Source organism: Streptomyces sp. TP-A0356, assembly GCF_001417775.1.
Lineage (GTDB): Bacteria > Actinomycetota > Actinomycetes > Streptomycetales > Streptomycetaceae > Streptomyces.
This window is the reverse complement of sequence record NZ_BBZJ01000012.1, coordinates 684,816-741,340: the sequence shown is the minus strand read 5'-3', so window position 1 is coordinate 741,340 and position 56,525 is coordinate 684,816. Positions and strand designations below refer to the sequence as shown.

Genomic DNA, 56,525 nt, shown 5'->3' with positions numbered 1-56,525 from the left:
TCCCGTTCGCCCACGGTCCGCAAAGAGGGCTGTGGACCGAGTTCCCGCAGTCGGCGGAGGGCCATCGGTAGTCGTGAGCGATCCTGCGCCGCAAGGCAGTGTTCCCGCGCCTCCAGCCGCAGGGCCAGATCCCGGTCCAGAACGTCGGGGGAACCGGAGGAGCTCAGATCCGCCGACACCCCTCTCATCAACCCGTCGATGCACAAGACGCCGGGCTCCACCAGGAGGGGGCCCAGTCGGGCGAGGGCCGCCGCCCGCTCCTGGACCGTCCCCAGCAGGCGTACGGCCTCGGCCATATGGCGCTGCGAAGCCGCTGTGGCGAAGCTGCGCTCGGCGTGTGCCAGGTCGATGAGCACCCGGGCCCGGTCCGGGTCGGGGGCAGAGGTGTCGAGAAGGGCCCGGTGCAGATAACGTGCCGCGTCCCGCGCCGAGCCGCGGCGCAACGCGCTGTCCGCGGCCGTACGCAGGATCGCGACCGCGTCCCGGTCCTGCAGGCTCACGACGGACATCAGGTGCTCGGCGGCGTGCTCGACGGGGTGGCCCGTACGGTGCAGCAGTTCCGCGGCCATGCCCCGCATCGCCGCACGCTCCTCCAGGGGCATGCTCTCCTCCAGCACGTCCCGCAGTACGGTTCCGACCGTGAGACCCCGTGCGGGGTCGTCGACCACTCCAGTCCGCCGCAGCACCAGGAGCGCTTCGGCGTGCCGGGCCTCGTCCAGTGCGGCCAACTCGGTGAGGAGTTGCGGCGCGGTGTGCTCGCCGAGAACCGTCATGGCGCGGGCGGTCCGCAGAATGTGGTCCGGCAGCGACTGCAGGAACGCCAGCAGCCGTCGGCGCACCTGAGCGGGGCGCAGCGCGGCGGCCGCGGCGGCGTCACGTGCCGTGGGCCGCAGGCCGTGGAACTGCGCGTCGTCGACAATGGCACGCAGCAAAAGCGGATTGCCTCCGGAGCGGTCCTGGCAGGCGTGGATGAATGCCGCGTCCGGCGCCTCCTCGAAGACGGTCTCGATGACCTTGCGCGTGCCGACGGTGCTCAGGGGCGGCAGATCCACCGTCCTGTCGCCAAGGGCCAGCAGGTCGCGGACGCTCGGGCGTGCGGTCCGAACGTCCCCCGCCATGACCGAGCACACGAGAAGCGTTCGGCGCCGACGCGCGCGTGCCGTGCGGAGCAGGGTCTGCAATGACTCCGAGTCGGCCCAGTGCACGTCGTCGACCATGATCAGTACGGCCCGGTCCCGGGCCATGCTGTTCACCAGGGCGTCGAGCCAGACCCGCGACTGATGCTGTGTCATGGGCGGCCAGGCCAGATCATGTGCCCATCGGCCGCTCTTCGGCGCGGGCAGACCCGCCTGCTCCGCGGCCTCCTTCACCCAGTGTTCGGCGTCGGACTCCGCGGCCTGGACGAGGACGGGCTCGGCCAGTTGCCGAGCGACACCGAAGGAGAACTCCCGCTCAGTCGCCGCCGCCTGGGCCCTGAGGACCAAGGCGCCAAGCTCGCGGCCGAGTTCGCCGACAACCTGCAGGAGCGCAGACTTGCCCGTGCCGAAAGCACCTTGGACGACCGTGAACGAACCCTGGCTTCGCCCCTCCCCACGCAGGGCCTCGGCCATCACGGCCAGTTCGGACTCGCGCTCCAGCAACATCGCTTGTCCCTTCCTCCACTACTCGGACCGTGCCGAGGACGGCCGGCGCGACCCGATCACCCCATGCGCGGAGCGGGCCGCCGTGAGCGTGCTGTCGAAGTCCTCCCCCACGAGACACCGCTCGTGCCCTCCGTCGGCGGCGGTGTCCTGCCGACGGAGGGGAACGGGATGCCTGGGCGGCCCGTGGGAGACGGTCATCAGATGCGTGCCGGGCACCGTCGCGTGCTCGTGATGCGACCCCGGCTCCCCTGGCGCCGGGAGAGGAACCGTCGGGTCGTGAGGCCGGCGGACCGCGGACCTGAGACAACAGGACGGAATCTTGGCCCGTTTTCCGAGCGATACATGGATCCGTTCATGTGAGGAGTCCTGAGGTGCGCTCATCGGTGCTTTAACCCTTGAGCATGAGCAGATCACAGCTAGGTGTCTTTGGGCAAGTAGTACTTGTTAAAGCGCGGTAGCAGAATTCATTGCTATTGAATCGTGGTCGGCGTCGACGGCCCGGACCGCGGAGCCCGCCCCGCCCGGGGTCGCGGCCCGAGGCGACGTCATGTCCTGTCCCCCAGGTGAGGAGCATGATCGGGACGGCGCTCCGTGGGTTGCGCGCCCGCAGGGAGCGGAATGCGTCATTCCCCGGCGGTCGACATGGCGGAACGAATGCTTCCGCACCGAGTTCCGGGGTGACGGCTCAGTAAGCGAATAGTCATTTACTCGTCAGTAATTGAATAGAGGTCAGAAACATGGACCGGCGGGGATGTCGAGAACGCCGGATGTGGCCAGTCATTAGACGCGTCCCGGGGTCTGTGTTTGGCTGGGAATGCACCCTGAGCATCGAGCCGGTACGCCAGGGCCCTTCTGACGGATCTCCGCGGCGACGTCGCGACGCCCGGCACCCACTCTCTTCTCCCCTGCTTCGGCGCCCCGGACCGCGGGGCACGCTCACCAGGTGCCCCGCCCGGGAAGTCCCGTGGTCCCCGGCGGCCGCCCGGCGCGCCGGTCCGCGGTCAGGCCGCGCCGCCCTCCCGGAGCGCATGGCCTTTCGCGGCGCGGCCGTGCCGGCCTTCACGGGAATGCGTCGACGTGGCATCCGCATCGGCGAGCGCTCCGCGCAGACCGCGCCGGCCGGACACGCCCAGCTTGCGGTAGACGGAGGTCAGATGTGCCTCGACCGTCCGCTGGGTGACGAAGAAGACTTCGGCGATCTCGGAGTTGCTCTGTCCCTCGGAGGCCAGTCGAGCGACCTGCAGTTCACTGCGTGTCAGGGACCCGAGCCCCGTGGACATGGGGCGCCTCGGCCGGGCACCGGTGGTGAGCAGGGCCTGACGGGCTTCGGCGTACAACGGACGCGATCCGTGCGCGTAGGCCGTCTCCAGCCCCTGCCGTAGTACCTTGCGCGCCGCCTGCGTCTGACCGTCGGCGTACAGCGCCCGTCCCCGCGCCACCCTCACGCGCGTCAGGGTCAGCGCCGCGTCAGTCTCTTCCAGCACCGTCTCGGCCTCTTCCAGCAGAGGCAGCCCGGCCCGGTCACCGCGTGCGGCGGCCAGCAGTTCCAGACCCGCCCCGAGCGCGCACGGCAGATCGCCTTGCCGGGCAAGGGAGACGACCTCCTCGGCCAGTTGGCCGCAGGCCGTCGTGTCCCCCAGCTCCAGGTACGCCCTGCCCGCCCAGTACCACCACGGGGAGATCGCCGGACTGATGCGCTCCCACTCACGCTGCCGCCTGCCGCACTCCAGCAGGTCGGACAGGGCCGAACGCGCATCGCCCTCGGCCAGTCGCAACCGGCCCCGCGCGCCGAGGTATTCGTTCCACTGCCAGCCGCTGTCGGCCGAGGGCTCTGGCGAGCGTGCGACCAGCGCGGCAGCGTCGGCCCCCCGGCCCAGGTCGAGGAGAGCCTGTACCCGCGCCGCCGCCGCCAGCGCGTGGAAGGGACCCATCTGCTCGGGAGGTGTCCCCTCCAGGGCCACCGCGGTGGAGTCCAGTGCCTCTCCCAGCGCACCCTGCCGCTGACAGGCGTCCGCACTGAGCGCCAGGAGAGCGACGTACTGTATTTCGCCCGACACGTGGGCACCGTCTATGAGCCGGCGAAGAGCGGTGTCCGCCTCTCGCGGGCGGTCCGCGTACAGCAACACCGAGGCCGCCGTGCTCAGGGAGCCCGGCGAATCGGTTGTCGGCATCCCGCGGCGGGTGATCAGCCGTGCCGCCGAGACGGCCTCCGCGACGCGGTCCATTCGGGCCACGGAGATGACCGCTCGGATGGCCAGCAGTGCCCGCTCGCCGGCCGTGTCGCCCGGCAGGCCCAGATCGAAGCTCACCATGTCGCGCAGCTGGGTGAAGGACAGCAGGTTGTCGTGCGACGCCAGAAGCATATGGGCCTCCAGCAGCAGGGCGTCGCCCGCGTCGTGCCCGGCCTCCGCGCGGTAACGGTGCAGCAGCTCCACGGCGCGCGGTAACTGTCCGGTGCGGACCAGTGCACCGACGAGCGCGGTGTGGACGGTCAGGCGCTGCTCCGGGCCCTTCGTCCGGGGCAGCGCGAGCATCAGGTGCCGGATGCCCTCCGTGACGTCCCGTCGGATCTCGGCGAGGCCGAGCTCCACGAGCAGCGACGTGTCGCCGGCCGTCTCGGCGTCCTCCGGCACACAGCGCCGCAGCAGCTCCACGGCCCGGGTATGGGCTCCACGCCGGACCGCCGCGCGGGCCGTCTCGCGCAGGACCGCGCGTGCCCAGGGCTCGACGACGGGCGCGCCGGACAACCGCAGGTGCTCGGCGACCTGGTCGGCGGGCGCGCCCACGTCATGGAGCAGCCGCGCCGCGCGGCGGTGCGCGGCCGTCCGCTGCTGCGGCGGCATGTCCGCCAGGACGGCCTCCCGCATCAGATCGTGTGTGAACGACCAGCCCCGGGTGTCCAGCGGTGCCGACACCAGGCCGATGGCGCCCAGCGCCAGCACGGACTGTGCGAACACGGCGGAGTCGAGCAGGGCGAGCACGGCGCACAGTTCGGAGGGCGCCCCGTCACCGAGCACGGCCATCGCACGCGCCGCCCGCAGAGTGGTGACCGGCTGCCGGTGCAGCATCCGTACGACACGGCGGTTGAAGAGCGTGACGTCCTCGGACCGCGTGCCGGCGAGGCCGGCGGCGGTCAGCGGCTGGCCCTCGTGGTGCAGCGCGGCCAGCAGGCGCGTGACGAGGAGGGGATTGCCGTTCGTGGCTGCCAGGCAGGCGTTGCGGAACTCCGCGTCGCCGGCGTCCCCCGAGAGGCGTTGGGCGATGTGGCCGATGCCTCGCTCGGTGAGCGGACGGGGCCGCACCACGCGGCACATCGGCTGGGACGCCATCTCGTCCAGGGGCGGGGCATCGGCTCCGGGACGCCGCGACACGACCAGCAGGATCGGCAGCTCCGCCAGCCGTCGAGCGGTGTGCGCCAGGAACCGCAGAGACGCCGGATCGCCCCGCTCGGCGTCGTCCACGGCGAGCAGCACCGGGCTCCGAGCGCTCACACGGGCCACCCTCCGGTGCAGTTCGACCAGTGCACCGTAGGGAACGTCCGTGTCGGCATTGATGTCGCAGCACATGAGCTTGGGAGCGAAGCCGGCACCGAACTCCCGCGCCGCCGGACTCTCGACCGGGACCCCGGCAGCCGCCTCCAGATGCGGTCCCAGCAGCCGGCGTACGACGGCGAAGGGCGTCCTCTCCTGCTCCGCCCGGTCGCACTGGGCCTCCAGCACAGTGAACCCCTCGGTGTGGGCACGAGCGATCAGGCAGCGCAGGAGGGTGCTCTTGCCGATGCCGTCCGGTCCCTCCAGCAGCACGAGCCCGGGGCGGCCGTCGGCCGTGTGCTGCAACAGGTCGAAGAGCAGGGCGAGTTCGCGCTCCCGTTCCACCGGCTGCGTGTGGGCACAGTGCCGCATCTCTTTGGAAGCGCTCTCGGCTCCGGATGAAAAGGTCATGCCTTGCCCCCCGTTGCGACGCCACGGTGCAGGCGTCAGTGTTCGCGACGCCGACCGCGACACCTCCCAGGGCTGCGGATGGTGCCGGTGCGGCAGGCATCGCTTCCTGCCGGTCGCGGCCATCTTGGCCCATACCAGACTGGGGGATCGTCTAGAACACGCGAGTTCGGGGTGTAGCGCTGGTCACTCCGAGGCGTTGCCCGGGCGGTGGGCGTGCAGTCGCTCCTGCCAGTGCGGAGTCGTCAGCAGGGCCGCATGCGGCTCGGCCAGGCAGAGATACACGTCCCGGCCGCCGTCCGTGTCGGGCGTCGGCGCGATGTGCACGGTCGGCACCGGAAGGTCCGGGAACTCGTACCAGAACGGGGTGCCCGCCCCCAGATCGATGCTGTAGAGGGGGAACCGTGACCAGTTGTTGACGGACAGGGAGGCCTCCGACAGGTCCGTGGCCCGCACCGACATCACATGGCTGGAGACCCCCGCACGCCGGTAGGAGTTGAGGAAGGCGATCTCGTCCCGGAGCTTGTCCTCGATGTTGGCCTCCAGGCAGGACCGCACGTCCCGTGCGAGACGGCCCAGGGCGTCGGTGCGCAGCGCGCCCGCCGTGGTCGAGGTCCAGCTGTTGCTGACGCAGTTTCCCCAGTAGCCGTCCGGAAGCAGATCGCTCAGCCGGGACTGGGCACCGACGATGAGTCCCAGCCACTCGGTCGCGTCGTCGGGCCGTGCGCGCAGCGCGCCGATCACCTGCCACAGGTGCGCGGTCAGCGCGTCGTTGGTCGACACCCATGTGCCGGCCTCCCTGAGATCCGCCTGCGCGGCGCGCTTCATCGTCGCCAGCTCCGCCGGTCCGAAGCGCGTGGCGACGGTGGCGAGCTTCTTCAGCCCCACCCGTACGGTCGTGGCGAGATGACGCAGCCGCCCGACGGCGACGAACGCCCGGTCGCGCACCGTACGGGGATCGGTCGAGACCGCGCCGAGGACGTCGAGGAGCCCCCGGTCGTGGCAGGGGGCCGGGGAGGGCAGACCGCGGTGCTCGCGCGACCAGCTCTCCAGGAAGGAGACGGTGCTCGCGCCGTCCGCGACACAGTGGTTGATCACCACGCCCAGGATCGAGCCGCCGCCCCGCATGTGGGTCAGCCGGATCTTCAGCAGCGGGGTGTCCCGGTCGACGACCTGGAAGGCGCTGACCTCGCGGAGCACGTTCCCGATGACCGGCTCCGTGCGCAGACCGGGCCCGTACTCGAGCATCGGGCCCGGCGAGGCGGCCTCGGTGAAGCGTGCCCCCGCGTCGTTGCAGACGACGCTCAGACCGCCGTCCGCGTCCCGGGTCAGGCGGCCGGCCAGCATCGGGTAGCGGACCAGCACCCGTGCCAGCGAGTCGCGCAGCGCCGCCCCGTCGAGGGTCTTGCGGTAGAAGAACGTCAGTGGTGTGTACCAGGGCCCGGGCAGCAGGTCGTACGCGCTGAGCCGGACCCGGGGGGTGTCGCCGGTGTCGGCACGGACGGTGAAGGTCCGCTCCACCCGGCTGTCCACCACGGTGCGGAAGGTGGGTGTGGTCGCTTTCGCCACCGCGGCTCAGTCCCAGGCCACGAGGAGCCGGTCGACCCCGTAGTGCATGGCGCGGTCACGCAACGGAACCGCGTCGGCGGGCACGGCCAGCCGCAGCGTCGGGAACCGCTCGAACAGCTCGCGCAGACCGATGCGCAGGGACGCGCGGGCAAGGTGCTGCCCCAGGCACTGGTGTGCCCCGAATCCGAGCGCCAGGTGCTTGCGCGGGTTGCGGGTGACGTCCAGCCGGTCGGGGTCGTCGAAGACCTCGGGATCACGGTTGGCGGCGGGCAGCGCCAGGACGACCGTCTGCCCCGCCTTGATCGTACGGCCGCCGATCTCCACGTCCTCCAGGGCGCAGCGGCTGGAGCCCAGCTGGGAGATCGTCAGGTACCGCAGCAGTTCGTCGACGGCGCCGGCCTCCCACAGTTCGGGGCGGGCGCGCAGCACGGCGAGCTGGTCCGGCTGCTCGATGAGTGCGAAGGCGCTCAGCGCCAGCATGTTCGGCGTGGTGTCGAGGGAACCGCCCAGGGTGAGCACCGCGAGGTTGACCATCTCCTCCTCGGTCAGCTCCCCTGTGGCCGCGAGCCGGCCGAAGAAGTCGTCGTCCTGCTCCGCCATCCGCTCGCGGACCACGGGCCGGATCAGCGCGTCCATCGACTCGATGTGGTGGATGAACTCCTCGAGGGTGTACGTGAGCCGCATCAGCGCCCCGAAGTGCTCGGAGACGCCGGCCATCAACTCACCGGAGACGCCCATCAGCGCACACACCGTGCGCACGCTGACGACCTCGGCGAACGACGTCACCAGGTCCGCCGGCGACCCCTGCGCCGCCATCCCGGTCAGGGCCTCGTCGACGATGCGCGTGAGCTCCGGCTCGTGCTGCTGGATGCGGCGAACCGTGAAGTGCCCGGCCAGCAGCTTGCGGTACCTCGAGTGCTCGGGGGCGTCCATCTTGGCGAACGAACCGGGCGGCGAGGGCTGCGGCGCGTACTCCGTCATCGGGAAGGGCGGGGCGACCACGTGCGCCAGCAGTTCGTTGCGGTGGCTGAAGCGGTCGTCGGCCAGGATCTGCCGCACCAGGTCGTGCCGGGTCACCAGCCAGCCCGACGGGTCCTTCGGCGCCACCTGGAACGTGATGGGGCTGACCGGGTCCTCCGCGCGCAACCGCGCGTACGCCGCCGGCGGGTCGAACGGGCACTTGCCGCGGTCCGTCGGGATCACGGGGGCATCGGGCCTGGTCTTCATGGTCACTCCGTCGGTGTGCCGGTGGTGTGGGGGATGGCCGAGGTGCGGGCAGGTGCCCAGTCAGGCGCGCTCGACGCACAGGGGCAGGTGCCGCGCCCCGAAGACGTTGGTGCCGTGGTAGGTCAGCCGGGCGTCCGGGTCCACGTGGATACGGGTGAACCGGTCGAGGAGCGCGTTGAGCGCGATGCGGCCCTCGAGCCGGGCGAGCGGCGCCCCGATGCAGTAGTGGATGCCGTGACCGAAGGCCGCCTGCCGGGCGTTGGACCGGTGCGGCCGGAAGTCCGAGGCGTCCTCGAAGACCTGATCGTCACGGTTGGCCGACAGGAGCCACAGGTGAACGAGGGTGTCCGGGGCGATCGGTGAGTCGCCGACGGCGGTCTGCCGGGTCGTGACCCGCTCGATACGGGTGAACGGCGGGCGCAGCCGGAGGGTCTCCTCGATCACCGCGGGCACCAGCGAGCGGTCCTCCCGTACCCGCGCGAACAGGTCCGGGTCCCGGTCCAGGCACATCAGCGCGTTGCCCAGCAGCACCGACGTGGTGATGTGGCCCGCGAGGAGCAGCAGGGTGGCGAAACTCGCGATGTCCTCGTCGGTGAGGCGCTCGTCGTCGAGTTCCGCCGTCACGAGGGTCCCCAGCAGATCGTCGCGGGGCGACGCGCGCCGCTCGTCGATGAAGTCCTGGAGGTAGGCGGAGATGGTGACCGCGGTCTCCTCCATGCGCCGTACGCTCTCCGGGTCCTCCGGGTCGGTCGACAGCAGCTGGTCCGCCCAGCCCTGGAACCGGCCCCGGTCACCGGTCGGAACGCCCAGCATGCGGGCGATGACCGTCACCGGCAGCGGATTGGCGAGCGCGTCCACGAGATCGAACCGGTCCGTACCGACCGCGTCCAGCAGTTCCCCCGTCACGTCGGTGATCCACGGTTCGAGGCCGGAGATGAGTCCGGGAGTGAACGCCCGGCTGACCAGCCGGCGCATCTTGCCGTGCAGGGGCGGGTCCAGCAGCAGCAGAGTCCCGCGCGGAGCCTGACGCTCACCGCCGGACAGTCGCCCCACCGTGTCGGACGAGAACGTCGCCGGGTCGGCCAGGATCCGCTGCACGTCCTCGTGCCGGAAGACATGGACGTGACCGGCGGCGTCACGCCACACCGGGCACGTGCGCCGCATCCCCGCAGCCCAGTCGAGCAGGGTCGCCCCGCCGTCCGGTTCCACCGTCGGGGCCCTCGTGACCTCGGGCCCCGGTGCCGTGGACCCCTGTGCCTCCGCGGCCTCCCGCGACGGATCGAGCACCTCCGAGGTGCCGTGCTGAGCCACCCGCGATTCCCCTTTCGTACGGGCTTCGCACGGGCACGGACGGGAGTGCGGCCGCGGCCCGCTGCGTGGGAACCGGCACGTGGAGGGCCGGCTGTTGTTACTCCAGCACGGGCGGCCGGGACGGAGCCAGCGCGGTCGGCGCAGTCTAGGGATTCACCGAGATCCGTCCGGCGACGGGGCGTTCGCGGGCACCGCCGCCGGCGAAATCTCTGGAGGAAACCCCAGACAGCGGCTTCCGGCCCCCGCAACACGTCCTGCGCCACAGCAAGATGGGCGTGGCCCGGCACACGGGCACCCACGCATCCGACCACCACGCGAAGGGCTCGCATGGACATCGCGATCGACCACGAACGGTGCATGGGAGCCGGCCAGTGCGTGCTGATGGCCCCCGAGGTCTTCGACCAGGACGAGCACCATGGACTCGCCCTCCTGCGCGTCGAACGGCCCGGCCGTGATCACTACCCCGCGGTGCGCGAGGCTCGCGATGCCTGTCCCCGGAGCGCCATCACGCTCGCGGAGGACTGACCCACCACGCGGCTTGGCCGCAGACCCCATCCGAACGGGAGGATGCCATGCGCGTTCTGTTCGCCGGCCTGCCGGAGAAGTCGCACCTCTACACGATGGTGCCGCTCGCCTGGGCCCTTGCCGCGGCCGGGCACGAGGTGCTGATGGCCGGCTCGCCCTCCTTGACGCCCGCCATCACCGGTGCCGGACTGACGGCCGCTCCGGTCGGCAGCGACCACGACCTGCACCGGGACATGGCCCTCGCGCGCGATTCCCAGGACGCCGACGTCGCCAACTGGAGCCACCTCGGCTACGGCCAGGTCGACTGGACCACCCTGCTCGGGCGCTATGAGATCAGCGTCCCCTGGGGCTTCGCCCGCTACAACGAGCCCATCATGGACGACATGGTGGCCCTCGCCCTGCACTGGCGGCCCCACCTCGTCATCCGGGACCCACTCGCCTACGCCGGCGCGGTCGCGGCCCGGGCCTGCGGCGCCGCCCACGGCCGCCTGCTGTGGTGCGCCGACGTGTACGGACAGGCGCGCGAGAGCTTCGTGGAACTGGGGCGTGACATCGCCGAGGCGGAGCGTGTCGATCCGCTTGCCGCATGGATCGACGAGCGTGCCCGCGACTACGGAGTGGAGTGCGACGAGGAGCTGCTCAACGGGCAGTTCACCATCGACACCCTGCCGCCCGGACTGCGCCCGCCGAGCGGTCTGGACGTGCTCTCCATGCGGTACGTCCCCTACAACGGCCCGGCCGTCCAGTGGGACTGGCTGCGGGAGGAACCCAAGCGCCCCCGCGTCTGCGTGACCCTCGGCAGTACCAACACCGAGGCGTACGGCGGGGACTACGTGCCCGTCGGTGACATCCTGCGTGCTCTCGGCGGCCTCGACGTGGAGGTCGTCGCCGCCCTCATGCCCGAACAGGCGGAACGGCTCGGCGATCTGCCCGGCAACGTCCGCGCGGTCAGCGGGGTCGCCCTCAGCACACTGTTGCCCACCTGCTCCGCAGTGGTGCACCACGGTGGCTGGGGCACCTTCTCCACGGCCCTCGTCAACGCCGTCCCGCAACTCGCCCTGTCCACCTACGTCGCCGACCAGGAGCTGCGCGGAAGGGCACTGGAAGACACCGGCGCCGGTCTGTTCGCCCACCACAGCGAGGTCACCCCGGAGCGGGTCGTCGAGCAGACCCGCCTGCTGCTGGAGGACCCCTCGTTCGCGGCGGCCGCCCGGCGGCTGCGGGACGCATCCGCCGCCCTGCCCGGTCCGCACGACCTGGTCCCGCGACTGGAAGGCCTCGCCGCGGGCCGTTGACCCGCGCCCACCGACTGGATCCGAAGCAAGGAACCGTACACACGAGGAAGGAGGCCGGCGCCCCGCGCCCCGTCCGGGCCGCCCGGCGCCGCACCCCTGATGAGTCAGACCCGCATCCTGGTGACCGGCGGTGCCGGCTTCATCGGCTCCCACTACGTCCGGACCCTGCTCGGGCCGCTCGGCCCTGACGACGTCTCCGTGACCGTCCTGGACGCCTTCACCTACGCGGCCATGCCCGCCAACCTCGACGAGGTCGAGGGCGCCCCCGGGTTCCGGCTGGTGGTCGGCGACATCTGCGACCCACAGACCGTGGACCGCCTCATGGCCGCACACGACCAGGTCGTCCACTTCGCCGCCGAGTCCCATGTGGACCGCTCGCTCGTCAGCTCCGCCGAGTTCGTCCGCACCAATGTCCTCGGCACCCAGGTCCTGCTGGACGCCGCCCTGCGCCACGGCATCTCGACCTTCGTGCATGTCTCCACCGACGAGGTCTACGGCTCCATAGCCAACGGATCCTGCGCCGAGGAGCAGCCCCTCAACCCGAATTCGCCCTACGCCGCGTCGAAGGCCTCCAGCGATCTGCTCGCGCTGGTCTACCACCGCTCCCACGGCCTCGACGTGCGCATCACCCGATGCTCCAACAACTACGGCCACCACCAGTACCCGGAGAAGATCATCCCGCTCTTCGTCACCCGGCTGATGGACGGCCACAAGGTCCCGCTCTACGGCGACGGGCTGCACGTGCGGGACTGGCTGCACATCGACGACCACGTGCGCGCCATCGAACTGGTCCGCACCCGGGGCAGGGCCGGCGAGGTCTACAACATCGGCGGCGGCACCGAACTGAACAACCGTGAGCTGACCCAACTGCTCCTCGACGCGTGCGGTGCCTCGTGGGACCGGGTCGAGTATGTCACCGACCGCAAGGGGCACGACCGCCGTTACTCGGTGGACTGGCAGAAGGCGCACACCGAACTCGGCTACAAGCCCCAGAAGGACATGACCGAAGGGCTCGCCGAGACGGTCGCCTGGTACCGCGACCACCGCGACTGGTGGGAGAACGCCCGCACCGCGCCGGTGGTGACGGGCGGGACCGTGCCGTGCTGACCTGGGGGACACTCGGCCTGCTGGAAGTGACACGCGACGGTCGGCGAGCCACCCCCACCGCGCCCAAGACCCGTCAGGTCCTCGCGCTGCTGCTGGCCCGCCGCAACACCCTGGTCCCGATCCCCGTGATCGTCGCCGAACTGTGGGACCACAACCCGCCGCGCAGTGCCACCGCCACGGTGCAGACGTACGTCTACCAGCTGCGCAAACTGCTGCAGAGCGACACCGACACGGCCGCCGAGTCCGGCCCGCTGGTCACCGGGGCCACCGGCTACGTACTGCGGGTGGGCCCCGGAGAGTACGACGCGCAGGAGTTCGAACGGCTCAGCGCCGAGGCGCGTGCCGCCTTCGACGCGGGCGACGAGCGGACCACGGCCGACCTGCTCGACTCGGCGCTCGCCCGGTGGGGCGGGCCGCCGTTCGCCGACGTCACGCAGGGACCCGTCCTTCAGGCGCATGCGCTGCGCCTGGAGGAACTGCACATGCACGCCCTGGAACTGCGCATCGCGGCCGGCCTGCGTCTGGGCCGGCACCGTGAACTCGTCGGCGAACTCAAGGAACTGGCCTGCGCGTACCCGATGCACGAGTGGTTCCAGGGCGGCCTCATCATCGCCCTGGAACGGTCCGGCCGCCGCAGTGAGGCGCTCCAGGTCTATCAGCGCCTGCGCGACCTGCTGCGCGAGGAACTCGGCCTGGACCCCTCCTCGGGCCTGCAGCAGCTCCGCCAGCACGTGATCTCGGACCGAGTCAGCGCGGCGGACCTGGACCTGCTGCCCGGCTGACCGGATCCCGGTCCGCGTGGAGTCACTCCGCGTTATCGGCGGCCGCCTCCCACAGGTCGCGCACCATGTCCTGCGGCGTCCGGCGGGGTGACCAACCGAGCAGCTCCCGGGCGGCGGAGACATCCACGCCCATCCAGTCCGTGTCGGTGACGGGCCGTACCGTGCCTCCGGTCCCCTCCACGAGCCGGGCCGCCCGGCCGCTGGTCGCGATCAGCAGGTCGACCATGGCGCGCACGTGCTGGGACGTCCCGCTGCCGATGTTCACGACCCGGCCGACGGCCCGCGCCGACCGCATCGCCGCCACGACCGCCTCGGACACGTCCTTGGCGTCGACGAAGTCACGGCTGCTGCGCAGCGGGGAGACCCGTACGACCGCGGGCGCGTCGGAGCCGGAGGCCGCGAGCAACTGCTGGGCCACCCGGCCCAGCAGGCTCGCCGGCGGAGTGCCCGCGCCGACCACGTTCGACAGCCGCAGCACCACCGCCTGGGTCAGGCCCTCCTCGGTGGAGCGCAGCACCGCCCGCGTGACGTCCAGCTTCGACCGTCCGTACGCCGTCGTCGGATGGGTGGGGGAGTCCTCGGCCAGGGCCACGCCCGTGGCCTGCGGGGAGTACTCGTGCACCGAGCCGAGGTGGACCAGACGCGGGCGCTGCGTGGTGGCGCCGAGCGCTGCCAGCAACCTGTCCACCAGCAGTTGGTTGCTCTGCCGCATGTCCCCCGCCGATCTCGACCAGACCTCGCCGGCCGCGTTGACCACGGCGACCGGCCGCTCCGCCTCGATGAGCTGGGTCAGGGCGGCCGGGCCGTCGTTGACGAGGTCCATCGGGTGGAAGTGCCACGAAGGCGGGGTCTTGACCGGGCGGCGCGCCACGGCCAGCACCTGGTGTCCGGCCGCCTCCAGGGCGGCGCCGACGTGCCGACCGACGAATCCGGTCGCACCGAGGACGACGACCCGGCCGGACCGCATGTCCGGCCGTCCGGGCAGTCCTTGCGCACCGACCACCGTCATGCCGCTCTCTCCTCCCGGCCGGTGTCCCGCACCCGCCCTCGTCCTGGAGCCCACGACCGCGTGCCCGCGGCTGCCTCGGCCACCACTGTGGCAGCCGGTGATCGAGCCTGTCTCCAGGACGGTTCGACTCGACCGGTCCCCGTGCCGCTCTTCAACGGTCCTCGAAGACCGCCCCCTAGGGTGCTGCCACCATGAAGGTTCGAGAGATGGCTGTGCCGGACGCGTTCCACATCACGCCGTACAAGCACCGTGACGCGCGCGGGAGCTTCTACGAATCGTTCCGCCGCGACAAGCTGGCCGCGGAGATCGGTCGGCCGGTCCCCGTGGCCCAGGTGAACTACTCGGTGTCCCGCAAGCAGGTCCTGCGCGGACTGCACGGCACCCTGCTGCCACCGGGACAGGCGAAGGTCGTCTGTGTCGTGCGCGGTGCCGTGCTCGACATCGTGGTGGACCTGCGGCTCGGCTCTCCCACGTACGGCGTGCACGAGGCCAACTGGCTGGACGCCGAGTCGGGCGAGACGCTGTTCGTGGCCGAGGGACTCGTGCACGGCTTCCTCGCGCTCACCGACGACACCTGCGTTTCGTATCTGTGCTCCACCGAGTTCGTCCCCGGCACCCAGCTGGACATCGACCCCTTCGATGCCGAACTCGACCTGCCCTGGGGCCTTTCGGAGGCGCCGCTGATGTCGGCCAAGGACGCCTCGGCCGTCTCCGTGGCGGCCGCCCGCGAGGCGGGCCTCCTGCCGCGGTACGAGGACTGCCTCACCCACTACGAGGCACTCCGCGCCGCCCGCTGACCCACCCGCCGGACACCACGCCCTGCTCCTCTTCCCGGCCTTCGGTCGTATCGCCGCGACCCTCCGGCCCGCGTGCGAGCTCGTCGCGCGCGGCCATCGCACGCGGCCGGTACGTCCTGCTCGACACCGTGCACACGGTCTTCCCGGCCCGCCATGTCCGGTCTCGCGGCCGATCCACGGGGCGTCGTACGGCTCTGGTGCCGCCGGGCACCGAGCCCAGGTGCACGAGTGGGTGCCGCACCTCACTGTGCTCGTCTCGTCTGGCCGGGCGTCGGCCCGGCCCTGAACGGGGTCCGCCCCGCACACCCGACGGCGTGCGGGGCGGACCCGTTCAGGCGCTTCGCCGCGAGGCGTCAGTGCGGAAGCGTCACGAACTCGGTCACGGTGGCGATGCTGTGGTCGATCATCTCGTCCGTCAGACCCGGGTAGACCCCGATCCAGAAGGTCCGCTCGGTCGTGATGTCGCTGTTGGAGAGCGGACCACTGACCCGGAACTCGCGGCCCGCGTAGGCGGGATGACGGGTCAGGTTGCCCGCGAAGAAGCGCCGGGTGGCCACCCGGCTGGACTCCAGGTGGTCGATGAGCGCGTTCGGTTCGAAGGGAGCGTGCGGCCGCACCGTGATCGCGAAACCGAACCAACTCGGGTCGCTGCCGGGCGTGGCCTCGGGAAGCAGCAGGTGCGGCAGCCCGTCCAGCCCCTCGCGCAGATGCGTCCAGTTGCGCCGCCGGGCCTTGCCGAACTCGTCGATGCGGCCCAGCTGCTGGAGGCCGAGGGCGGCCTGCAGATCGGTCGACTTCAGGTTGTACCCGACGTGCGAGAAGATGTACTTGTGGTCGTATCCCGCCGGCAGTGATCCCATCTGGTGCTCGAACCGCTTGAAGCAGCGGTTGTCCTCACCGGGCTCGCACCAGCAGTCCCGCCCCCAGTCGCGCATCGACTCCACGATCCTGGCGAGCGCCAGGTTGTCCGTGAGGACACAGCCGCCCTCGCCCATGGTGATGTGGTGGGCCGGGTAGAAGCTCTCGGTCGCCAGGTCGCCGAAGGTTCCGGTCAGCCGCCCGCGGTAGGTGCTGCCCAGGGCGTCGCAGTTGTCCTCGATGAGGAACAGACCACGATCCTCGGCGAGTTGGGCGATCTCCTCCACCGCGAACGGGTTGCCCAGGGCGTGCGCCATCATGATGGCCCGGGTACGGGGGCCGATGGCTTGCTCGACCCGCTCGACCGACGCGTTGTAGGTGCCGAGTTCGATGTCCGTGAACACGGGCACGAGCCCGTTCTGGAGGATTGGGTTGACGGTGGTGGGAAAGCCCGCGGCCACCGTGACCACCTCGTCGCCCGGGACCAGCCGCACGTCGCCGAGCTGCGGCGAGGTCAGTGAGCTGAGCGCCAGCAGGTTCGCCGACGAGCCCGAGTTCGTCAGATGCGCCTTGCGCAGCCCGAAGTACTTGGCGAGCGCGCGCTCCAGTTTTCTCGAGCTGACGCCCGAGGCGATCCGCATCTCCAGGGCCGCCTCCACCAGCGCGACGCGGTCGTCCTCGCTGAGGACCGCGCCGGAGGCCATGACGGGCGTGACACCGGGCACGAATCCCGATGCCTCGTTGGTGCGGTGGTATGCGCGGACCAGGTCGAGGATCTCGCTCTTGTCGTTCCCCATCGGTGGAAGGCCTCCTGTGTGTGCCGGCGGGGACGCGAGCAGTACCTCTGCTCAGAAGTTCGACCGGGTCCCCGCACCCGGGATGGATCGGGGACCTCCAGCCCAGCACCTACCGGCGGTTGTGAGCCAGCCTCAGGGGAGAACTCTAGGGAACCACCAAAAGGCGGCCCGGACGGCCGGGTCGCACCCTCGTCTAGGGATTTCCTCGCGCCATACGAGCCAGGCTGGAGTTCCGTGTCCGTCGCTGGCCGCGCGCCAGTCAACACTCCAGCGAGGCTTCATGAATCTCCACTCCGCGGCGCCGTACGACACCGGGGACTCCGCCGAGATGGGAGCCGGAGAGGCGAGTGGAGCGCGGATACGGCTCGGTGTCTACGACCTGTTGCCCGGCACCTTCGCCACTCCGCGGACCTTCTACTACCGGCAGACGCTGGACACCGAGGCCCTGCGCGTCTCCCTGACCCGGACCCTGGCCCACTACCCGATGCTCACCGGACGCCTGGAGCGCGACGACGACGGCGGTCTCAGCGTCGTGTGCAACGGCGCGGGTGCCGCGTTCTCCGAACGCCGCTCCGACCGCCCCATGCCCGACTACGGTCCTGACCACTCGGCGAAGAGCGACCTCGGATCGTACATCCAGTCGATCAACCCCTTCCGGGTCGTGGGACACGACACCCCCCTGCTCACGGTCCGGGTGACCCACATGCGCGGCGGGGGATCCGTGCTCGGAGTGTCGATCAACCACAGTGTCGTCGACGGGTCCGGGTTCCTCGACTTCCTGCTCCACTGGTCACGTGAACATCGGGGCCTCGACCACCGCGCCGCCCCATGCGCCCGTACGTTGCTGGACCGTCTGGCGGACGGTGCCGCACCCGGGGCCGAACAGCACAGTGCGCAGTACGCCGTGGTCTCGGGCCGGCAGAAGCTCGCCTTCCTCTGGCGCGTCAACGCCGGGGCGCGCCGGGTGCGCACCATCACCGTGCGCTTCGCCGCAGAGGAGGTCCGGGCGCTCAAGGAGACCGCGGGGGCTCAGCTCGCCGGGTCCGGGCCGGGGGTGTCGACCGGCGACGCACTGAGCGCGCATCTGTGGAAGGTCCTCGGCGCCCTGCGGGGCCGGTCCGCAGAGAGTACGGAACGGCTCGGGATCGTCACGGGGTTGCGCGCCGCCCTGCGCGCGACGCTCCCCGACGGGTACTGGGGCAACGCTGTCAGCAACGTCACGTGCGCCCTGCCCGCCGGGGACCTGCGGAAGGCGCCGTTGGGGGACACGGTGGCGGCGGTCCGGTCCGCCATCGCGGACGCCACGGCCGAGCGGGTGCGGGACGAGGTCGCCTTCCTGGAGGCGCAGCGCCGCGCGAAGCGCTCCCGAAGGGTCCTCAGCCGCATGTCGCTGGACGCCTTCGACGGCACGGTGGCCCTGAACAACAGCAGCCGACTGCCGGTGTACGACATCGAGTTCGGCGCCGGACGCCCGTTCTGGTTCGAGTTCCCCGCGAGCCCGATCCCGTGGACGATACTGATCACCCCCACGCCGGCGGACGGCCAGAGCAGGGACGTGCACCTCAGCGTTCCGCGCGAGGCGGCCGACACGCTGCTGACCCCGGAGTGGTCCGGGCGTCTGCACGCCTACGTGCCCGGCCGCTGACACCCGCCCCGGCGTGGCCGCGCCGACGCGGCCACGCCATCTCAGGCGTCGTCCACGGCCCTCTACAGCCCCACCGCCCTCCGCAGGGCGTCCACCCGGTCGGTGCGCTCCCAGGTGAAGTCGGGGAGTTCGCGGCCGAAGTGGCCGTATGCCGCCGTCTGCGCGTAGATCGGGCGGAGCAGGTCCAGGTCGCGGATGATCGCGGCCGGGCGCAGGTCGAAGACCTCGGTGATCGCGTGCTCGATCTTCTCCGTGTCGACCTTGGCCGTGCCGAACGTCTCCACGAACAGACCCACCGGCTCCGCCTTGCCGATCGCGTACGCGACCTGCACCTCGCAGCGCGAGGCCAGGCCCGCGGCGACCACGTTCTTGGCCACCCAGCGCATCGCGTACGCCGCCGAGCGGTCCACCTTCGAGGGGTCCTTGCCGGAGAACGCGCCGCCGCCGTGGCGGGCCATGCCGCCGTACGTGTCGATGATGATCTTCCGGCCGGTCAGGCCCGCATCCCCCATCGGACCGCCGATCTCGAAGCGGCCGGTGGGGTTGACCAGCAGACGGTAACCGTCCGTCTCCAGCTTGATGCCGTCCTCCAGCAGCGCCTTCAGCTCCGGCTCCACCACGAACTCACGGATGTCGGGAGCCAGCAGGGAGTCCAGATCGATGTCGCTGGCGTGCTGCGAGGAGACGACCACCGTGTCCAGACGGACCGCCTTGTCACCGTCGTACTCGATGGTGACCTGCGTCTTGCCGTCCGGACGCAGGTAGGGGATCGTGCCGTTCTTGCGGACGTCGGACAGCCGCTTGGACAGGCGGTGCGCCAGGAAGATCGGCAGCGGCATCAGCGTCGGGGTCTCGTCCGTCGCGTAACCGAACATCAGACCCTGGTCACCGGCACCCTGCCGGTCCAGCTCGTCGTCGTCGCCCTCGACCCGGGACTCGTACGCCGTGTCCACACCCTGCGCGATGTCCGGCGACTGCGCGCCGATCGACACCGAGACACCACAGGACGCGCCGTCGAAGCCCTTCTTCGACGAGTCGTAGCCGATCTCCAGGATCTTCTCGCGCACCAGCTGCGCGATCGGCGCGTACGTCTTGGTCGTGACCTCACCGGCCACATGCACCAGGCCGGTCGTGATGAGCGTCTCCACGGCGACCCGGGACGTCGGGTCCTGTCGCACAAGCGCGTCGAGAATGGTGTCGCTGATCTGGTCAGCGATCTTGTCGGGGTGGCCCTCGGTCACGGACTCCGAGGTGAACAGGCGACGGGACACAACGCTCCCTGTGGTTGCAGCGGCTGCCGGCTGATCATGGGCGGACGGAGATGGCGCATCGATGGGCGCACCACCGATGCGGGACGGGACTCACCAGAGGTTGTCCCGGAGCCACCGGGCCAGATGTCTGGCGCCGGTGTCCAGCGCTTCGGGCCAGGTGGCCCGGGCGGATTCGTCGGCCGGGTCACTGACGTACTTGACGATCCGCAGGCAGACGCCCAGTCGACGCGCGACCGTGGCGACGGCGTACCCCTCCATGTCGACCAGGTCCGCCTGTTGCGCCAGCCGGTCGCGCACGGCGGAACTGGAGACGAAGGTGTCCCCGGTGGCCAGCGTGAGCCCGGAACCGGAGTTCAGCGTGAGGGGCGGGCCGTAGAGCCGGCCGCTGATGTCGTGCAACAGGGCACTGTCGAAGTCGTGCTGGATCACGCGGCTGATCTCCAGAACGCCGACGTGGTCGTTCCGCAGAGCCCCCGCGGTTCCCACGTTGACGATCTGCGACGGGCGCGGCCCCTCGGCCAGTGCGAGAGCCAGCGCGGTCGCGGCGTTGACCTTTCCCATGCCGGTGATCAGCACCGGCAGCCGGGTACCGGCATGGGCCGTCTCCTCCTCTACGGCAGCGACGAGCAGCGGGCGGTCGGGTCGAATCCGGCCCAGGAGGCGTGGGGGCGCAACGCGTTCGGTGGTGTCGATCACGGTGCCGTCCTGGCTGTTGGCGCGTTCCGGGCTGCGTTCTGCCGTGAGCACCGCTGCCGGGCGCGGCTGGGGAATGGAGCGCGAACCGGCGGTCGTGCCGGCTGCCTCGCGCATTCCGTCGGCATGCCCTGCCTTCCGCCTCCCGCGCCGCGCGACACGCTGCGGGAGCGGCGAACCGCTCGTTCTCTACGGCCTGGCACTGGTCCGCCACAGAGCGGGGACGAGCACGAGCCCCGTCACCAGATGCAGGCACAGAAGCACCACCTTGGCGCCCGTCGTGACACCCAGGGTGAGTGGGCCGGCCAAGGACAGGGCCAGGACCACGAGAGCGAGGAACGGCCACGTCCGGTGTGCCTTCGTCGGTGCCCACCGCTCCAGGGCGGCGAGCGACCCCCACGCGGCGAGGCCCGCCACCAGCGACGCCAGCAGGACCGGTGCGGCCCCGACGGACTGTCTGTGCTGATCCGGGCCCGTGCGCACGTCGAGGTGAATGCCGGCCAGCTTCGCCGTCACCAGCCACACGACAAGGGCCGCCGCGGCGCCTGCCACGACCGCCAGGCTCCGCGCTCGTCGGAGGCCCGGGGCTCCGGCCCCGCCGTTGCGAGACGGGCTCGCGGTCATCATGGCGTCCCACGCTCCTCTCAGAGGACCGAGTCCAGCGGGCGGCACCGTGTGGCGACAGCCTCGCTGGTCGGTAGCCGGAAGACTAGGACGGCTGCTTCGCCCGGAACCAGCGGCTGGGGGTCCCCCGCATCGAGAACGGGGGAAACAACCAGACTTCGAGAACAACCCAAGGCTTGCGGATCACCACCGTACCCGCCAGATGCTGGCCCAGTCCGCGACCAGGAAGTCCATCGAGAGGTGGAGGACCGCCCGGCGGCCCTGGTTCTGCCCGACGCCGAACGGCGCACGGTTCCGGACGTCGGCTCCGGTGTCGGTGAGCGTCAACTCCGCAGCAGGGACGATGAGGTGGGCGCATATGCCACCCGCGTCGGCGAGATCGGCTCCGCCCTCTCCGGCGGCGAGCGGCAGCGCATCTCCATCGCCCGCGCGTTCCTCAAGGACGCCCCGATCGTGCTGCTCGACGAGCCGACGGCCGCCCTCGACAGCACATCCGAAACCGTGGTCCAGGACGCCATCGACCGGCTCGTGGAGGGCAAGACGGTGATCGTCATCGCCCACCGTCTGTCCACCGTCGTCGGCGCCGACCAGATCCTCGTCGTGGAAGGCGGTCGTATCACTCAGCGAGGCACGCACACCGACCTGCTCGCGGACCCCGAGGGCCGGTAGGCGCGCATGTGGGCGGCTCAGTCCTCCTCGCGCGAGTGGCGGATTCCCGGCGTCGTGCACCGCGCGTGATAGTATAATGGAATTCATTTTCAATGACTCACCGGCTGGAAGGGCGCGGACATGGACAACGCCGCACGCGGCCGCTGCAGCCGTCCGTTCACGCTCGTGGTCTGCGCTTCCTGCGCCGCCTCGACCGACCAGGTGATGGACGCACTGCGGCGCGCGGTCCGCGGCTGCCCCCAGGCGATCATGGTCTCCACCGGTTGCCTGTCGAAGATCCTTCGCTGCCGCGCCGACCGCGGAGTGCACGCCGCCGTGCAACCGTGCACGGCGGACCGCCGGCCGGCCGGCGCCCTCGTACGGCTCGGCCCACTCGTCACGGAGGCCGATGCCGAGACGGTCGCTGACTGGCTGCGGGCCGGGATGCCAGACGACGGCAGGCTCCCGGACCGGTTGCGTGCTGCGCCCGCTCCGCAGCACGTCGCCCCTGCAACGGCGACGGGGATGGCGACACCGCGTCGGCCCTGCGGTCCCGGGCTCTGCAGATCTTCAGGGAGTCGGGAGCCCGGGAGTACGACGAGCTCATCGCTACGGGGCGCTTACCGGCACTGAAAGTGGCCGAGATGGCCTTGAAGGTAGCGGGAATGGTCTTGTTGCCGGTTCATCGCAGACTTCAAGGGCGCCCCGAGAGCCTGGATTCCGTTGGACGGCGGCGATCGCAGCCGTCGAAGGAACACACAACGGAGGAACACCATGGCTCTGGTCAGGACCGCGGCCCATCGGCCGAAGGGCATGCGCACGCTGCTCGCCGCAGTGGCGGTGACGGTTTCCGTCACCGCTGTGGGCGCCGAATCCGCCGGGTCGGCGGTTGCCGCCCCGCGGAGTCCCGCCGCGGCATCCGCCACGGCATTCGGCTCGGCGGTGGACGGTGATCAGTTCGTGCCGGGCCTCGCCAAGCAGAAGCTGGGCGCGAAGATCGCCAAGATCGCGAGCAGCAAGGTCGGCAGCCGTTGCTTCACGAACCAGATGTGCAGCACCGACTGGTGCGGCTACTTCGTGAAGTGGGTCTGGCAGAAGGCGGGCGTGCGGCACGCAGGCCTCCTCAACGGCTACGCGTTCTCGGCCGTCACCGAGTACGCGGCCCGCTACCACAGCTTGTCGCACACACCGCACGTCGGTGACCTGGTCGTCTGGAAGAACTCCCGCTACGGACGGCACCACGTCAACATCGTCGTGTGGGTCTCCGCCGACAAGCGGCTGATCCGGACCATCGGCGGAAACGAGGGCAGCATGAACCACCGCCTGAGCCGCGTGGTCAAGAGCGCGCCCTTCGACTGGCGCAAGGGCCGGAACCCCGGATCCGGCCTGATCGACCACGTCTACAAGGGGTTCGTCCGTCCCGCGGGTGCCTGACCATGCGCCCACCCGCGCCCGCCGCCCGGAACAGACCCGACACAGCCGGCCGCGTGCGGCGAACACCCCTGGCGCACCGGGCCAACCCGGCCGGCTGCAAACAGCTGCAGGGGCTGAGGCCGTGCTGATGTCCGACCCCCGAGTCACGGCCATGCCGGTGGTCGACTGCGGGGAGAGGCTCGTCAGCCTCGCGGACACTCCCCAACTGCTGCTCGATCGGCGGCTGGCGGATCCCGCGGGTGCCTTCTCGTACGTACGCGAGGAACTGGTCGGCCGACTGCTTGCCGCACAGAATCTGCTGCCGGCAGGACTGCGTCTGCTCATCATCGAGGGCTACAGGCCGCCGGAACTGCAGGTGCGGTATTTCGACGAGTACTCCGCGGAACTCCGTGCCGCCAACCCCGGCTGGTCCGATGAGCACCTCCATGTCCAGACGAGCCGGTCCCTGGCCCCGCCTGCCATCGCTCCGCACACCTGCGGCGCGGCGGTCGACCTGACACTCTGCACCGAGGCCGGCGACGAACTGCCCATGGGCACCGAGGTGAACACGAGCCCCGAGCAGAACGCCGGAGCCTGCTTCACCGACGCCCCCAACATCTCAGCACTGGCCCGATCTCATCGGAGCCTGCTCAGTGCGGTGATGACCTCGGCGGGTTTCGTCAACTACGTCACGGAATGGTGGCACTGGTCGTACGGGGACCGCTATTGGGCCGTGGCCACTGGAGCACCGGCCGCGCGGTACGGGCTGATCACCGAACCCCCAAGGCAATGAGTGATCCGCACGCGCGATGACGTACGAGCGCCCATGCCATCCCAAAACCGGCACTGAACGGCTCACACCACAGGAGGACGGGAAGCAATGAGAACGGCGATGAAGAGAGCGAAGGCTGCGTTAGCCACGGTGGCCGCAGCCGTTTTGCTCAGCGGCGGGCTGGCCATCGGCGCAGCAGCCGAGCCGGCGGCCGCCGCACCCACGGCGCCCACCGCGGCTGTGGGCGGCGACCCCGGTGCCGCACCGGCGATCGTCGGCGGTACGAAGGTGTCCGCCAAGAGATACCCATGGCTGATGGCGATCTACATGAAAGGCAAGTTCTCCTGCGCCGGCGTGCTCATAGCGCCTACGAAGGTCTTGACCGCGGGGCACTGCGGGCACCGCTACCGTGCTCCGCGGCAGCTGCGAGTCGTCCAGGGGCGCAACGACGTGCGCGGCAGCGGTGGCACGACCTACCGGGTGAAGAGCGTGACTGTGCACCCCCGGTTCGCCTACGTCCACCGGCACGAGATCATGCGCGGCGACGTAGCGGTGCTGACACTTGCCACACGGGTGGCCAACACGCGGCCGGTCCGCTACGTCGGACCAGGAGACACGGGCGTGTACAAGGCGGGGACCAGGGCCACGATCCTGGGCTGGGGGAGGCCCAGCGTACACGGTGAGCCCGGCCATCTCAGGAAGGCCACGGTGCCGCTCGTCTCCGACACCCGCTGCCGGCACGCGTACGGCGCAGACAACCTCAGCAGCCGTGACCTGTTCTGTGCCGGCAACTGGAAGACCGGCGGCGTGGACGCGTGTGGACACGACAGCGGCGGCCCCTTGCTCATCCACGGCGAGGTCGCGGGCATCGTCTCCGGAGGCGTGAGCTGCGCTCGTCCTTACAACCCGGGCACCTATGCACGGCTGACCACCTTCTCGCGGTGGGTCAGCAGCCACTGACGCACCCGTCTTCCGGGCCCGGACACCAGCCAATCACAGAGAAGAGGAGCACGAACCATGTTCACACACAGCAGTCGGCGTCGCCTGGGAACCCTCGCGGCCGGTGGCGCTGTCCTCGTCGCCGGAGCTTCAGGCGTTCTCACTGCCGCTCCAGCGCACGCCGCCACAGCACCTGCGTCGGCAGCGAAGGTCGTCAAGCTCACCCAGGCCCAAGCCGCGCACCGACTGAGGGCGGCCGGCATCAAGTGGTGGTCGCAAGGACATTGCACCACGCGCAGCAACCCTCAGTGCACCTCCTTCGAAAAGATCAACAAGAGCACCGTGCAGGGCATCATCGCTTTCAAGAAGGCCGGCAGGTGCGCCATCACCATCACCGGTGGCACGGAGGTCGGCCACGCCACCATGAAGTACAGCCACCACAACGGCTACAAACTGGACATCGTGCCCACCGGCTGCGTCTCCCGCTACATCAGGGCGAAGTTCACGTACATCGGGCACCGCGGCGACGGCTACCCCCAGTGGAAGGCCCCGTCGGGCAACCTCTACTGCAACGAAGGCAGCCACTGGGACATCACGTACTTCCGAGGGAAGGCGTGAAGACGCTGGCTCTCACAGCCGCGATCGCAGCCCCCTGATCGCTGACACGGAGACCGGTTCAGGCACCCTCGCCTGAGCCTCCCGGGGGCGAACACGCGGCGGCCGGCCACCAGCTCATGACGGTGGCCGGCCGCTGCGGCGTTCATTCGACGGGCGACTGCCCTGGTCAGGCGCCCTTCTTCTGGGTCTAGAAGAAGCCCAGCTTCTTCGGCGAGTACGACACCAGCAGGTTCTTCGTCTGCTGGTAGTGCTCCAGCATCATCTTGTGCGTCTCGCGGCCGATTCCCGAGCCCTTGTAGCCGCCGAACGCCGCATGCGCCGGGTACGCGTGGTAGCAGTTCGTCCAGACGCGGCCCGCCTGGATGGCGCGGCCCGCGCGATAGGCGGTGTTGACGTCCCGCGTCCACACGCCCGCCCCGAGTCCGTACAGCGTGTCGTTGGCGATCTTGATGGCGTCGTCGAAGTCGTGGAACGACGTCACCGACACCACCGGCCCGAAGATCTCCTCCTGGAAGATCCGCATCCGGTTGTCGCCCTCGAAGATCGTCGGCTGGACGTAGTAGCCGCCCTTCAACTCGCCGTCATGCTCGATGCGTTCACCTCCCGTGAGGACCTTCGCGCCCTCCTGCCGGCCGATGTCCAGGTAGGAGAGGATCTTCTCCAGCTGGTCGTTGGACGCCTGGGCGCCGATCATCGTGTCCGTGTCCAGCGGGTGCCCGGTCTTGATCTGCTTGGTGCGGGCGACCGCCGCCTCCATGAACTCGGCGTAGTGGCCCCGCTGCACCAGCGCGCGCGACGGACACGTGCACACCTCGCCCTGGTTGAGCGCGAACATCGTGAAGCCTTCCAGCGCCTTGTCGCGGAAGTCGTCGTTCGTCGCCCAGACGTCGTCGAAGAAGATGTTCGGGGACTTGCCGCCGAGTTCGAGCGTGACCGGAGTGATGTTCTCGGAGGCATACTGCATGATCAGCCGGCCCGTGGTGGTCTCGCCCGTGAACGCGACCTTCCCGACGCGCGGGCTGGAGGCCAGGGGCTTGCCCGCCTCCACCCCGAAGCCGTTGACGATGTTCACCACACCCGGGGGCAGCAGGTCGGCGACCAGGCTCAGCCAGTAGTGGATGGACGCCGGGGTCTGCTCAGCCGGCTTGAGGACGACCGCGTTGCCCGCCGCGAGAGCCGGCGCGAGCTTCCACGTGGCCATCAGGATGGGGAAGTTCCACGGAATGATCTGGGCGACCACGCCGAGCGGCTCATGGAAGTGATACGCCACGGTGTCGTCGTCGACCTCGCCCAGCGAACCCTCCTGCGCCCGGATCGCGCCGGCGAAGTAGCGGAAGTGGTCGATGGCCAGCGGGATGTCCGCGGCGAGGGTCTCCCGGATGGGCTTGCCGTTCTCCCAGCTCTCGGCCACCGCCAGCTTCTCCAGGTTGGCCTCCATCCGGTCGGCGATCTTCCGGAGGATGTCGGAGCGCTCGGTCACCGACGTACGGCCCCACGCGGGCGCGGCGGCGTGGGCCGCGTCGAGGGCACGTTCCACGTCCTGGGCGGTGCCCCGGGCGATCTCGGTGAACGGCTGCCCGTTCACCGGGGTCGGATTCTCGAAGTACTGGCCGCGGGCCGGCGGCACGTACTCGCCACCGATGAAGTGGTCGTAGCGCGCCTGGTAGGAGACGATCGCACCCTCGGTGCCGGGTGCTGCGTAACGGGTCATACGGGTCTGCCTCCCGGGAAAGCGCTGCCCGCCGTTGGGCAGCTCTCGGCGCCGAGGCTAGGAACGGGGACGTTGCGAGTACGTTGCGTCGCGGGTCGTGCCGGGTGGACGGCCTGGGATGCCCGTACGGACAACGGTGCGAGAAGCCCCCTGTATCGCGTCGGCTCGGCGCGGTTCAGCGGGGTGACGGACGTGCCCACCCCACCGGTGCCGCGAGCTCGGACTCCAGCTCGTCCAGACGCGTCCGCACGGCCGCCGTGGGCAGCACCGCCGCGAGTGCCCGCCAGACATCGAGGTCGTCCTCGCCCCACGGAGCATGTGCCCATTCGGCGAGCAGGTCCGGGTCGCGGCAGGTGATCAGCGCTGTCCGCAGCCCGTCGGCGAGCCTGCGGCGCAGCCGGGACACCGCCGGCGCCTGCGAACCCGGCAGCAGTGGGCCCGTGTACGCACTCGCGGCCTCCGCGACCGCCCCCGACGCCAACCGCCGCTCCACGACGGCGACATCCGACTCGACCGCGGCCGTGAGCCGGTAGGGGCGCGAGGCCAGCAGACCGGAGCCGAGGATCCGGCGCAGCCGCGCCAGCTCCGCGCGCAGCGTCACCGGCGTCACCGACTCGTCCTCGTACAGCGCGCACAGCAGTTCGTCCCCGGTCAGTCCCTCCGGGTGCCGGGCCAGCAGCACCAGGATCTCGCTGTGCCGACGGCTGAGCCTGATCCTCCGGCCACCGGCGAGGAGCCGCGCCTCGTCACGGCCGAGCGCGTTCAGCTCCAGTGTGTCGGCCGCGGGCTCGGCCGGAGACAGGAGCGCCAGCTGGGACTCGGCGGCCCGGGCCACCGCCTGCACGAACCCCAGGCTGTGCGGATGCGCCAGCCCGTTACCGCCGGTGATGTCCAGCGCGCCCAGCACCCGCCCGGTGCGCGGATCGTGCACCGGTGCCGCCGCACACGTCCACGGCTGGACGCGCCGGATGAAGTGCTCGGCCGCGAACACCTGCACGGGCCGGTCCATGACGACGGCCGTCCCCGGCGCGTTCGTCCCCACCGCCGACTCCGCCCAGCGCGCACCAGGAACGAAGTTCATACGGTCCGCCCGCCGCCGTGTCGCCGGATCCCCCTCGACCCACAGCAGCCTGCCCTGCGCGTCGCACACCGCCAGCAGATGTTCCCCGTCCGCCGCGAACGGTCCCATCAGCTCACGGATCAGCGGCATGACCCGCGCCAGGGGGTGCTCCGCCCGGTACGAGCCGAGGTCGCCGTCCGTCAGTTCCACCCGTGCCGTGCCGTCCGGCCCGACACCGGCCCGCGCGGAACGCCGCCACGAGTCGGCCACCACGGGACGCACCCGCCGCGCCACCGTGCCCACCGCCGTGAACGTCTCATGGGCGCGACGCAGTTCCCGCACCCGTTCGACGGGATCGGCCCCTGGTTCCAGGGCCACCCACGGTTCGGTCAACTCGGCCTCCCGGGACGGCGATGCGCTGGGGACATCGTCACTCCCCGGATGGGCGCCGACAACCGTTTGGACCGTCATCGACCCGAAGGAGACCCGGGGCGGCCCCCGGCCTTCGCCCGTCCGCCCCGCCCCAACCGTTCGGGGCGCCGTCCTTCGGCTCAGGCGAAGTTGACGAGCCTCATGTAGCGCGTCCAGTCCCAGTCCGGTCCCGGATCGGTGTGGTCGGTGCCCGGCACCTCGTAGTGGCCGATGATGTGCGCCCGGTCCTTCGGGATGCCGTACCTGCTGCAGACCGCCGCCGTGAGCTTCGCCGACTCCTCGTACAGGGCGTTCGTGAAGTACCCGGGCCGGTTCACCCACCCTTCGTGCTCGATGCCGATGCTGCGTGTGTTGTAGTCCCAGTTGCCCGCGTGCCAGGCGACGTCGTGCTCGCGGACGCACTGGGCGATGTGCCCGTCCTCGGACCGGACGACGTAGTGGGCGGACACCTTCTTCCTCGGGTTCTGGAAGATGCCCAGGGTGTTCGTGTACGTCGCCTGTGTCACATGGATGACGACGAACTCCAGCGGATAGCTCCATGGCCGATCGGAGTCCGTGTAGTTGGCGGGGTTCGCCGACATCCAGTCGGCGGTGGGGTGGTCGACGGCGCGGGGCCGGGCGTCGGCCGGTGTCGAGGGGAGCAGTGCGTAGGGGATGGCGGCGAGGGCCGCGCCCTTCAGCAACCGCCGTCTGCTGGTGAGGGGTCTCGGTCGGTCGAATTCGGAGCCTTCCACGGGGAAATCACCTTCCGCGCCTGATGTTTGGGAATGTTCCGGTCTCCTGCCTTCTGTACTCAACGCGTCAGCGCGGCCGCCGTTTCGCGCGACCGGGCGTGGATTCCCCGGTGCGTCTCGCGCGCGGGCAGCCACCCCTTGCGGAGCACGGCCACGCACGCGCGGTCGGTGCACACGCGTCCTGCCGATCGCCACACGCCGCAGCCCCGAAGCCACTTCCCCCGCCATACGAACCCCCGATTACTCACGCACAGCCTCCGCCCGACGACTGCGCCTCGCGTGAATCACGGTACGGGGCTGGGAGGTTGGGCAGGAGGCGCCCGGTGTCTTCGGTGGACAACGAAGGGACTGTGGACAACTCCGTCACCCGTTCGAGGGGATCCCCGGGTGAATCCGCGAGCGAAGGGCCCGGGCGGCAGCCCGGGAACAGCCCGCTACCCCCGACCGGCGACCGCCGCGGGATCGTCGAGCACCGCGCGCACCACCGAGTGCGCGGCACCGAGCAATGGCCCCTCGGAACCCAGCCGCGAAACGGTCACGGCACACGCCGGACCGGCTGTCCGCCGTGTCAGCTCCCGCTCCAGCGAGGGCAGGAGCCAGGGTGCGAGAGCGGCCAGCGCGCCGCCGAGCACCACCGCCTCGGGGTCCAGCAGATTGACCGCCCCCGTCAGCGCGATGCCGAGCGCGGTCCCGGCACCGCGCAGGGCTCTGCGGACGTCCCTGTCACCCTCTGCGGCCCGCTCGGCCAGCAGTTCGACGGAGTCCTCGCCCGGCGTCAGTCCGGCCGCCCGCAACACCGCCTCCTCGCCGGCGTACTGTTCCAGACAGCCGCGCCCGCCGCACGCGCACTCCGGTCCCTCCGGGCGCACGGGAACATGCCCCAGCTCGCCCGCGAAACCGCGCGTTCCGCGCAGCAGCCGCCCGTCCACGACCACCGCTCCGCCGATGCCGATCTCCGCGGAGACGTGCAGGAAGTCGCGGGGTGTCTCGTCGCCGAGCCAGAGTTCCGCGAGTGAGCCGAAGTTGGCCTCGTTGTCCACGGTCAGCGGCAGGTCGTCCGGCAGGAGCGGGCCCAGGTCGATGTCGTGCCAGCCGAGGTTGGGGGCGCGGACCACGGTACGGGCGTCGCGAGCCACCAGACCCGGCACCGCGACGGCCAGACCCGCCGGCCACAGCCCCGCGCGCTCAGCCTCCATGACGACCTGCCGTACCAGTTCGGTGAGTTCATCGAGCACCGGCCGTGCCGGACGGCCGCGGTTGGTCGCGTGCCGCACCGCCCGAGCGCGTACCACGCCGCGCAGATCGACCGCGCACACCGCCTGGTGGTCGACGCCGATCTCCGCGCCGATCCCGGCCGGTCCCTGACCGCTGACGGCCAGGGCGGATCCCGGCCGCCCGACCCGGCCGGGACGCTCCGGCCCCAGCTCCTCGAGCAGCCCCGAACGGATCAGCTCGTCGACCAGTGTGGACACCGCCGCCCGCGTCAGTCCGATATGTGAGGCCACGGCGGCCCGTGACAGCGGCCCCTCGGCGCTCACGGTGTGCATGACCCGCGCCAGATTGCGGCGGCGCATGCCCTGCTGGGTGTCGGGCAGCCGGCGGCCGGGGCTGGACGGATGGGCTTCGTGCAGCGGTGCGGTCATGCCTCCCTCGGATCTCGTCAGCGCCGGTCCGGCTCCCGCTCCAGCAGCGGCGCCGCGTCGGAGAGTACCCCGGTGATCCTGGCCCGTGTCGCTTCGTCCCGATCCACGGCCTCCAGCACCGGCCCGCGGGCGGTCTCCCAGCGCCGGGCGACGGCGGCGGGGTCCTCGCCCGTCAGCAGTGCGGCGGCCTGCGCGGCGGCGCCCAGCGCGACCAGCTCCTTGGCCTCCGGCACCTGCACGGGCCGCCCTGAGAGCCGTCGTACCGTCTCCTGCCATGCCGTGCCCCGCGCGCCGCCCCCGATGAGCAGCAGCGGTGCCGTGCGGTCCGCGTTCTCGTCGAGCACCAGGTCGAGGGCGCCCAGCAGCGAGTGCACCGCCCCGTCGTACGCCGCCTGCAGCACCTGCCCGGCCGTCGTGTCGTGGCGCAGTCCGTGCAGCAGCCCCGAGGCGTGCGGTAGGGCCGGGGTGCGCTCGCCGTCGAGGTAGGGGAGCAGCGTCACGCCGGTACCGGGCTCGACGGCGTCACGGTCCAGGCCCAGCAGGGAGGCGATGCGGTCTACGGCGAGCGTGCAGTTCAGCGTGCAGGCCAGGGGCAGCCAGTCGCCGTGCGCGTCCGCGAAGCCCGCCACCGTCCCGGTCGGGTCGGCCGGGCGTCGCTTGGAGACCGCGTACACCGTGCCGGAGGTGCCCAGGCTCAGCACCGGAGTCCCGGGGCGCAGTCCAAGGCCCAGCGCGGCCGCCGCGTTGTCACCCGTGCCCGGTGCGACCAGGGTGCCCTTGGAGAACGGCAGGTCATGGGTGTCACGCACCGTGCCGGCCACCTCGCCGGGCCGGACCACCCGCGGGAGCAGAGCGGGGTCGAGGCCCACGTGCGCGAGGATCTCCTCGTCGTACGACTCCGTCGCGGACGCCCACCAGCCGGTGCCCGAGGCATCGCCGCGGTCGGTCGTGCCCTGGCCGGTGAGGCGTTCGGTCAGATAGTCGTGCGGGAGCCGTACGGCCGCCGTCGCGCGGACGGCCTCCGGCTCGTTCTCGGCCAGCCAGGCCCACTTCGTGACCGTGAAGGACACGGACGGCACGCTCCCCGTGCGTTCCGCCCACGCCTTGGGACCGCCCAGTTCCTCCACCAGCCGGCGGGCCTGCGGAGCCGACCGCACGTCGTTCCACAGCAGGGCCGGGCGCACCGGCTCGCCGTGCGCGTCCAGGGTGACCAGGCCGTGCTGCTGGCCGCCCACCGACACCGCGGTGGCCTCGTGGGCCGGCTCCCCGCACTGGTGCAGGGCGTCGCACAGCGCGTCCCACCACTGGCGTGGATCGCTCTCGCGGCCCGCGCCCGACGAGACGGTGTGCGGCGCCTGCCCGCTCGCCACCACCCGTCCGGTCGACGCGTCGACGACCAGGACCTTGGTGGACTGGGTGGATGAGTCCACCCCGACGACGAGCGGACCCTCGGCTGCTGACATCGGGCTCTCCCTCTTCCGCGGCTCGCGGGATCTGGCCGGTTGGGGGCGTGTCCGGACCGGCGCGGCTCGGATGCGCCCATCGTCACCGTACGAGGCCTCCGTGCCTCCGTACGAGGACACATCGTCTCTTCCCACAGATGCCTTCGCATACTAATTTGTTAAGCGCCATGACGAAATAGTCTTCAGCGAGCTAAGGAGCCGCGGCATGAGCTACCAGCCCACCCCCGAGGACAGGTTCACCTTCGGCCTGTGGACCGTCGGCTGGCAGGGCCGGGACCCGTTCGGGGACGCCACCCGGCGTGCCCTGGACCCGGTGGAGACGGTGCAGCGCCTCGCCGAGCTCGGGGCGTACGGAGTGACCTTCCACGACGACGACCTGATCCCCTTCGGGTCCTCGGACAGCGAGCGCGAGGCGCACATCAAGCGCTTCCGGCAGGCCCTCGACACGAGCGGGATGACCGTGCCGATGGCCACCACCAACCTCTTCACGCACCCCGTCTTCAAGGACGGCGCCTTCACCGCCAACGACCGCGACGTTCGCCGCTACGCCCTGCGCAAGACCATCCGCAACATCGACCTGGCGGTGGAGCTGGGCGCCAGGACGTACGTCGCCTGGGGCGGCCGGGAGGGGGCCGAATCAGGCGCGGCCAAGGACGTGCGCATCGCACTCGACCGCATGAAGGAGGCCTTCGACCTTCTCGGTGAGTACGTCACCTCCCAGGGCTACGACCTGCGCTTCGCCATCGAGCCCAAGCCGAACGAGCCGCGCGGTGACATCCTGCTGCCCACGGTCGGCCACGCCCTGGCCTTCATCGAGCGTCTCGAGCGCCCGGAGCTGTACGGCGTCAATCCCGAGGTGGGCCACGAGCAGATGGCCGGCCTCAACTTCCCGCACGGCATCGCCCAGGCCCTGTGGGCGGGCAAGCTCTTCCACATCGACCTCAACGGCCAGTCCGGCATCAAGTACGACCAGGACCTGCGCTTCGGTGCGGGTGATCTGCGGGCCGCGTTCTGGCTCGTCGACCTCCTGGAGAGCGCCGGATACACCGGGCCGCGCCACTTCGACTTCAAGCCGCCGCGGACCGAGGACCTCGACGGCGTGTGGGCCTCGGCGGCGGGCTGCATGCGCAACTACCTCATCCTGAAGGAGCGTTCTGCCGCCTTCCGCGCGGACCCGGAGGTCCAGGAGGCCCTTCGTGCCTCCCGTCTGGACGAACTGGCGCAGCCGACCGCCGCGGACGGGCTTGAGGCATTGCTCGCGGACCGTGGCGCCTTCGAGGACTTCGACATGGAGGCAGCGGCCGCGCGTGGCATGGCCTTCGAGCGTCTGGACCAGCTCGCCATGGACCATCTGCTGGGCGCGCGCGGCTGATCGTCTGCCGGCCTGAGCGGGCCTCCACGGGCCCGGCAAATTTGACTACTGGGCCGAGTCGCCGAGGGTGCGGCTCTCCGGGCCGTGCCGTCGGCCGCACGTTGTCCGAGCGGCGGCCGTGGGCGCAGGATGTGTCTCAGGGTGAAACCGACAGGTCTCCTCAGGGGGACTGAGGGTCGCGGCTCAGGGTTGTATCAGGGTCATGGCCCGGAACCGCGCGCAGCACGCGCCCGTTCTCAGAGCAGAGAGCGGCAGTGGCCGCGAAGGAGGCGACACATGTCGAAGAACGCGAAGATCGCCACCGGGGGAGTGCTGGCCGGACTCATCCTGTGGATCTGGCTGCCCTGGTGGGCCGTCCTCCTGATCGTCCTGGGGGTCCCGACGGCCGCGTACCTCACCCTGGACCCCTCGCAGCGGCGCAGGCTGCGCCGAGTCGCACGGAAGGAACTCGGCCGCTGACGGCCGGACCAGGGGGCCTTCTGACGGATCTCCGCAGGCACCGGACGCCGCTCCTTGCCCCACGAAGACCCGTCACCAACGTTCCCGGACAGCACACCTAGTGCTGTGGCCGGAAAGGTTTGCCGGGAAGCTCGCGGCGTCCGGTGCGGTGCATCGCAAGGCGGAGCGTCGCCCGCGTACTGGATGTACTCGGGCGATGCGACAACGCGGCGAGGTGCCGTGCCGGGCGTCGCGAGCCGGTGAACCTTTCCGGTCGCAGCACTAGCGGCTCGCCGGATCCCCCGCGAGAGCGCAGGAGTCGGCCACGTCGCCGCCCGTGGGCCTGCCGACAGTACGGTCCGCGGGCGGCCGCCGGCCCCGCTCCACCCATGCGGTGAGCGCGTCGAAGGCCGCCCGATAGCAGGGCAGGATCGGCCGCAGTCGCTCGGGATAGGCGTCGTACAGCCCGTCCACGTGGGTGCCGCCCTCGATGGTGTAGTAGCGGTGCAGCGACCCGCGCCCGCTCTGCTCCACCAGGCGCGCGTACACATCCGAGTCCGTGGCCTTGGGCAGGAGGACGTCCAGATCGCCGTGCAGAGTGATCAGTGGCCTGCCGATCCGGCCCGTGAGGGCGACCCTGGCCACAGCGCGGTGCACGGATTCGGGACGCGCCGCATAGTCGTACGCCGCGTCCGAGGGACAGGGCGCGAGGATCTGCTCCCCCGTCGATCCGGCGGACGCACCGGGACAGCCGACGTCGTACGTGGGGTCGAACTCGGCACGGTAGATCTTCTGCGTGACACCCCAGTACGCCTTCTCGTGATAAGGCCACAGGAACTCGGACCCGCGCGCGAACCCGGCCGCGTACAGGTCCTCGTCCCTGGCCGACCCGAGCATCCGGGCCACGGCCACCGGCAGTGACGTCAGGAGGTTCGGGCCGTCGGTCGCCCACAGGGCGCCCTCCCAGTCCACGCCGCCGTCGTACAGCTCGGGGTGGTGCTCCAGCTGCCAGCGTGTGAGATAGCCGCCGTTGGAGATCCCGGTCATGTACGTGCGCCGGGGAGCGTGCCCATAGCGCTGGGCCACCACACGCTTGGCGGCGAGCGTGAGCTGCGTCGTGCGCCGGTTCCACTCGGCGACGGCGTCGCCGGGGTGCGTCCCGTCGCGGTAGAAGTCCGGCCCGCTGTTGCCCTTGTCGGTTGCCGCGTACGCGTAGCCCTGGGCCAGCACCCGGTCGGAGATCGCCGTGTCGGTCGCGTACTGCCGGCGAGTGCCGGGGGCGCCCGTGACGACGAGGCCGCCGTTCCACCGGTCCGGCAGCCGGATCACGAACTGGGCGTCGTGGCGCCAGCCGTGTGTGGTGTTGAAGTGCGAGTCGTCCGGGAAGTACCCGTCGATCTGCAGCCCTGGCACGCCGGACGGATGGCCGGCGGTCTTGGAGGTCAGCCCCGCCTGGTCGGCCATGTCCGTGTACGGGGTCCCCGCCAGCCCGGCCGTCGTCAAGTCCTCCAGACAGGCGCTCAGCTGGAGCGCCGCGCCCGGGACCCGTACCCGCTCCTGGCGTCCGCAGTGGCCACCGCCCTCGGCTGCCGCGGGGCCGGTGAGGGCGCAGGCCACAAGGACGGCGGCGGACAGCGCGACGCTTCGGGACAGGCGCATGACAGGCCTCCAGGAGACGACGGGAGCGCGGGAGCTGCCCATGCTGGGGCCATGCAGGACCGCCGACCATAGAGGCGGACCACACGAGCACAGCTGGCGATATGGGGGCTCACTACGCAGCTCCCTGCCTACGGCATGCCGTCCGGCCCTTGGGCACCTGTCCCGTCCACACTGTCGCGTTCACGCCTGCCCCGTCGCCGTCAGACCGGGCGTACCGCCACCTTGTCCAGCGCCTCCAGCAGCCCGGGCAACTCCGGGCCGCGCCCCACCGGGACGACCTCGCCGGGCTCCTCGTCGAGGAGGACGAACGCGATGTCGTCGGTCCTGGCCACCATGGACCAGCCGGGTCCGTCGGCGCGCAGGGTGCGTGCGTCACCCGTCGCGAACGAGGAGCGGACACGGCCCAGGGGCGGGGGAGTGTCCACGTACCCACGCGCCTCCCTGAGGGCGCGGCGGACGCCGCTGCGGATCTTGCCGACACTCTCGCCGTCGGCCGTCTCCGTCCCGGCCGTCCCCGTCCCGGCCGTCTCCGCGCGCTCCTCTGCCGGTTCCACGCCCTCGTGCGGCGCCCCGGCGTCTGCGGGTACGAAATCGGCGTCGTCTATCTGCTCGCGCCACACGGTCCAGTGGAGCGCGATCTGGTCCGCGCCCAGGCGCCGTTGTGCGGGACCCCAGATATCGGTGTCCACCGGACAGAGCGGTTCGCGGTCGGTGAGTTCGGGCGCCGGGTCGTGCGGGGCGGGCACGCCGGGCGCCGCGACGGCCACGGCCAGCGGCCAGCCGGGCAGCGCGGCGACGACGGTCCGCTCGTCGGGCGACAACTCGTACTCCATGCCGCAGTCCCACGACGCGATCGCCACAGCCACCAGCGACACATCGTCGATGACCACCGTCCAGCGCGCACCGTCGCCGTCCTGGCCGAGCACGAGGCCGTACCCGTCGGGCATGGGCGGCAGGTCGAGTGCCGCGCAGGCCTCCGGATAGTCGTCGCCGAGCACGCTCGGGAACTGCGCGGGCGTCAACAGAACCGCCGTCAGCACATACAGCGCGTCGTCCTCGGCGGCGACGGCGTCCTCGTCCGTCCCGGCCATGCCATCCTCCCGATCCGTTCGTTCGTCGGCGCACCCTAATGCGCCCGCGAGCCCGTTGTCACGAGTGCGCATCCCACGACGTGCGGGCGGGGACGACCGGGTGCAGCCCGGCGTCAGACGGCGGGCAGGCCGAGGAGCCTGCGCGCGACGGTCCGCGGTGACTCGTCTCGCTCCCGCGCGAGGGCTATGACCGCCCGGCACGCCAGCTCGTTCACGCCGAACGACAGGGCCTCCGGCGACACCCACGACACGGCTTCATCCATCCGGTCCTGGTCGTCCTCGGCGCACGCCGACACATAGGCGGCGGCCGCCTCGAACAGATTGTGCGTGCGCCTCTCCCCGCCCCCGCCCCCGGCCGTATCCGCGCGCAGGGACTTGACGAATCTGCCGACCGACTTGCGGATCCTGCCGAACATGCGTGGCCGCCTTCCCCGTGTCCGATGGCCTTGGCCGACGTGCATCTGCTCCTCCTCAACGTAGAGTTGGAGCTCCGGCGACAGAAGGGGGACCGGGCGGTAAACGCTTCCACCGGCTCGGAGGGATCCGGCCCTCCACCGCATCCAGGCCGTTCCCGTCATCGGCCGGCCGCTCGCCGAGGCTCCAGGGCGAACTGAGCGACGAGCTCGATGACAGGGCAGGCATCGATGACGCGGAGGTGCGGGTCGTGACCGTGCCGGGCGCGGGACATCACATCATGTTCGACAACCCCGACGCCCTGGTGGCCGAGGTGGCGGGGCGCGGCTGAGGCTCAGTCCTCCCGGACGGCCAGGGCGAGGAAACGGGCGTCCTCGTCGACGTACGACGTCATGCGCCAGCCGGAAGCGGCCAGCAGGGGACCGAGGTTGGACTCGGCGCGCAGATCGTCGGGGGTGATCTGCCGGCCCTGATGCGCCGCGAGGGTGGCCCGGCCGATGGGATGGAAGAGCGCGAGCAGACCACCGGGCCGAACCACACGTGCCAACTCCCGCAGGTTCTCCGCCGGGTGGGAGAGGTGGGCGATCAGACCCGCCGCGAACACCGCGTCGAGCGACTCCGTACGCAGGGGAAGCGCGGCCACGTCGGCGAGCAGCAACCGCCCGTCGCGGCCCCGTCCGGCCCGTGCGGCGGCCTCCAGCATCTCGGGCGTCAGGTCGACTCCAAGGACCTGCCCGGAGGGCCCCACGGCCGCACGCAGCGGCGTGAGGGCCCGTCCCGTGCCGCAGCCCGCGTCGAGCACACGGTCACCCTCACGCAGCCCGAGGGCGGCTACCGCGGCCGCGTACGCGGGGCCGTCGTCGGGGAACCGCGTGTCCCAGTCGGCTGCCCGGGCGGCGAAGAACTCCTGGACGTGTGTGTGGTCGTCGCTCATGCTCCGCATGATCCCTCACCTGCACGATGGATACCGCGGCGCACACGTTCGAACGTGACGCGATCGTTCCAGGTCCCGTCTGCGCCAGATTCCAACACCTTTCGAATCGCGGCCCCTTTGCGCGCCCCCGCCCGGACTAGCGTTCCGGGGCCATGGGACACCTGGACCACGCCACATTCGGCTGGCTGACCCCCGTGCTGTCGTACGTGATGGCGTGCACCGGCGCCGCCCTCGGGCTGCGCTGCACGGTCCGCGCCCTCGGCGCCACCGGCAGGTCGCGACGCAACTGGCTCCTCACCGCGGCCTCGGCGATCGGCACCGGCATCTGGACCATGCACTTCCTGGCGATGCTCGGTTTCGGCGTCACCGGCACCGAGATCCGCTACGACGTACCGCTGACCATCCTCAGTCTGCTCGTCGCCGTGGTCGTCGTCGGCATCGGCGTCTTCGCCGTCGGCTACAGCCAGGACCGCGCCCGAGCGCTCCTTCTCGGCGGACTGACCACCGGGCTCGGCGTCGCGAGCATGCATTACCTCGGCATGGCGGCGCTGCGGCTGCACGGCGCTGTGCACTACGACCCCGTCCTCGTCGCGCTCTCGGTCCTGATCGCCGTGGTCGCGGCGACCGCGGCCCTCTGGGCGGGCCTCAACATCAAGTCGCCCGTCGCGGTCACCGTGGCCTCGCTCGTCATGGGAGCGGCGGTCAGCAGCATGCACTACACCGGGATGTTCGCGGTCAGTGTCCAGGTCACGCCGTCCGGCGCGGCCCTGCCCGGGGCCACGGCGATGCAGTTCATCTTCCCCCTCGCCGTCGGCCTCGGGTCCTACCTCTTCCTGACCTCGGCGTTCGTCGCACTGTCGCCGACCGCCGGGGAGCGCGCGGCTTCCGCGTCCGCCCAGCGACCGATCCAGAGCGGCGCCCGCTGACCGCGGGCCCGGACGACACTTCGCGCCCGACCGAACGAGGAGGCCATGCGAACACCCCGTAGGACCCCCACCACCGGCGCCGAGCCGTCGCCCCGGCCTCCGGTGCGCGGCCGCCGTGCGCATGCCGGTCCGCCGGCCGATGAACGCACCCCGGCCGCCGAGCCCGGCGACACGGAACAGCCCGGCACACTCGTGCCGGCGGGACGGTGGCGCCTGCGCCCCCGCACCGTCCGGGCGAAGATCGTCTGTCTGCTCATGGTGCCCGTGATATCCCTGCTCGCCCTGTGGGCGTACGCCACGGTCAGCACCGTCCAGGACGTGGCCCGGCTACGCCAGCTCCAACGGGTGGACTCCACCGTGCGCGCCCCGCTCGCCGACGCCGTGGCCGCGATCCAGGCCGAGCGCGCGGCCGCCCTGCGCTGCGCGACCGACCCCGCCGCGCAGGGGCAGAACGATCTGAAGGACCTCGCGGGGCGCACGGACCGTGCCGTGGGCAGGCTGCGGCTGGGCGACCACAACACGGTCGCCGATGGAGCCGACCTTCCCTCCGGAGTCGCCGGCCGCCTCGCGGCCTTCGTCTCCGGAGCCGAGCACCTGAGGTCCCTGCGCAGCGACGTTCTCGCCCGCCGGGTCGGCTGGGACGAGACGTACGGTCGGTACACCGGGACCATCGCCGCGGCCTTCGGCGTGGGTGGCGCGCTCACCGGCGTCCAGGACGCCGACCTCGGCTCCGACGCGCGCGTGGTGCTGGAGTTCTCCCGGGCCGCGGAGGCGCTCGCCCAGGAGGACGCGATCCTCTCCAGCGCCCGCCTGGCGAAGGTCCTCGACGGCCGGCGTCTGAGACTGTTCACCGGTGCCGTCGACACTCGCCGCACCCTGACCGCGTCCGCCGTCGCCGACCTGCGCGGTTCCGAACGTGCCGCCTGGCGCCGGCTCGTGCAGGGCAGCGACTACGCCGAGATCGGCGCCGTCGAGGACAAGGTGCTGGCCGGCCGGCCGGGCGCCCCGGCCATCGCCGCTGCACCGGAGGGCAGCTGGAACCCGGCACACGCGGGCGTGCAGGACGGTATGCGGGCCATCGAGGCGGATGCGGGCCGCGGCGTCGCGCACCGCGCCGACCCGTTCACCCGCGGCGTCCTCACCCCCGCCGGCGCCGCCGTCCTCTTGGGGCTTGCCGCCGTCGCCGCGTCGCTCGTCATCTCCGTACGCATCGGACGCGGACTCGTCGTCGAGCTGGTCAGCCTGCGCAACAGTGCCCTGGAGATCGCTCGCCACAAACTCCCCGAGGCCATGCGCAAGTTGCGTGCCGGTGAGGAGATCGACGTCAATGCCGAGGCACCCTCCGGGCCGCCCGCCGAGGACGAGACCGGGCAGGTCGCCGAGGCCTTGGGCACCGTGCATCGCGCCGCCCTGCGCGCCGCCGCCGAACGCGCGGAACTCGCCAGCGGCATCTCCGGAGTCTTCGTCAACCTCGCCCGACGCAGCCAGATCCTGGTGCACCGTCAGCTCAGTCTGCTCGACAGCATGGAGCGTCGCTCCGACGACCCGAGCGAACTGAGCGACCTCTTCCGGCTCGATCATCTGACCACGCGCATGCGGCGCCACGCCGAGAGCCTCATCATCCTCTCGGGATCCGCACCCGGCCGCGCCTGGCGCATGCCGGTGTCCCTGACCGACGTCGTACGCGCCGCCGTCTCCGAAATCGAGGACTACGCGCGCGTGGAGGTACGTCAACTGCCCGACGCCGCCGTGATCGGCACCGCGGTCGCCGACCTCACCCACCTCCTCGCCGAGGTCATCGAGAACGCCGCCCAGTTCTCGCCACCGCACACGCGCGTGCGCGTCAGCGGGGAACCCGTCGGCAACGGCTACGCCCTCGAAGTGGAGGACCGGGGACTCGGCATGGGCAAGGAGACCCTCGCCGAGGCCAACCGGCGCATCGAAGAGTCCGAGGCGCTCGACCTGTTCGACAGCGACCGGCTCGGTCTGTTCGTGGTCAGCAGGCTCGCCTCCAGACACGGCATCAAGGTGCACCTGCGGACCTCGCCCTACGGCGGCACGACCGCCGTCGTCCTCCTGCCCACCGCTCTTCTGCACAGCGGCGCGGCGGAACACTCCCCTCGCACGGCGAACGCCGAGCGGCACGAGGAACGCGAGTACGCGCGCGTGACCGTCGGCGCGGAGCACACGGAGCCCGTCGAACAGGCCACCCAACGGCCCGCACTGGCGCGCTCCGTCCAGGAGACAGCCGCCGACGCCCCGGCCGAGAACCCGCCGCAGGGAGTCACCACATTGAGGCTGCACCGCCCGGAGGACCACTCCGAGAGCTCCGAGGGCTTGCCGCGGCGCGTACGGCAGGCGAGCCTCGCCCCCCAACTGCGCGGACAGCGCCCGGAGGAACCCGCGACAAGCACGCGCGGCTCACGGCGCGACGAGGAGCGCACCCCCGAACTGGTACGGGACCGCATGGCGGCGTACCGCGCGGGCTGGGCACGCGGCGGAGGCCGCGCACCCGGTCGAGCGATCGGCCCCGTTGGTGACAGCAGCGAAGGAGATCCCGCATGATCCAGGACCCGAGCATGAGGGCCGCCCAGCGGTCGGGCGAACTCGACTGGTTGCTGGACGACTTGGTGGTGCGCGTACGCGAAGTGCGACATGCCGTGGTGCTCTCGAACGACGGACTGGCGGTCGGCGCCTCCACCGACCTCACCCGCGAGGACGCGGAACACCTCGCCGCCGTCGCCTCCGGCTTCCACAGCCTCGCCAAGGGCGCGGGGCGCCACTTCGGCGCCGGAGGAGTGCGCCAGACGATGGTGGAGATGGACGACGGCTTCCTGTTCGTGGCGGCCGCCGGAGACGGCTCCTGCCTCGCCCTCATCACCGCCGTCACGGCCGACATCGGCCTGGTGGCGTACGAGATGGCGCGGCTGGTGAAGCGTGTCGGTGAGCATCTCGACACGGGGCCCCGTGTGGCCGCGCGTCCGCCCGCCGCCGGATGACGAGCGAGGACGGTCGCGGATGACCGAGGACAGCACAGGCGTCCCGTACCAGCCGGACAGTCAGTGGTACGACCACGAGGCGGGGCCCCTCGTCCGCCCCTACGCGATGACGGGCGGCCGTACCAGACCGGGCCCCACCGGGGTGCGCTTCGATCTCATCGCCCTCGTCTCGCTCGACGCCGGTGCGCCGAACGTCGACGACGACACCTCACTGGGCCCGGAACACCGCGCTCTCATCGAGCTGTGTCGCATCGAGACACAGTCCGTCGCCGAACTCGCCGCGGGCGCCGACCTGCCGGTGGGCGTCGTCCGGGTGCTCCTCGGAGACCTCCTGGAACTGGGCTGTGTGTCGGTCAACCGTCCCGTACCGCCGGCTCAACTGCCCGACGAACGGATTCTGCGCGAGGTCATCGAGGGGCTGAGGGCGCTGTAGGCCGAGAGCGGGAACCACAGCGGGACAGTCCCGCGCCGAGTTCCGCATCCATTCGGGCACCGAATGGGCGAGAGCCGATCACATCGGTCAAACAGCGGTCCAACCCCCGCGAAGAGAGGCCGCAGTTGTCATGATGCTGAACCCGCACGGATGTACTGATGCCCCCCGTTGCCGGCACTCCCGAGAGAAGTGATCGATGGTCTCCGAGCACTCCGACGCCGCCGAGGACGAGATGTCCGCGCTGGCGTTGAAGATCCTGGTCGCCGGCGGATTCGGCGTGGGCAAGACCACCTTGGTCGGCGCCGTCAGTGAGATCAGGCCGCTGCGCACCGAGGAACTGCTGAGCGAAGCCGGTCAGTGCGTGGACGACACCGACGGCGTGGACCAGAAGGTCACGACGACCGTCGCCATGGACTTCGGACGCATCACCATCCGATCCGGGCTCTCGCTCTACCTCTTCGGCACGCCCGGCCAGGATCGCTTCTGGTTCCTGTGGGACGAACTCTCCCAGGGCGCCCTCGGCGCCGTCGTCCTCGCGGACACCCGGCGGCTCGAGGACTGCTTCCCCGCGGTGGACTACTTCGAGCACCGGCACATCCCGTTCGTCGTGGCCGTCAACTGCTTCGCGGGAGCCCGCACCTATGGCGCCCAGGACGTGTCACGTGCCCTGGACCTCGACCGGGGCACGCCCGTGGTGCTCTGCGACGCACGGGACCGAGACTCCGGGAAGGAGGTGCTGATCCGCCTCGTGGAATACGCCGGGCGGATGCACACCGCCCGGCTACGCGACTCCGTGGGCTGACTCCCTACTCGGCGACGGCCGAGTACGCCAGCACCTTCTCGACCCGCATCCGGACGAGGAGTTCCCCCGGAACGCCGTTACGGGCGCCGAACTCCTCCGCTCGCTCCTCGCCCATGTACCGGGCACCGAGCCGGGCAGCCCAGTGCCGCACCTCGTCGAGGTCCTCGGACAGCTCTGCTCTCCCCTCCAGTACGACGAAGGCGTACGGCGGGCGGGCGTCGTCCACGCACAGGGCGGCCCGGCCGTCCCTGGCCAGATTCCGCCCCTTCACCGTCTCCTTCCCGGTGTTGAAGACCACGTCGTCACCGTCCAGCAGGAACCAGATCGGTGCCACGTGCGGACTGCCATCGGCGCGAACCGTGGAGAGTTTGCCGGTGCGGGTGCCGTGCGAGGCGAAGGCCCGCCATTCCTCGTCGGTCATCTTCTGTGCCATGTTCCCATCCTGCTTGCCGGGAGGGCGGCTGTGGTGAAGGCTGGCTGATCGGATCCTCCGGTCAGGAGGCGCGACAGCACGGGGAGAGAGGACCATGGCGCAGAACACGGAGCTTGGCTGGCTCCTGGACGATCTGACCGAACGGGTGGAGCACATACGGCACGCTCTGGTGCTGTCGAACGACGGGTTGGTGACCGGGACCAGCACCGGTCTGCGGCGCGAGGACGCCGAGCATCTCGCCGCGGTCTCGTCGGGCCTGCACAGCCTGGCCAGAGGCTCGGGCCGCCACTTCGGCGCCGGGCAGGTGCGGCAGACCATGATCGAATTCGATGACGCGATCCTGTTCGTGACCGCTGCCGGTCCCGGCAGCTGTCTGTGCGTGCTCAGCGCGGCCGAGGCCGACATCGGCCTGATCGCGTACGAGATGACGCTGCTGGTGAACCGAGTGGGGGAGCACCTCGCCGTGGACGCGCGGCAGCAGGAGCACACGCCGAACGTGGACCTCTGAGTCCGGGACCGGGCAGACCGTCCGACCTGTGGAGACGAGCGGCGGGTGGAGTTATCCACAGGCACAATCCGAGATCGGGCGATCCCGCTACGTTCTTTCCCACGCGAACGCACACGGCGCTCGCAGCGGACTCCACGGGGGAGAACTGCCATGTCGGGAAACACGATCACGTCCATCATCGCCGAAGCCGCCGAAGCCGCCGAAGCCGCCGAAGCCGCCGAAGCCGCCGAAGCCGCCGAAGGTTCCGCGTTGCCCGGCCCGTCGCTGGCGCTCGGTCGCGCCGCACGGGAACTGGACCTCAGGCGGGGCGAGTTGGACCTCGCGGCACAGCTCGGGTATGTACGCACCATTCCCGACGAGGGGGGCCGATGCCGCCGCGTCACACGCGAGGAGATCGACCGGGTCCGCTCGGAGGAGGGCTTTCCCGAGGGGCTCCGGGGGCGGGTCAAGGCGGTGGGCACGAGGGACGGCGCGGCCCTGATGGACGTGACCCCGGGCAGGTTCACGCGGTTCGCGCGCCTCGGCCTGGTGGTCCCGGTGAAGTGGTACCTGAATCGCTACCGGGCCGTGGTCTGGCTGTATCTGGCCGAAGAGCTCAAGCAGTTCGCCGCCGGCCGGGAGAACGCCCGGTTGCTCACCGGCCGCACGCCCGAGGGTCTGCGCGACCAACTGGACGCGGGGCTGGATCTGCGGCCCCGCAACTGGCGCGGGCGCCATCTCGGACTCCAGCTGCGCCAGACGGACGACCCGTGGGCGAAGGCCGCAGTGTTGGCGTCCTTGCTGGATCCGATGCAGGTGGCGGAGATCGTCCAGGATCCTTGCGAGCGCGCCCGGCTGACTCGGCTGCGGCCCGCGCAAGCCGTGCCCGGGCCGCCCGACTCGCCGGCCGCCCGGATCGCGGCGCGGATCACGACGGCGGGCGATCCCGATGAGATCGGCTGGCTCCGGGCAGACTTGGGACAGGCGCTCATCGAGGCCCGCCGACATCGGCCCGCTCCTCGACCTTCGCCGCGGGTTCCGGACGAACATACGCCCGAGACCGGAAGCATTCCTGGGGCCGTCGATGAGCCCCTGACGCTCGCCGGGACTCCGGTCGCCCGTGAGGCCACGGCCCTCCCGGCGACGGCTGCCACGCGTCAGGCACCCCCCGGGCGACAGGAGCCGACGAGACTGGTCGGCATGTTCGGGTGGCTGCGCCGCGGAACGCATGACCGGCGCGACGCCGGGCGCCGGACGCACGTGCCGTCAGCGCTCCAGCTTGCGGAACAGTCCCTCCTGGACGACCGAGACGAGCAGGCGCCCCTCAAGGTCGTAGATGCGCCCTCGGGCGAGACCACGGCCACCCACCGCGATCGGTGACTCCTGGTCGTACAGGAACCACTCGTCCGCGCGGAACGGTCGGTGGAACCACATGGCGTGATCCAGTGATGCCATGTCGAAACCGCGAGGCCCCCACAGCGGCTCGACCGGGATGCGGACGGCATCCAGCAGCGTCATGTCGCTCGCGTAGGTGAGCGCACAGGTGTGCACGAGCGGGTCGTCCCCCAGCGGGCCCACGGCACGCATCCAGACGGCGCTGCGCGGCTCGGCGTCCTTGATCTCCTCGGGGTTCCAGCGCAGCCGGTCGACGTAGCGGATGTCGAAGGGCTGACGACGGGCCATCCGCTCCAGCGCCTCCGGCAGGGCGCCCAGGTGCTCCTTGACCTCCTGCGCGACCGTCGGCAGCGAATCAGGATCGGGCACCTTGCGGGCCGGCGGCAGCTGGTGCTCGAAGCTCCCCTCTTCAGGCTTGTGGAAGGAGGCGGTCAGATTGAAGATCGTGCGGCCCTGCTGCACGGCCGTGACCCGGCGGGTCGTGAAGGACCTCCCGTCACGGACTCGTTCGACCTGGTACACGATGGGCACACCCGGGATGCCGGGGCGCAGGAAGTACGCGTGCAGCGAGTGCACCGGCCGTTCGCCGTCCGTGGTGCGGCCGGCGGCGACCAGCGCCTGTCCGGCCACCTGGCCGCCGAAGACCCGCTGCAGGGACTCCTGCGGACTGCGGCCACGGAAGATGTTGACCTCGATCTGCTCCAGGTCGAGCAGGTCGACGAGTCTCTCGGCTGGGTTCGTCATGCGTGGGTCTCTCCTGTGCTCACAGCTGGCCGACGTCGGTGACCCGGACGACGGCGCGGCCCTCCGCGTCGGAGGCCGCCAGGTCGATCTCGGCGCTGATGCCCCAGTCGTGATCGCCGTTCGGGTCGGCGAAGGTCTGCCGGACCCGCCACAGCCCGCGCTCCGGCTCCGCCTCGATCATCAGCAGCTTGGGGCCGCGGGCTTCGGGGCCGGTGCCGAGCTCGTCGTACTCGTCCCAGTACTTGTCCATGGCCGCGCCCCACGCCTCGGCGTCCCAGCCGGATTCGGCGTCCATCTCGCCCAGTTCCTCGATGTGGTCCAGGGCGGCGAGCTCCACGCGGCGGAACATGGCGTTGCGGACCAGAACGCGGAAGGCGCGCGCGTTCGCCGTGACGGGCTTGACCTCGTCGGCCTTCTCCTGGGCCTCCTCGGCCGTCACCTCCTCCGGGTTGGCCAGCTGCTCCCACTCGTCCAGCAGGCTGGAGTCGACCTGGCGCACCATCTCGCCGAGCCAGGCGATCAGGTCCTCCAGATCGTCCGACTTCAGATCGTCCGGCACGGTGTGATCGAGGGCCTTGTAGGCGCTCGCCAGGTAGCGCAGCACGATGCCCTCGGTGCGGGCGAGCTCGTAGAAGGAGACGAACTCGGTGAAGGACAGCGCCCGTTCGTACATGTCGCGGATGACCGACTTCGGCGACAGGGGATGGTCGCCGACCCAGGGGTGGCTCTTGCGGTACGTGTTGTACGCCTGGAAGAGCAGCTCCTCCAGGGGCTTGGGGTACGTCACGTCCTGGAGTCGCTCCATGCGCTCCTCGTAGTCGACGCCGTCCGCCTTCATCGCGGCAACGGCCTCGCCGCGCGCCTTGTTCTGCTGGGCGGCGAGGATCTGCCGTGGGTCGTCCAGTGTGGACTCGACGACGGAGACCATGTCGAGGGCGTAGGACGGGGACTCCGGGTCGAGGAGTTCGAATGCGGCCAGCGCGAAGGTCGACAGCGGCTGGTTGAGCGCGAAGTCCTGCTGGAGATCGACCGTGAGGCGCACGATGCGTCCGGTTGCGTCCGGCTCGTCGAGCTTCTCGACGATGCCGCCGTCCAGCAGCGAGCGGTAGATCGCGATCGCGCGCCGGATGTGCCGCAGCTGCTGCTTGCGCGGCTCGTGGTTGTCCTCCAGCAGATGGCGCATCGCCTGGAAGGCGTTGCCCGGCCGGGCGATCACCGACAGCAGCATCGTGTGGGTGACCCGGAAGCGCGAGGTGAGCGGCTCCGGCTCGGAGGCGATCAGCTTCTCGAAGGTGTTCTCCGTCCAGCCGACGAAGCCCTCCGGTGCCTTCTTGCGCACCACCTTGCGGCGCTTCTTCGGGTCGTCGCCGGCCTTGGCGAGCGCCTTCTCGTTCTCGATGACGTGCTCAGGCGCCTGCGCCACGACGAGGCCGGCCGTGTCGAAGCCCGCACGCCCCGCGCGGCCCGCGATCTGGTGGAACTCACGGGCGCGCAGAGTGCGGACGCGGTTCCCGTCGTACTTGGTCAGCGCGGTGAACAGGACGGTGCGGATGGGGACGTTGACGCCGACGCCCAGCGTGTCCGTGCCGCAGATGACCTTCAGCAGGCCGGCCTGGGCGAGCTTCTCGACCAGGCGGCGGTACTTGGGGAGCATGCCGGCGTGGTGGACGCCGATGCCGTGCCGCACATAGCGGGAGAGGTTCCGGCCGAACTTGGTCGTGAAGCGGAAGTTGCCGATGAGCTCGGCGATCTCGTCCTTCTCCTCGCGCGAGCACATGTTGATGCTCATCAGCGCCTGGGCCCGCTCCACGGCCTGTGCCTGGGTGAAGTGGACGATGTAGACGGGGGCCTGCCGGGTCTCCAGGAGCTCGGTGAGCGTATCGGTGAGCGGGGTGAGCCGGTACTCGTACGAGAGCGGCACCGGACGGGTCGCCGAGCGCACCACCGCCGTCGGCCGGCCGGTGCGGCGCGTGAGGTCCTTCTCGAACATCGAGACGTCACCGAGGGTCGCCGACATCAGGATGAACTGCGCCTGCGGCAACTCCAGGATCGGGATCTGCCACGCCCAGCCACGGTCGCCCTCGGCGTAGAAATGGAACTCGTCCATCACGACCTGGCCGACATCGGCCTGCCTGCCGTCGCGCAGCGCGATGGACGCCAGGACCTCGGCTGTGCAGCAGATCACAGGGGCGTCGGCGTTGACGGAGGCGTCGCCGGTGAGCATGCCGACGTTCTCGGTGCCGAAGAGCTTGCACAGCTCGAAGAACTTCTCCGAGACAAGCGCCTTGATCGGCGCGGTGTAGAAGGTGACCTCGTCCCGGGCGAGCGCCGCGAAGTGCGCGCCTGCGGCGATCATGCTCTTGCCGGAGCCGGTGGGAGTCGAGACGATCACGTTCGCTCCCGAGACCACCTCGATCAGAGCCTCTTCCTGGTGCGGATAGAGGGTGAGGCCGCGCTCCCCGGCCCACGACTCGAAGGCTTCGTAGAGGGCGTCGGGGTCTGCGGTCTGCGGGAGCTGATCGATGAGGGTCACGCCCCCATCTTGCCTGGCCTTGCACCCGAGGGGGGAATCGGATGCCGGCCCGAAGATCACGAACGCTACGCTGTGGCGCCGACGAAACGTCAGTGGACACGGACAACTGGGCAGCGCAGCAAGAGGAATGGGGCGGGGAGCGGCCATGATGGGACCAGCACACTCACTGTCGGGGGCCGCGGCCTGGCTCGGAGTCGGGGCGGCGGCGGCCGCCGCGGGTCACCCGATGCCCTGGCCGGTTCTCCTCGTAGGCGCACTGATCTGCGCGGGTGCCGCGCTGGCCCCCGACCTCGATCACAAGGCGGCCACCATCTCGCGGGCCTTCGGGCCCCTCTCGCGCTGGCTGTGCGAGATCGTCGACAAGCTGTCGTACGCCGTCTACAGGGCGACCAGGAAGCCGGGCGACGCACGCCGCTCGGGCGGTCACCGCACGCTGACGCACACCTGGCTGTGGGCGGTGCTGATCGGGGCGGGCACGTCCGTGGCGGCCATCACGGGTGGCCGGTGGACGGTGCTGGCCATCCTCTTCGTGCACATGGTGCTGGCGATCGAAGGGCTGCTGTGGCGTGCGGCGCGCGGTTCGAGCAGCGATGTGCTGGTGTGGCTGCTGGCCGCGACGAGTGCGTGGATCCTCGCGGGCATACTCGACAAACCCGGCAATGGGGCCGACTGGCTGTTCACGGCGCCGGGCCAGCAGTACCTGTGGCTCGGACTGCCGATCGTCCTGGGCGCCCTGGTACACGACATCGGGGACGCGCTGACCGTCTCGGGCTGCCCGATCCTGTGGCCCGTACCGGTCGGCCGCAAGCGCTGGTACCCGCTGGGCCCGCCGAAGGTCATGCGCTTCCGGGCGGGCAGCTGGGTCGAGCTGAAGGTGCTGATGCCGGTGTTCATGCTGCTCGGCGGCGTGGGCTGCGCGGCGGCGCTGAACGTCATCTGAGGGCCGGCCGGGGAGGACGGGCTCCCGGTCCGTCTGCGGTCCCAGTCGCTTCCGCCCGCCCCTCCGGCCGCGGAAGGCCTGCCACGACCACGGCTGACCGGTGTGCCCCCACCGGTTCAGGCCGGCCCGTCTCCGCCGGTCCCCTGGCCCGCGCCGCCGAAGCGCCGCTCGAACCGGGCGATGCGCCCCTCCGAGTCCACCGTCCGCGCCTTTCCCGTGTAGAAGGGATGGCTCTCGGAGGAGATCTCGACGTCCACGACCGGGTACGTCTCTCCGTCGTCCCACTCGATGGTCTGGTCGCTGGTCGCGGTGGACCGGGTGAGGAAGGCGTATCCCGCGGCGCGGTCGCGGAAGACGACGGGGTGGTAGTCGGGGTGCTTGTCCTGCTGCATGGCTGCTCCTTGCGTGGCGTGGAGACGGTCGGTGTCAGCCGGACAGGGTGTCCTCGTCGACGATGTGCACGGCCGCCTCCTCCGCCGACGCCGCGGCGCCGTCGATGCCGACATCGGTGGCGATCAGGCCGTTCTCCTCGTCCTCGTGCGCCCCCTCGTTCGGGGCGACGAGACGGCCGGAGCGGGCGTCGCCGACCTCGTCGTCCAGGGGTTCGCCGTCGCCGTCGGTGCTGTCCCCGATGTCGTCGCCGTCCGGGACCGTGATGTCGGGGAGCTCCTCGGCGAGGCGCTGGTCCAGAGTTTCGCCGCGGTGTCCCTCCTCCGCCGTCACACCCACGTGCTCCACCGCCCATGGCCGCTCCGGTGGTGACCAGCCCCGGTCCAGCGGGTCGCTCACCCCGTCGGAGAGCAGAGTGTCCTCGGCGTCGAGCAGCCCCGCGTCGTCCTGCACCTCGGATCCGTCGGGCTGGTAGACGTCGTCTCCCCATCCGTCGGTGCTGTCCACGGGTTACCTCCAGGTGGTGGGACGGAACCGGGTGCGGCCGTGCACGACGGCGGAAGGGACCGCTTGGCGCGGGCCGCTCCCTCCCGAACCGGATGGTTCTGGCACGTTCCCCCATGCCGGTGCCACATCCAGCCTTCCACTCCGCATTGGCACCGCGCAACGGCAGCGGGGGCGCGGGCACATCGGGCATCCGTGATGGTCCGGGACGGGGGCCGGCCCCCGTCCCGGACCATCACACTCGGCCTCACTCGGCGCGGATGACCCCGGCCACCGCGGTCACCCGTGCCAGGACCGCCACAGCGACGCGTAGGCTCCCTCGGCGGCCACCAGCTCGTCGTGGCTGCCCAGCTCGCTGATCCGTCCGTCCTCGACGACGGCGATCACATCGGCGTCGTGGGCGGTGTGCAGCCGGTGGGCGATGGCGACGACCGTGCGGCCGTCCAGGACACGGGCCAGGGACCGCTCCAGATGACGGGCAGCACGGGGGTCGAGGAGGGAGGTCGCCTCGTCCAGGACCAGCGTGTGCGGGTCGGCGAGCACCAACCGGGCAAGCGCGATCTGCTGCGCCTGCGCCGGGGTGAGCGCCAGACCGCCGGAGCCCACCTCGGTGTCGAGACCGTCGTCGAGGGCGCGCGCCCAGCCGTCCGCGTCCACCGCGGCCAGCGCGGCCCACAGCTCGGCGTCGACGGCGTCCATGGGGGTCTCCCCGCATGCGCGGAGACGAGAGTGGGGGAGGGCCAGCAGCAGGTTGTCGCGCAGGGAGCCCACGAAGACATGGTGCTCCTGGTTGACCAGGGCCACGTGTGAGCGCACCCGCTCGGCGGGCATCCGGGACAGTTCCGCGCCGCCCAGGGTGATCCGGCCGTCCCGGGGCGCGTAGATCCCGGCGAGCAGCCGGCCCAGGGTGGACTTGCCGGCGCCCGAGGGGCCGACCAGGGCGAGCCTGGTGCCGGGGGGCACCTGCAGGCAGACATCGTGCAGAACGTCGACTCCCGGGCGGTAGCCGAAGCGCACCTCCACGGCCTCGACGTCGCGCCCGTCCGGGGTCAGCGAGGCGTCGCCCGCGGCCGGCTCGATGTCCCGGACTCCGACCAGCCGGGCCAGAGACACCTGGGCGACCTGCAGCTCGTCGTACCAGCGCAGGATCAGGCCCACCGGGTCGACGAGCATCTGCGCGATGAGCGCGCCCGTCGTCAGCTGGCCCACCCCGATCCAGCCATGCAGGACGAACACCCCGCCGATCATCAGGACCGAGGACAGGACAGTGACATGCGTGATGTTGACGACCGGGAAGAGAACCGACCGCAGCCACAGCGTGTAGCGCTCCCAGGCCGTCCACTCCTTGATCCGCCGCTCCGACAGACCGATGCGCCGCTCGCCGAGGCGGTGGGCTTCCACCGTGCGCCCCGCGTCCACGGTCTCGGCGAGGACTGCGGCCACGGCGGCGTACCCGGCGGCCTCGGAGCGGTAGGCCGAGGGAGCACGCTTGAAGTACCAGCGGCAGCCGATCACCAACACGGGTACCGCGAGCAGGACGGCCGGAGCGAGCGCCGGAGCCGTGACGGTGAGGCCGCCGAGCAGCAGCAGCGCCCACACCACGCCGATGGCCAGCTGCGGCACGGCCTCGCGCATGGCGTTGGCCAGCCGGTCGATGTCGGTGGTGATCCGGGACAGCAGATCACCGGTCCCGGCCCGCTCCAGGACGCCCGGCGGCAGCCCCACGGCCCGGACGAGGAAGTCCTCCCGCAGATCGGCGAGCATCCGCTCGCCGAGCACGGCCCCGTGCAGCCGCACCAGCCGTACGAACACGGCCTGGACGACGAGCGCGACCACGAACAGGGCGGCGGTGCGCTCCAGATGCAGCTCCCGCGCGCCGTCCGCGACGCGCTCCACGACCCCGCCGAGCAGGTAGGGGCCCGCCATCGAGGCGATGACGGAGACCGTGTTCACGGTGATGAGCAGCAGGAAGGCCCGGCGGTGCCGGCGGAACAGTTCGGCCACGTAGGCGCGTACGGTCGCGGGGGCGCCGACGGGCAGTGTGTTCGCCGCGGTCGGGGCCGCCGGGTCGTATGCCGGGGGCGCCACGCCGATCATGCGCTCTCCTCGATCTCATCCAGTTCGTGCAGCTCTTCCAGTTCGGCCAGTGCGTCGCTCCGCGCTGCGGCCTCGTCGTCCGTCTCGCGGGTCACGATCGCGCGGTACCGCGGCTCGCTGCGCACCAGTTCGCCGTGCAGGCCGACCGCGGCCACCTCGCCCTCGTGCAGCAGCACGACCCGGTCCGCGCGGTCCAGGAGCAGTGGCGACGAGGTGAAGACGACCGTGGTGCGTCCCGCGCGCAGCTCGCGGATTCCCTCGGCGATCCGCGCCTCCGTGTGCGAGTCGACCGCGGACGTCGGCTCGTCCAGGACCAGCGACTGCGGGTCGGTGACCAGCGACCTGGCCAGGGCGAGGCGCTGGCGCTGGCCGCCGGACAGGGACCGGCCCCGCTCGGTGATCCGTGCGTCCATGGGGTCCTCGGCGGTCGGCGACCCCTGTGTCAGCGCGTCCAGGACGTCACCGCACTGTGCGGCGGCGAGCGCGTCCGCGGCACTGACCTTGCCCGATGCGGGGACGTCGAGCAGTTCGCGCAGCGAGCCGGACAGCAGCACCGGATCCTTGTCCTGGACCAGGACGGCGGTACGGGCGGAGTCCAGCGGCAGCTCGTCCAGGGGGACACCGCCCAGGAGCACCGAGGTGCCCTCTTCGGCGGGGTGTCCGCCCAGCCGTTCGGCCAGTACGCCGGCGGCGTCCGGGTCGCCGCAGACCACGGCGGTCAGCAGTCCCTCGGGTGCGAGCAGCCCGGTGTGCGGGTCGTACAGGTCCCCGGTCGGCACACCGGCCTCGCGCGAGCCGCCCGAATCCGTGGCGCGCTCCAGCGACAGCACGCGGGCCGCGCGCCGGGCGGACGGCCGTGAGAAGGAGTACGCCATGGCGATCTCCTCGAAGTGCTGCAGCGGATAGGTGAGCAGCATGACCGCGCTGTACACCGTGACCAGTTCACCGACGGCGATCCGCCCCTCGTGGGCCAGCTGCACCCCGCGCCAGACGACCGCGATCATCAGCAGCCCCGGCAGCAGCACCTGGACCGCCGAGATCAGCGACCACATCCGGGCGCTGCGGACGGCCGCGGTGCGGACCTCCTGTGAGGCCCGCCGGTAGCGGTTCAGGAACAACTCCTCGCCGCCGATGCCGCGCAGCACCCTGAGGCCCGCGACGGTGTCCGACGCGAGTTCGGTGGCGCGGCCCGCCTTCTCGCGCTGGATGTCGGCACGCCGGGTCGCGCGGGGCAGCAGCGGCAGCACCGCGAGTGCCACCACGGGTACACCCACGGCCACGATGACGCCGAGCGCGGGCTGGTACACGACGAGCCCGACGCAGACCGCCACCACGGTGAGCGCGGCGGCGCCGAAGCGCGACACGGCTTCCACGAACCAGCCGATCTTCTCGACGTCGCCGGTGGAGACGGCGACGACCTCACCGGCCGCGACCCGCCGGGTCAGCGCGGAGCCGAGCACGGCCGTCCTGCGGGCCAGGAGCTGCTGGACCCGGGCGGCGGCGGTGATCCAGTTGGTGACGGCGGTGCGGTGCAGCATGGTGTCGCCCAGCGCGATGCCCGCCCCGCACAACAGGAGCAGTCCGCCGGTCAGGGCGAGCCGGGCACCCGAGCGCTCGACGACGGCCTGGACGGCGAGGCCGACGCAGAACGGCAGCCCGCAGACGGACAGGAAGTGGAGCAGCCCCCATACCAGGGACTTGGCCTGGCCACCCAGTTGCTTCCGGCCGAGCCACCACAAGAACCGGGGACCCGAGCGCGCGTCCGGCACACCCGGGTCGGGATACGGAAGGTCTTGAATCTGCATGACGTCCCAGTGGCTCGTGTCAGGGATGGACCGGGCCGCGGTGCGCGGGAGGAGAGCCGAGGCGGCGCCTCCGCGTGTCCGAGAGTGCCCGTAACAAGCCGTGAAAGGGTCGCGTCGGAGGGTGCTCGAAGGCAAACGGTTTTCCGACACAGTAGGCGGGATCCGGCCCAGCCTGCGACACGCCGTCGAGAAGCGCGCATATGGACGTATTTGCCCGAAAGGTAATGCGACCATATGACGTATGCGATCAGGTGGCGTGCACGGCGTGGTGCGCTCGCGGGCCGTGGTGGCGGCCTGCGGCGTGATTCTCATGTCCCTGTCGGCGTGCGGTTGTTCGGAAGGAGACGGACACCGGACGAGGGGTAGCGGTGCGGGCAGCAGGGCCACCGGTGGAGCGCCTGCCCCCACAGCGGGCCCGAGCGGCAAGCCCGGGGGTGCCGCCGCCCCCACGGCCGACCCGAGCGGCAAGGCCGGGGGACCTGCCTCCTCCACGGCCGACCCGGGCCGCATCCCGGGCGTCGGTGACCGGCTGCACCGACACATCCCCGCCGACTCGCGCCAGGTGGTGGTGGTGTACGGCGACGACGAGGACTCACCGGACTGCACGATCGTGCTCTACACGAAGCGCGGCTCCAGCTGGGACGAGGTGGGGCGCTGGCGCGGGCACAACGGCAGGAACGGCTGGACGACGGACCACCACCAAGGTGATCTGCGCAGCCCCGTGGGGGTGTTCACGCTCAGCGACGCGGGCGGTGTCCTGGAGGATCCGGGCACCAGGCTGCCATACGACCAGGACGAGTCCTACGAGGTGCCGGAGGACTGGGGCGAGGCGCACTGGCACGACTTCGACTACGTCATCGCCATCGACTACAACCGGCTACCGGGCACTCCTCCGGACGATCCGACCCAGCCCGAGGGCTCGGACAGGGGTGGCGGCATCTGGATGCACCTGGACCACGGTGACGGCACCTCCGCGTGCATCAGTCTGTCCGAGGCCGGTATGGAACACCTGCTGCGCACGCTCGACCCGGACCAGCACCCCGTGGTGGTGATGGGGGACAGGGAGGGGCTGAAGACCTTGGGGGGCGCTTCTGACCCGGCCACGCCGCGGGATCATGGCGCACCGCGATCGGCTGCTCCCGAGTACTCATTGCGGGCCGGGCCGAACTCCCCGTAGAAACACGGGACATGAGAATCCGGATCATCATGTCCATGCTCACAGGAGCGGCGCTCGTGGTGAGTGTCCTCCTCGGGGCGGGCCCCGCGTCGGCAAGGACCGGTGTGGGTTCGCCCCCCGCAGCCGTCAACCCACCCGCCGAGTTCGGCACCGACTGGCACGATCCGTTGACCGCCGCCCCACCGGTCGCGCGGCCGGACTCCCGGTCCTGTCGGATCACCCTCGCCGAGGCGCAGTTCCGTGACTTCACGCCCTACCGGGGCACGTACACCCCGCCGAGCGCCTGCGGCGATCGCTGGAGCAAGGTGGTGCTGCGCCTCGACGGCAAGGTCAAGGGGCGACAGTTCGACCGTCTCGGCTATCTGCACGTCGGAGGCGTCGAGATCTTCCGCACGTCCACGCCGGAGCCGTCGCCGGACGGCATCGAG

The 56,525-nt window shown here is 71.0% G+C and carries 49 protein-coding genes and 2 pseudogenes (2 of these 51 cut by a window edge); 24 read left to right on the top strand and 27 right to left on the bottom strand.

Annotated features, from left to right (window positions below; genetic code table 11):
* The 5 genes from ASC56_RS03340 to ASC56_RS03315 form a co-directional block, all read right to left on the bottom strand.
* Positions 1-1,643: the 5' portion of a LuxR family transcriptional regulator gene (locus ASC56_RS03340; protein ID WP_055489581.1), read on the bottom strand. 1,183 nt of this gene lie to the left of the window's left edge; 1,643 of the gene's 2,826 nt are visible here — the first part of the coding sequence; its start codon is at positions 1,641-1,643; the stop codon falls past the left edge of the window.
* Between the two features lie 1,001 nt (positions 1,644-2,644).
* A complete protein-coding gene (locus ASC56_RS03330) occupies positions 2,645-5,584 on the bottom strand; it encodes an AAA family ATPase (RefSeq protein ID WP_159039588.1) in 2,940 nt (979 codons plus the stop codon).
* Positions 5,585-5,767: 183 nt separating this feature from the next.
* Positions 5,768-7,150 (bottom strand): acyltransferase, encoded by a 1,383-nt coding sequence (locus ASC56_RS03325; protein ID WP_055489578.1) that lies wholly within the window; start codon positions 7,148-7,150, stop codon positions 5,768-5,770.
* Positions 7,151-7,156: 6 nt separating this feature from the next.
* The gene (locus ASC56_RS03320) at positions 7,157-8,377 is read right to left on the bottom strand and encodes a cytochrome P450 (RefSeq protein ID WP_055489577.1); all 1,221 of its coding nucleotides are present in this window, start codon (positions 8,375-8,377) and stop codon (positions 7,157-7,159) included.
* Positions 8,378-8,437: 60 nt separating this feature from the next.
* Positions 8,438-9,688 carry a cytochrome P450 gene (locus ASC56_RS03315; RefSeq protein ID WP_234376824.1) on the bottom strand — a complete coding sequence of 417 codons (1,251 nt, stop codon included), beginning with the start codon at positions 9,686-9,688 and terminating at the stop codon, positions 8,438-8,440.
* 327 nt (positions 9,689-10,015) lie between these two features.
* Here ASC56_RS03315 and ASC56_RS03310 point away from each other — a divergent pair, with 327 nt between their 5' ends.
* The 4 genes from ASC56_RS03310 to ASC56_RS03295 all read left to right on the top strand — a co-directional run bounded on the left by ASC56_RS03310 (position 10,016) and on the right by ASC56_RS03295 (position 13,397).
* Entirely contained in the window at positions 10,016-10,213 is a 198-nt protein-coding gene (locus ASC56_RS03310; RefSeq protein ID WP_055489576.1) for a ferredoxin, read from the top strand.
* A 47-nt stretch (positions 10,214-10,260) separates the two neighbouring features.
* Complete coding sequence (locus ASC56_RS03305) at positions 10,261-11,508, top strand: activator-dependent family glycosyltransferase (protein WP_055489575.1); 1,248 nt, start codon at positions 10,261-10,263, stop codon at positions 11,506-11,508.
* Positions 11,509-11,607: 99 nt separating this feature from the next.
* Complete coding sequence (gene rfbB / locus ASC56_RS03300) at positions 11,608-12,615, top strand: dTDP-glucose 4,6-dehydratase (RefSeq protein WP_055489574.1); 1,008 nt, start codon at positions 11,608-11,610, stop codon at positions 12,613-12,615.
* Positions 12,609-13,397, top strand: coding sequence for an AfsR/SARP family transcriptional regulator (locus ASC56_RS03295; protein ID WP_063784920.1), 789 nt, complete (start codon positions 12,609-12,611; stop codon positions 13,395-13,397). The genes rfbB and ASC56_RS03295 overlap by 7 nt, the downstream gene beginning before the upstream one ends.
* A gap of 22 nt (positions 13,398-13,419) precedes the next feature.
* Here the strand turns inward: ASC56_RS03295 and ASC56_RS03290 are convergent, their stop codons facing one another.
* A complete protein-coding gene (locus tag ASC56_RS03290) occupies positions 13,420-14,406 on the bottom strand; it encodes an NAD(P)-dependent oxidoreductase (RefSeq protein ID WP_055489572.1) in 987 nt (328 codons plus the stop codon).
* A 206-nt stretch (positions 14,407-14,612) separates the two neighbouring features.
* Between ASC56_RS03290 and ASC56_RS03285 the strand changes: the two genes are divergently transcribed.
* On the top strand, positions 14,613-15,203 hold the full coding sequence (locus tag ASC56_RS03285) for a dTDP-4-dehydrorhamnose 3,5-epimerase family protein (RefSeq protein WP_079102240.1): 591 nt from the start codon (positions 14,613-14,615) through the stop codon (positions 15,201-15,203).
* 353 nt (positions 15,204-15,556) lie between these two features.
* On the opposite strand, the gene rfbH is transcribed toward ASC56_RS03285, so the two are convergent.
* Entirely contained in the window at positions 15,557-16,858 is a 1,302-nt protein-coding gene (gene rfbH, locus ASC56_RS03280) for a lipopolysaccharide biosynthesis protein RfbH (protein ID WP_055489570.1), read from the bottom strand.
* 280 nt (positions 16,859-17,138) lie between these two features.
* On the opposite strand from rfbH, the gene ASC56_RS03275 reads away from it, so the two are divergent.
* Positions 17,139-18,503, top strand: a complete 1,365-nt coding sequence (locus tag ASC56_RS03275; protein ID WP_055489569.1) for an acyltransferase — start codon at positions 17,139-17,141, stop codon at positions 18,501-18,503.
* A gap of 62 nt (positions 18,504-18,565) precedes the next feature.
* Here ASC56_RS03275 and metK read toward each other — a convergent pair whose 3' ends face one another.
* The 3 genes from metK to ASC56_RS03260 all read right to left on the bottom strand — a co-directional run bounded on the left by metK (position 18,566) and on the right by ASC56_RS03260 (position 21,091).
* Entirely contained in the window at positions 18,566-19,774 is a 1,209-nt protein-coding gene (gene metK, locus ASC56_RS03270; RefSeq protein ID WP_055489568.1) for a methionine adenosyltransferase, read from the bottom strand.
* A gap of 90 nt (positions 19,775-19,864) precedes the next feature.
* Positions 19,865-20,584: a nucleosidase gene (locus ASC56_RS03265; protein ID WP_079102239.1), complete on the bottom strand. Its 720-nt coding sequence runs from the start codon at positions 20,582-20,584 to the stop codon at positions 19,865-19,867.
* A gap of 72 nt (positions 20,585-20,656) precedes the next feature.
* The gene (locus ASC56_RS03260; protein WP_063784918.1) at positions 20,657-21,091 is read right to left on the bottom strand and encodes a DUF6069 family protein; all 435 of its coding nucleotides are present in this window, start codon (positions 21,089-21,091) and stop codon (positions 20,657-20,659) included.
* Positions 21,092-21,448: 357 nt separating this feature from the next.
* On the opposite strand from ASC56_RS03260, the pseudogene ASC56_RS03255 reads away from it, so the two are divergent.
* Positions 21,449-21,760, top strand: a pseudogene (locus tag ASC56_RS03255) (ATP-binding cassette domain-containing protein); the annotation flags it as partial.
* An 89-nt stretch (positions 21,761-21,849) separates the two neighbouring features.
* Here the strand turns inward: ASC56_RS03255 and ASC56_RS40475 are convergent.
* Positions 21,850-22,020, bottom strand: a complete 171-nt coding sequence (locus ASC56_RS40475) for a hypothetical protein (RefSeq protein WP_159039587.1) — start codon at positions 22,018-22,020, stop codon at positions 21,850-21,852.
* A 493-nt stretch (positions 22,021-22,513) separates the two neighbouring features.
* On the opposite strand from ASC56_RS40475, the gene ASC56_RS03250 reads away from it, so the two are divergent.
* The 4 genes from ASC56_RS03250 to ASC56_RS03235 all read left to right on the top strand — a co-directional run bounded on the left by ASC56_RS03250 (position 22,514) and on the right by ASC56_RS03235 (position 25,481).
* Complete coding sequence (locus ASC56_RS03250; protein ID WP_055489565.1) at positions 22,514-23,173, top strand: CHAP domain-containing protein; 660 nt, start codon at positions 22,514-22,516, stop codon at positions 23,171-23,173.
* 127 nt (positions 23,174-23,300) lie between these two features.
* A complete protein-coding gene (locus tag ASC56_RS03245; protein WP_055489666.1) occupies positions 23,301-23,945 on the top strand; it encodes a M15 family metallopeptidase in 645 nt (214 codons plus the stop codon).
* Between the two features lie 99 nt (positions 23,946-24,044).
* On the top strand, positions 24,045-24,884 hold the full coding sequence (locus ASC56_RS03240; RefSeq protein WP_079102238.1) for a DUF1986 domain-containing protein: 840 nt from the start codon (positions 24,045-24,047) through the stop codon (positions 24,882-24,884).
* A gap of 57 nt (positions 24,885-24,941) precedes the next feature.
* Complete coding sequence (locus ASC56_RS03235) at positions 24,942-25,481, top strand: hypothetical protein (RefSeq protein ID WP_055489563.1); 540 nt, start codon at positions 24,942-24,944, stop codon at positions 25,479-25,481.
* 187 nt (positions 25,482-25,668) lie between these two features.
* Here ASC56_RS03235 and adh read toward each other — a convergent pair whose 3' ends face one another.
* The 5 genes from adh to xylB form a co-directional block, all read right to left on the bottom strand.
* Positions 25,669-27,192 (bottom strand): aldehyde dehydrogenase, encoded by a 1,524-nt coding sequence (adh, locus tag ASC56_RS03230; protein ID WP_055489562.1) that lies wholly within the window; start codon positions 27,190-27,192, stop codon positions 25,669-25,671.
* A gap of 175 nt (positions 27,193-27,367) precedes the next feature.
* A complete protein-coding gene (locus ASC56_RS03225) occupies positions 27,368-28,645 on the bottom strand; it encodes a GAF domain-containing protein (RefSeq protein ID WP_055489561.1) in 1,278 nt (425 codons plus the stop codon).
* Between the two features lie 158 nt (positions 28,646-28,803).
* A complete protein-coding gene (locus ASC56_RS03220) occupies positions 28,804-29,418 on the bottom strand; it encodes an N-acetylmuramoyl-L-alanine amidase (RefSeq protein ID WP_055489560.1) in 615 nt (204 codons plus the stop codon).
* Positions 29,419-29,852: 434 nt separating this feature from the next.
* Positions 29,853-31,061 (bottom strand): ROK family transcriptional regulator, encoded by a 1,209-nt coding sequence (locus tag ASC56_RS03215; RefSeq protein ID WP_055489559.1) that lies wholly within the window; start codon positions 31,059-31,061, stop codon positions 29,853-29,855.
* A gap of 17 nt (positions 31,062-31,078) precedes the next feature.
* On the bottom strand, positions 31,079-32,524 hold the full coding sequence (xylB, locus tag ASC56_RS03210) for a xylulokinase (protein WP_055489558.1): 1,446 nt from the start codon (positions 32,522-32,524) through the stop codon (positions 31,079-31,081).
* A gap of 205 nt (positions 32,525-32,729) precedes the next feature.
* On the opposite strand from xylB, the gene xylA reads away from it, so the two are divergent.
* Positions 32,730-33,896 carry a xylose isomerase gene (gene xylA / locus ASC56_RS03205; protein ID WP_055489557.1) on the top strand — a complete coding sequence of 389 codons (1,167 nt, stop codon included), beginning with the start codon at positions 32,730-32,732 and terminating at the stop codon, positions 33,894-33,896.
* Between the two features lie 276 nt (positions 33,897-34,172).
* Positions 34,173-34,355 carry a hypothetical protein gene (locus ASC56_RS03200; RefSeq protein WP_055489556.1) on the top strand — a complete coding sequence of 61 codons (183 nt, stop codon included), beginning with the start codon at positions 34,173-34,175 and terminating at the stop codon, positions 34,353-34,355.
* A 261-nt stretch (positions 34,356-34,616) separates the two neighbouring features.
* Here ASC56_RS03200 and ASC56_RS03195 read toward each other — a convergent pair whose 3' ends face one another.
* The 3 genes from ASC56_RS03195 to ASC56_RS03185 all read right to left on the bottom strand — a co-directional run bounded on the left by ASC56_RS03195 (position 34,617) and on the right by ASC56_RS03185 (position 37,500).
* Positions 34,617-35,993, bottom strand: a complete 1,377-nt coding sequence (locus ASC56_RS03195) for a tannase/feruloyl esterase family alpha/beta hydrolase (RefSeq protein WP_055489555.1) — start codon at positions 35,991-35,993, stop codon at positions 34,617-34,619.
* A 200-nt stretch (positions 35,994-36,193) separates the two neighbouring features.
* Positions 36,194-37,084 carry a hypothetical protein gene (locus tag ASC56_RS03190; RefSeq protein WP_055489554.1) on the bottom strand — a complete coding sequence of 297 codons (891 nt, stop codon included), beginning with the start codon at positions 37,082-37,084 and terminating at the stop codon, positions 36,194-36,196.
* A gap of 113 nt (positions 37,085-37,197) precedes the next feature.
* Positions 37,198-37,500, bottom strand: coding sequence for a hypothetical protein (locus ASC56_RS03185; protein ID WP_055489553.1), 303 nt, complete (start codon positions 37,498-37,500; stop codon positions 37,198-37,200).
* 182 nt (positions 37,501-37,682) lie between these two features.
* On the opposite strand from ASC56_RS03185, the pseudogene ASC56_RS37520 reads away from it, so the two are divergent.
* Positions 37,683-37,829 (top strand): annotated as a pseudogene (locus ASC56_RS37520) (alpha/beta hydrolase); the annotation flags it as partial.
* Between the two features lie 3 nt (positions 37,830-37,832).
* Here ASC56_RS37520 and ASC56_RS03180 read toward each other — a convergent pair.
* Positions 37,833-38,432: a class I SAM-dependent methyltransferase gene (locus tag ASC56_RS03180; protein ID WP_055489552.1), complete on the bottom strand. Its 600-nt coding sequence runs from the start codon at positions 38,430-38,432 to the stop codon at positions 37,833-37,835.
* A gap of 152 nt (positions 38,433-38,584) precedes the next feature.
* On the opposite strand from ASC56_RS03180, the gene ASC56_RS03175 reads away from it, so the two are divergent.
* The 5 genes from ASC56_RS03175 to ASC56_RS03155 all read left to right on the top strand — a co-directional run bounded on the left by ASC56_RS03175 (position 38,585) and on the right by ASC56_RS03155 (position 43,592).
* A complete protein-coding gene (locus tag ASC56_RS03175) occupies positions 38,585-39,358 on the top strand; it encodes an MHYT domain-containing protein (protein ID WP_055489551.1) in 774 nt (257 codons plus the stop codon).
* Positions 39,359-39,403: 45 nt separating this feature from the next.
* Entirely contained in the window at positions 39,404-41,923 is a 2,520-nt protein-coding gene (locus ASC56_RS03170; protein ID WP_055489550.1) for a nitrate- and nitrite sensing domain-containing protein, read from the top strand.
* Positions 41,920-42,357 (top strand): roadblock/LC7 domain-containing protein, encoded by a 438-nt coding sequence (locus ASC56_RS03165; protein WP_055489549.1) that lies wholly within the window; start codon positions 41,920-41,922, stop codon positions 42,355-42,357. The genes ASC56_RS03170 and ASC56_RS03165 overlap by 4 nt, the downstream gene beginning before the upstream one ends.
* A gap of 19 nt (positions 42,358-42,376) precedes the next feature.
* Positions 42,377-42,790: a DUF742 domain-containing protein gene (locus ASC56_RS03160; RefSeq protein ID WP_055489548.1), complete on the top strand. Its 414-nt coding sequence runs from the start codon at positions 42,377-42,379 to the stop codon at positions 42,788-42,790.
* Positions 42,791-42,986: 196 nt separating this feature from the next.
* Entirely contained in the window at positions 42,987-43,592 is a 606-nt protein-coding gene (locus ASC56_RS03155) for an ATP/GTP-binding protein (protein ID WP_055489547.1), read from the top strand.
* A gap of 4 nt (positions 43,593-43,596) precedes the next feature.
* On the opposite strand, the gene ASC56_RS03150 is transcribed toward ASC56_RS03155, so the two are convergent.
* Positions 43,597-44,025: a PPOX class F420-dependent oxidoreductase gene (locus tag ASC56_RS03150; protein ID WP_055489546.1), complete on the bottom strand. Its 429-nt coding sequence runs from the start codon at positions 44,023-44,025 to the stop codon at positions 43,597-43,599.
* A 94-nt stretch (positions 44,026-44,119) separates the two neighbouring features.
* Between ASC56_RS03150 and ASC56_RS03145 the strand changes: the two genes are divergently transcribed.
* Together ASC56_RS03145 and ASC56_RS03140 are read left to right on the top strand one after the other, a co-directional pair.
* The gene (locus ASC56_RS03145; RefSeq protein ID WP_055489545.1) at positions 44,120-44,533 is read left to right on the top strand and encodes a roadblock/LC7 domain-containing protein; all 414 of its coding nucleotides are present in this window, start codon (positions 44,120-44,122) and stop codon (positions 44,531-44,533) included.
* A 150-nt stretch (positions 44,534-44,683) separates the two neighbouring features.
* Complete coding sequence (locus ASC56_RS03140; protein ID WP_234376823.1) at positions 44,684-45,892, top strand: DUF6397 family protein; 1,209 nt, start codon at positions 44,684-44,686, stop codon at positions 45,890-45,892.
* On the opposite strand, the gene ASC56_RS03135 is transcribed toward ASC56_RS03140, so the two are convergent.
* Together ASC56_RS03135 and ASC56_RS03130 are read right to left on the bottom strand one after the other, a co-directional pair.
* Positions 45,779-46,651: an acyl-CoA thioesterase II gene (locus tag ASC56_RS03135; protein ID WP_055489544.1), complete on the bottom strand. Its 873-nt coding sequence runs from the start codon at positions 46,649-46,651 to the stop codon at positions 45,779-45,781. The genes ASC56_RS03140 and ASC56_RS03135 overlap by 114 nt on opposite strands.
* Positions 46,652-46,670: 19 nt before the next feature.
* A complete protein-coding gene (locus tag ASC56_RS03130) occupies positions 46,671-49,184 on the bottom strand; it encodes an RNA helicase (RefSeq protein ID WP_055489543.1) in 2,514 nt (837 codons plus the stop codon).
* Between the two features lie 145 nt (positions 49,185-49,329).
* On the opposite strand from ASC56_RS03130, the gene ASC56_RS03125 reads away from it, so the two are divergent.
* Positions 49,330-50,124 carry a metal-dependent hydrolase gene (locus ASC56_RS03125; RefSeq protein WP_055489542.1) on the top strand — a complete coding sequence of 265 codons (795 nt, stop codon included), beginning with the start codon at positions 49,330-49,332 and terminating at the stop codon, positions 50,122-50,124.
* A 116-nt stretch (positions 50,125-50,240) separates the two neighbouring features.
* Here the strand turns inward: ASC56_RS03125 and ASC56_RS03120 are convergent, their stop codons facing one another.
* The 4 genes from ASC56_RS03120 to ASC56_RS03105 form a co-directional block, all read right to left on the bottom strand.
* A complete protein-coding gene (locus tag ASC56_RS03120; protein ID WP_055489541.1) occupies positions 50,241-50,516 on the bottom strand; it encodes a type B 50S ribosomal protein L31 in 276 nt (91 codons plus the stop codon).
* Between the two features lie 34 nt (positions 50,517-50,550).
* Entirely contained in the window at positions 50,551-51,021 is a 471-nt protein-coding gene (locus ASC56_RS03115) for a DUF5709 domain-containing protein (RefSeq protein ID WP_055489540.1), read from the bottom strand.
* Positions 51,022-51,297: 276 nt separating this feature from the next.
* Positions 51,298-53,115, bottom strand: coding sequence for an ABC transporter ATP-binding protein (locus ASC56_RS03110; protein ID WP_055489539.1), 1,818 nt, complete (start codon positions 53,113-53,115; stop codon positions 51,298-51,300).
* Positions 53,112-54,920, bottom strand: coding sequence for an ABC transporter ATP-binding protein (locus ASC56_RS03105; protein ID WP_055489538.1), 1,809 nt, complete (start codon positions 54,918-54,920; stop codon positions 53,112-53,114). Before ASC56_RS03105 ends, ASC56_RS03110 begins: the two co-directional genes overlap by 4 nt.
* Before the next feature lie 241 nt (positions 54,921-55,161).
* Here ASC56_RS03105 and ASC56_RS03100 point away from each other — a divergent pair, with 241 nt between their 5' ends.
* Positions 55,162-56,097, top strand: a complete 936-nt coding sequence (locus tag ASC56_RS03100; protein ID WP_234376822.1) for a hypothetical protein — start codon at positions 55,162-55,164, stop codon at positions 56,095-56,097.
* An 11-nt stretch (positions 56,098-56,108) separates the two neighbouring features.
* On the top strand, positions 56,109-56,525 hold the beginning of the coding sequence (locus ASC56_RS03095; protein ID WP_079102236.1) for a peptide-N4-asparagine amidase. Its footprint extends 1,233 nt past the window's final position; only the first 417 of its 1,650 coding nucleotides appear in the window; it begins with the start codon at positions 56,109-56,111; its stop codon lies off the right edge, out of view.

Coding starts and splice junctions, on each gene's coding strand:
- ASC56_RS03245 (WP_055489666.1), top strand. CDS start 23,301: ATGTCCGACCCCCGAGTCACGGCCATGCCGGTGGTCGACTGCGGGGAG.
- ASC56_RS03305 (WP_055489575.1), top strand. CDS start 10,261: ATGCGCGTTCTGTTCGCCGGCCTGCCGGAGAAGTCGCACCTCTACACG.
- ASC56_RS03165 (WP_055489549.1), top strand. CDS start 41,920: ATGATCCAGGACCCGAGCATGAGGGCCGCCCAGCGGTCGGGCGAACTC.
- ASC56_RS03140 (WP_234376823.1), top strand. CDS start 44,684: ATGTCGGGAAACACGATCACGTCCATCATCGCCGAAGCCGCCGAAGCC.
- ASC56_RS03320 (WP_055489577.1), bottom strand. CDS start 8,377: ATGAAGACCAGGCCCGATGCCCCCGTGATCCCGACGGACCGCGGCAAG.
- ASC56_RS03100 (WP_234376822.1), top strand. CDS start 55,162: ATGCGATCAGGTGGCGTGCACGGCGTGGTGCGCTCGCGGGCCGTGGTG.
- ASC56_RS03125 (WP_055489542.1), top strand. CDS start 49,330: ATGATGGGACCAGCACACTCACTGTCGGGGGCCGCGGCCTGGCTCGGA.
- ASC56_RS03235 (WP_055489563.1), top strand. CDS start 24,942: ATGTTCACACACAGCAGTCGGCGTCGCCTGGGAACCCTCGCGGCCGGT.
- xylA (WP_055489557.1), top strand. CDS start 32,730: ATGAGCTACCAGCCCACCCCCGAGGACAGGTTCACCTTCGGCCTGTGG.
- ASC56_RS03105 (WP_055489538.1), bottom strand. CDS start 54,920: ATGCAGATTCAAGACCTTCCGTATCCCGACCCGGGTGTGCCGGACGCG.
- ASC56_RS03135 (WP_055489544.1), bottom strand. CDS start 46,651: ATGACGAACCCAGCCGAGAGACTCGTCGACCTGCTCGACCTGGAGCAG.
- ASC56_RS03285 (WP_079102240.1), top strand. CDS start 14,613: ATGGCTGTGCCGGACGCGTTCCACATCACGCCGTACAAGCACCGTGAC.
- ASC56_RS03200 (WP_055489556.1), top strand. CDS start 34,173: ATGTCGAAGAACGCGAAGATCGCCACCGGGGGAGTGCTGGCCGGACTC.
- ASC56_RS03170 (WP_055489550.1), top strand. CDS start 39,404: ATGCGAACACCCCGTAGGACCCCCACCACCGGCGCCGAGCCGTCGCCC.
- ASC56_RS03215 (WP_055489559.1), bottom strand. CDS start 31,061: ATGACCGCACCGCTGCACGAAGCCCATCCGTCCAGCCCCGGCCGCCGG.
- ASC56_RS03265 (WP_079102239.1), bottom strand. CDS start 20,584: ATGCGCGAGGCAGCCGGCACGACCGCCGGTTCGCGCTCCATTCCCCAG.
- ASC56_RS03250 (WP_055489565.1), top strand. CDS start 22,514: ATGGCTCTGGTCAGGACCGCGGCCCATCGGCCGAAGGGCATGCGCACG.
- ASC56_RS03275 (WP_055489569.1), top strand. CDS start 17,139: ATGAATCTCCACTCCGCGGCGCCGTACGACACCGGGGACTCCGCCGAG.
- ASC56_RS03175 (WP_055489551.1), top strand. CDS start 38,585: ATGGGACACCTGGACCACGCCACATTCGGCTGGCTGACCCCCGTGCTG.
- ASC56_RS03145 (WP_055489545.1), top strand. CDS start 44,120: ATGGCGCAGAACACGGAGCTTGGCTGGCTCCTGGACGATCTGACCGAA.
- ASC56_RS03185 (WP_055489553.1), bottom strand. CDS start 37,500: ATGTTCGGCAGGATCCGCAAGTCGGTCGGCAGATTCGTCAAGTCCCTG.
- ASC56_RS03120 (WP_055489541.1), bottom strand. CDS start 50,516: ATGCAGCAGGACAAGCACCCCGACTACCACCCCGTCGTCTTCCGCGAC.
- ASC56_RS03240 (WP_079102238.1), top strand. CDS start 24,045: ATGAAGAGAGCGAAGGCTGCGTTAGCCACGGTGGCCGCAGCCGTTTTG.
- ASC56_RS03180 (WP_055489552.1), bottom strand. CDS start 38,432: ATGAGCGACGACCACACACACGTCCAGGAGTTCTTCGCCGCCCGGGCA.
- ASC56_RS03260 (WP_063784918.1), bottom strand. CDS start 21,091: ATGACCGCGAGCCCGTCTCGCAACGGCGGGGCCGGAGCCCCGGGCCTC.
- ASC56_RS03155 (WP_055489547.1), top strand. CDS start 42,987: ATGGTCTCCGAGCACTCCGACGCCGCCGAGGACGAGATGTCCGCGCTG.
- ASC56_RS03195 (WP_055489555.1), bottom strand. CDS start 35,993: ATGCGCCTGTCCCGAAGCGTCGCGCTGTCCGCCGCCGTCCTTGTGGCC.
- ASC56_RS03150 (WP_055489546.1), bottom strand. CDS start 44,025: ATGGCACAGAAGATGACCGACGAGGAATGGCGGGCCTTCGCCTCGCAC.
- adh (WP_055489562.1), bottom strand. CDS start 27,192: ATGACCCGTTACGCAGCACCCGGCACCGAGGGTGCGATCGTCTCCTAC.
- ASC56_RS03160 (WP_055489548.1), top strand. CDS start 42,377: ATGACCGAGGACAGCACAGGCGTCCCGTACCAGCCGGACAGTCAGTGG.
- xylB (WP_055489558.1), bottom strand. CDS start 32,524: ATGTCAGCAGCCGAGGGTCCGCTCGTCGTCGGGGTGGACTCATCCACC.
- rfbB (WP_055489574.1), top strand. CDS start 11,608: ATGAGTCAGACCCGCATCCTGGTGACCGGCGGTGCCGGCTTCATCGGC.
- ASC56_RS03190 (WP_055489554.1), bottom strand. CDS start 37,084: ATGGCCGGGACGGACGAGGACGCCGTCGCCGCCGAGGACGACGCGCTG.
- ASC56_RS03330 (WP_159039588.1), bottom strand. CDS start 5,584: ATGACCTTTTCATCCGGAGCCGAGAGCGCTTCCAAAGAGATGCGGCAC.
- ASC56_RS03310 (WP_055489576.1), top strand. CDS start 10,016: ATGGACATCGCGATCGACCACGAACGGTGCATGGGAGCCGGCCAGTGC.
- ASC56_RS03290 (WP_055489572.1), bottom strand. CDS start 14,406: ATGACGGTGGTCGGTGCGCAAGGACTGCCCGGACGGCCGGACATGCGG.
- ASC56_RS03110 (WP_055489539.1), bottom strand. CDS start 53,115: ATGATCGGCGTGGCGCCCCCGGCATACGACCCGGCGGCCCCGACCGCG.
- rfbH (WP_055489570.1), bottom strand. CDS start 16,858: ATGGGGAACGACAAGAGCGAGATCCTCGACCTGGTCCGCGCATACCAC.